Origin of the sequence: Sandarakinorhabdus limnophila DSM 17366 (genome assembly GCF_945882885.1) — a bacterium.
Classification (GTDB): domain Bacteria; phylum Pseudomonadota; class Alphaproteobacteria; order Sphingomonadales; family Sphingomonadaceae; genus Sandarakinorhabdus; species Sandarakinorhabdus limnophila_A.
Map to the genome: position 1 here is coordinate 1 of NZ_CAMCWT010000010.1, position 55220 is coordinate 55220.

Below are 55220 nucleotides of genomic sequence, written 5' to 3' on the forward strand. Positions count from 1 at the left end.
GTCAATCGCACCGACAACTCGGTCCCGAAGATCCTGTGAGAGCGTTCGTGCCATCCATGCCGGCCTCCTGCCACCAGCAGGAAGTCTGAACCAAAACGCCGTCGAAAAGGGAATCCCCAACGAGCCAGTTCAGGTGGAAAACGCTCTAATGTTGGCACGAGTATCTCAGTATCTGCGAGGGCTGCCAACCTGTTTCCAAACGAAGCAGGCAGGCGGCCCTTTCGTTTGAGCGTGATCAGTTGAGGGTAAGGCGTATGCGTTTTGCTGTCCGTTATCGCGAAGATGCCCCGGTTCGGGTCGCTGTGGGGGCGCTGGTCCTGCTCGCCCTTGCCATCGGGTTGACCTATTTATTCCACACAGCTGATGCCGGCAGGTTCGGTTTCGGCACGGCACTGGCATGGGCACTGGCGATGCTGGGCCTGGCGGTGCTGTTCATTGCCGTGCTGCTGATGCGGGAGCCACGGCCAACCGTGCGGCTTGGCCTGGATGGCCTGCTGGATCGGCGCTGGTCAGCCAAGCCCATTGGCTGGAGCAACATCGCCGAATTTGATCCGGTGCACTGGTTTGGCATCCCGGCGGTGCGCTTGCGCTTGGTTGATCCGGATCTCGATCCGCCGGCCAGCCTGTTTGCACGGCTCGCCCGTGCCATCGGATTGGTTGCACATGATGATGTGCTGGTGCTGGTGCTCGGGCTTGATTGCACGGCAGACGCGCTGGCGACACGCATCCTGGGGATTGGCACGGCGACGATCGAGGCGGCGGAGGAGGCCGAGGCCTGGGCGGCCGGCAGCGAGTATGCCGCACCACCGGATGGCTGATCTGCACAACTGACCGGTTGTTCGAGATGCCCCTGGTCGCTATCAGATGTGCATGAGCGAGCCTGTCCTTGATCTTCCCCTCACGCCGTCTGGCCTGCCGCGCAAGCCGGACTGGATCCGGGTGAAGGCGCCCACCTCCAAGGCCTATAATGAGACGCGGGCGCTGATGCGATCGCTGAAGCTCAACACCGTGTGCGAGGAAGCCGCCTGCCCGAACATCGGCGAGTGCTGGAGCCAGAAGCACGCCACCGTGATGATCCTGGGTGATACCTGCACCCGCGCCTGCGCCTTCTGCAACGTAAAGACCGGGATGCCGAACAAGGTGGACGCGACCGAGCCCGGCAATGTCGCCGAAGCGGCTGCCAAGCTGGGGCTGGAGCATATCGTCATCACCTCGGTGGATCGCGATGATCTGCCGGATGGCGGCGCCAGCCAGTTCGTGAAGGTGATCCAGGAACTGCGCCGGCAGACACCGAGCACCACGATCGAAATCCTCACCCCCGATTTCCGCAATAAGATGGACCGGGCGGTGGAGATGATCGTCGAAGCCGGGCCGGACGTGTACAACCACAATCTGGAAACCGTGCCGCGGCTGTATCCCACCGTCCGCCCGGGTGCGCGCTATTACCACTCGCTGCGTCTGCTCGATAAGGTGAAGCAGCTCAGCCCGACGATCTTCACCAAGTCCGGCCTGATGGTGGGGCTGGGCGAAACGCCGTTGGAATTGCACCAGGTGTTCGACGACATGCGCTCGGCCGGTGTCGATTTCCTCACGGTGGGCCAGTATCTGCAGCCGACGCCGCGCCATGCCAAGGTGATGGAATTCGTGCCGCCGGCCACCTTCCAGACCTATGCCGCTGTTGCCCGCTCCAAGGGCTTTCTCCTGGTAGCGGCCTCGCCGCTGACCCGGTCAAGCTATCACGCCGGCCGGGATTTTGCCGAAATGCAAGCGCGCCGCCGGGCTGCCGTGAAGGCCTGATGCCCAAGCATCGCGAAGTGCGCCGGCTGCCGTGGTCGGCCGCCGAAATGTTCGATCTGGTCGCCGATATCGGCCGCTATCCGGAATTCCTGCCGTGGGTGCAGGGCATTCGGGTGGGGCCGGCGGGTGCCCAGAACGACGGCAAATCCGTGCTGGTGGCCGACATGATCGTGGGCTTCCGCATGATCCGCGAGAAATTCACCAGCCGGGTGACGCTGGATCGGCCGCGGACGGTGCATGTTGAGTATCTCGACGGGCCGATGAAGCATCTGTTCAACGACTGGACGTTCCACGATGCGCCCAGTGACCCTGGCGGTGGCGGCTGCGAGATTGATTTCGCCGTGGATTTCGAATTCCGCAACCGCGCCTTCGAGGCGCTGGCGGGCATGTTCTTCACGCAAGCTTTTGAAAAGATGGTCGGCGCTTTCGTGGCGCGGGCCGAGGCGCTTTACGGGCCGCGATAGCGCGCGTCAGGGCCGCAGCAGTTCCAGCGCCACCAACGCCGCCTGCCGCCGCACTTCTGCGCGGCCAAGATCACCAAACTGGCGGGTGTCAGCGAAAACCGCTTCCGGGTCTTCACCGCGCACGGCGCGCGCGAACATCACCAGACCCACCGGCTTGTTCGCGGTGGCGCCGCCCGGCCCGCCGACGCCGGTGATGGAAACGGCAACATCGGCGTCGCTGTGCATGAGCGCACCCAGCGCCATCGCCCAGGCGGTGGCAACAGAAACGGCACCGAAGGTGGAAATCACGTCTTCGGAAACGCCGAGCATCTCCATCTTGGCTTCGTTGGAATAGGTAACGAAGCCGCGTTCGAACACGTCCGACGAACCGGCGATTTCGGTCAGCGCAGCGGCGACCAAGCCACCGGTGCAGCTTTCGGCTGTGGCGATGCGGCGGCCCAGATTGCGGTTTTCGGCCAGCACCTGATCGGCCAGCGCGACGAGTTCAGCGTCCATCATGCGTCCTGCTCCGGCAGGCGCACACTGGCCATGGCCTGCGCAGCGATACCTTCCTGGCGGCCGGTAAAGCCGAGTTTCTCGGTGGTGGTGGCCTTCACGCTGACGCGGTCGATGCCGAGCCCAAGAATGGCGGCGATCCGCGCGCGCATGGCTTCGCGGTGCGGGCCGACCTTGGGACGCTCGCAGATCAGGGTCACGTCAACGTGATCGATCAGGCCGCCGCGTTCCCGCACGAGGGTGGCGGCATGAGCCAGAAACTGATCTGACGCCGCGCCGCGCCAGCGTTCATCGCTGGGCGGGAAATGATCACCGATATCGCCGGCCGCAATGGTGCCGAGCAGTGCATCGGTGAGCGCGTGCAGGCCAACATCGGCATCGCTGTGGCCGATCAGGCCATGATCATGTGGCACTTTCACCCCGCACAGCCAGACATGATCACCGGGGCCGAACTTGTGCACATCAAAGCCGGAGGCGGCGCGGGAGCTATAGGTGGTCATCGTTTCGCCTTTGGCAAAATCGGCGGGCTCCGTCACCTTGAAAGCGCGTTCGTCTCCCGGCGTGATTGCCACACGCAGCCCGGCGGCCAGCGCAATCGCCACTTCGTCAGTCGCGCCGGACGCTGCCACGCGATGGGCGGCGAGCAGCGCCGCATAGCGGAAGGCCTGCGGCGTCTGCACGCGCCAGAGAGCGTCGCGATCCACGCTGCCGGAGAAACGGCCCTCTTCGCCGCGGCGCAAACTGTCGACCTGGGGCAGGGCGGGGCAGGCCCCGTCCACGCCGGCATCAGCAAAGGCTGCCACCAGCGCATCGATCACCGCATCGGGAACAAAGGCGCGGGCGGCGTCATGCACCAGCACGATGTCAGGCGGATCGGCGGCCAGTGATTCGAGGCCTGCGAGCACGCTCTCTTGCCGCGTCGCGCCGCCGGCGATGGGTTCGGGCAGCGTCAAGCCAGCCATGGCGGCATCATACAGCGCCCGGCATTCCGGGTTGATCACCACGCTCACACCGGTGATGGCGGGGTGCCCCAGCAACCGCTCCACCGCATGCCGCAACAAGGGTTGCCCGGCCACAGCGCGATATTGTTTCGGCACGCCGCCGCCGGCTCGGAGGCCGGCACCGGCCGCAACGATGATGGCGTGGGTCCGCATGGCTTGCCTCATAAAGCCCGCTCGCCTTGTCGGAAAGGCCCAATCTGCGCTATGGGCCGCTCGCAATGAGCCTTATCGCCCCCATACAGATTGGACTCAACCGCATCGATGTGCCCGTGATCCTGGCACCGATGACCGGCGTGACCGACATGCCGTTCCGGACGCTGGTCAAGCGGTTCGGCGCCGGCTTGACCGTGACCGAGATGATTGCATCGGAAGCAATGATCCGCGAGACGCGGCAGAGCATCCAGAAAGCCGCCTGGCACCCGTGCGAGGAGCCCGTCTCCATGCAGTTGGCCGGCTGCGAGCCGGAACGCATGGCAGAAGCCGCCAAGCTCAACGAGCAGAAGGGCGCGGCGATGATCGACATCAACATGGGCTGCCCGGTGAAGAAGGTGGTCAACGGCCACGCCGGCTCCAGCCTGATGCGTGATCTGCCGCTCGCCACCCAGTTGATCCGGGCCACGGTGAAGGCGGTGAAGCTGCCGGTGACGCTGAAGATGCGCATGGGCTGGGATCACAACAGCCTGAACGCACCGGAACTGGCGCGTATTGCCGAAGGCGAGGGCGTCCACCTGATCACCGTGCACGGCCGCACCCGCTGCCAGCTCTACAGCGGCAGCGCCGATTGGGCCTTCGTGCGCAACGTGAAGGATGCGGTGCAACTGCCGGTGATCGTCAACGGCGATATCTGCTCGATCGAGGATGCCAAGACGGCGCTGCTGCAAAGCGGTGCGGACGGCGTGATGATCGGGCGCGGTGCCTATGGCAAGCCGTGGCTGATCGGCCAGGTGATGGCGGCGCTGACGGGCCGTGACGTGCCGGCGGACCCCACGTTGGTGCAGCAGCATGCGCTGGTGAAGGAGCATTATGCGCTGATGCTCGATCTTTATGGCGAGCTGAACGGGGTGAATATCGCCCGCAAGCATCTGGGCTGGTACACCAAAGGGCTGCATGACAGCGCCATGTTCCGCAACAAGGTGAGTTTCGTGCATGACAGCGCCACCGTGCTGGCGATGATCGACCAGTTTTACGAAGCCCAGGCCAGCCTGCCGCCGCGCCCGGCGGCACTCGCGGCGTAACCTGTCGCAAAGCTTCTGTCGCATCGGGGCGACGCTATGGCGCTACACTGTGTTCCTAAAGACACAATGGCAGGTTATGCTGCGCTTCTGTGACGGCCGAATCACCCATTTCTGAATCCGTGCCGATGCGCCGGCGGCGTGGCCCTGGCGCCCGCCTTGGCTTGCGCGGGCGGCGCTTGTTGCGCCGGGTGCTGCGTGTCACCCGCAACGATAATTTCTATCCACGGCTTGAAGTGCTGGCGGCGGCGGCCACCATCATCATGGGCTGGTCCAGCTATGCGTTGCTCACCCGCCGCGAAGTACCGGCCACTGGTGCGTCGCAGCCCCTGGTGGCGCTGGTGCTGGTGGCCTGTCTGGTCCCGGCGATGCTGCTGGTGGTGCTGATCGGCCGGCGGTTTGCCATATTGATCACCAACCGGCGCAAGGGCCTGGCCGTTGCCCAGCTGCACCTGCGCCTGGTGGCGCTGTTTGCCGGCATTGCCGCGGTGCCAACGTTGCTGGTGGTGGTGTTCGCCTCGCTGTTGTTCCAGTTCGGCGTGCAATTCTGGTTTTCCGATCGGGTGAAGACCATTCTCGACAGCTCCAACCAGGTCGCGCAAGCCTATGTTGAGGAAAACCGCCAGCGCATCGGCGACGATATCGTGGTGATGGCCGCCGACGTGGCCAGCTATGCCCGCGATTTCGGCGAAGGCACGCCGCTCTATCGCCGCGGCCTCGATTTCCAGGTGGCCGGCCGCACACTGACCGAAGCCGCCGTTTTCCGCATGACGGCCACCGGCCTGCAACTGGTGGCGGCCAGCGGCGCTTCGGCCAGCGAAGTGCAGGCGCATGTCGCCGACATGGATCTGGCCCGCGCCAACGCCGCGCCCGTCACCCTGATCGGCGCGGGTGAGGATCGGGTGGAATCCGCGGTTGGCGTGCCGGGCAGACCCGGCACCTTCCTTTATGTCAGCCGCAAGGTTGATCCCGCCGTGCTGGCCCGTGCCAACCAGGCCGCCGGCGCGCTGGGCGAGTATAATGCGCTCACCGAACGCAGCCGGGTGATGCAGTTGCGCTTCAACCTGATCCTGATGGCGGTGTCGCTGCTCACGCTGATCGTCGCAATCTGGTTTGCCCTGTGGCTGGCCAATCGCCTTGTCGCGCCGATCGCGCGCCTGGCCAGCGCTGCCGAACGGGTGGGCGATGGCGATCTGGATGTGCGGGTGCCAGTGCGCGGCCAGGCCGATGAAATCGGCGTGTTGGAACGCGCCTTCAACCGTATGACCAGCCAGCTGAAGGCGCAGCAAACCGCGCTGCTCGGCGCCAATGACGAACTTGATACCCGCCGCCGCTTTACCGAAGCGGTGCTGGCCGGGGTGTCGGCGGGCGTCATGTCGATCACGCCGGAAGGGGTGATCCGCGTCGCCAATGCCTCTGCCGCCGCGCTGCTGGCGCTGCCGCATCGGGTGCTGCGCGGGCAGATGTTGCAGGATGTGGCGCCGGAACTTGCCGATCTGCTGGAACAGGCGCGGCAGACCGGTGACGCGGCCGGGCAGGTGCGCATCGAGCGCGGCGAGGAAACACAGACATTGGCCGTGCGCATCGGTGCGGCCGAAGCCGCGGAAGGCCGGGCCGAAGGCTTTGTGCTCACTTTTGACGATATCACCGCGCAACTGGCCGATCAGCGCCGCGCCGCCTGGGCCGATGTTGCCCGCCGCATCGCGCACGAAATCAAGAATCCGCTCACCCCCATCCAGCTTGCCGCCGAACGCCTGCAGCGCAAGTTCGGCCGCCAGATCGACGAGGATGCCGAGACGTTTGCCACGCTGACCAGCACCATCGTCCGGCAGGTAGGTGACCTGCGGCGCATGGTGGACGAGTTTTCCGAATTTGCCCGGCTGCCGCGCCCGGTGTTTGCGTCGGACGCGCTGGATCGCCTGCTGCGGCAGGCGCTGGTGCTGCAGGAAGTCGCCTTCCCGGCGATCCGCTTCACCTTGAGCGGCGCCACCGATCTGGCGCTGGTGTGTGACCGCCAGCAATTGGGCCGCGCGCTCACCAACCTGATCAAGAACGCCGCCGAAAGCGTTGTGGCGCGGGTTGAGCGCGATGGTGATGAAGCCACCCCCGGCCTGATCGCCATCAGCGTGGCCGCTGATGAGCATTTCGTACGCATCAGCGTGGCCGATAACGGCCTGGGCTTCCCGGCGGAAGACCGCATGCGCCTGCTCGAACCCTATATCACCACCCGGGCGCGCGGCACCGGGCTTGGCCTCGCCATCTGCGCCAAGATCGTCGAAGATCATGGCGGTCAACTTGAACTGGCCGATAATCCTGATGGCCCCGGTGCGATGGTGATCGCCCGCATCAGCCGGCACCTTGCCGCCGAACCGCAACCCGGTCGGCCCCTGCCGGCTGCCGCCACCACCTCCGCCTGAGAAGGACTGCCCCACAATGGCCCTTGATATCCTGATCGTCGACGATGAAGCCGATATCCGCGAGCTGGTGGCCGGCGTGCTGGGCGATGAAGGCTTTGAAACCCGCACCGCTGCCCATGCCGAAGGCGCACTCGCGGAGCTGGCCGAACGCCGGCCCAGCCTCGTCATCCTCGATGTCTGGCTGCAGGGCAGTAGCATGGACGGGATCGAACTGCTGGACGCCATGAAAGCCCGCGATCCGACCCTGCCGATCGTGGTGATTTCCGGGCACGGCAACCTTGATACCGCGGTCGCCGCCATCAAGCGCGGCGCCTATGATTATATCGAAAAGCCGTTCCAGGCCGAACAATTGCTGCTGGTGGTGCGCCGCGCCACCGAAACCGAACGCCTGCGCCGCGAATATGAAGCGCTGAAGGAGCGGGTGGGCGTTGATATCGAGCTGACCGGCATGAGCCAGCAGATCAGCCAGGTGCGCGCAACCTTGAAGCGGGTGGCCGCGACCGGCAGCCGCGTGCTGATAAGCGGCCCGGCGGGCAGCGGCAAGGAAGTCGCGGCTCGCCTGCTGCACCAGTGGAGCCCGCGCATCGATGCGCCGTTCGTCGTGGTTTCGGCCGCGCGGATGACGCCGGAGCGGGTGGAAGAGGCGCTGTTCGGGGTGGAGGAGGGCGGCGAGAATGTCCGCGCCGGCCTGCTCGAACAGGCGCATGGCGGCACGCTGTTCCTGGATGACGTGGCCGACATGCCGATGACGACCCAGGCTAAGATCTTGCGCGTGCTCACCGAACAGGTGTTCCAACGTGTGGGCGGGGCGCGCTGGGTGCGGGTGGACGTGCGGGTGATTTCGGCCACCAGCCGCGATCTGGCCGCTGAAATCGCCGCCGGCCGCTTCCGCGAGGATCTTTATTACCGGTTGAACGTCGTGCCGGTGCGGTTGCCGCCGCTGTCGGAACGGCGCGAGGACGTGGCCGAACTCGCCCGTTATTTCCTCGCCCGCTACGCTGCCGAACGCGGCATGCCGACACCCGATCTTTCGGAAGACGCGGTGGCGGCGCTGCAAACCTATGATTGGCCGGGCAATGTGCGACAGCTGAGGAACGTCATCGAGCGCACGATGATCATGGCGCCCAGCACCAGCATGGCGACACTGGAGATCGACATGCTGCCATCCGAAGTGACGGCGGAGCCTTCAAGGCTGATGCCCGGTCAGGCGGCGCGATCGATCATGGGGACGCCGCTGCGCGAAGCCCGCGAAGCGTTCGAGCGCGAATATCTGCGCGCGCAGATCCGGCGTTTTTCCGGCAATATCAGCCGCACCGCCGCCTTCATCGGCATGGAACGCAGCGCCCTGCACAGGAAGTTGAAGGCGCTGGGCCTGGCCGATGAGCCTGGTGCCGAGGACGTTACCGAGGAATAAGTCGCGGCTTGCCAGAGCAGCCGGCTTGCGTAACACTGTTTGCAGGGTTGGGGCATTCCCGTGGGGAAACGCCATGAAACCGCCTGTGTGGGTCAGTACGGCCGGATTCCTGATTGGATTGGCGCTCGTGTGGTGGCTGCGGCCGGAAACCACCGAAGGCGCTGCGCTTGTCATCATCGTGTGCACGGCGCTGCCCACGATGGGCGGCATTGTCGTGCAGGCTGTTCGCGGCAAGAAGGCGCCGCCAGCGACGGAGGACAGCAAATGAAGCGGCTGCACATGGTTGGCCTGGCGCTGTTGTTGGCGGCCTGCTCGCCTTCACTCCCGCCGCCGCCGCCCCCGCCGCCTCCACCGCCGCCTGCGCCAGTTGTGGAGGCAACTCTGCCGGAGCCCCCGCCGCGGCCAGTTGGGGCACGGCCACCCACGCCCTCACGCCCGCCCGCCGCCCGGCCGATGGCCATTGCCACCCGCGTCTTCCTGGCTGGCAACGAGCCGGTTCCCGGCCAGTTCGGCGCGATTGCCGTGGTGATCTTCCCCAACGGTTCCGATCCGGCCCGGCTGCAGCAGGTGTGCCGTGCCTTTGTTGCAGTGCTCGACGACAGCGGCGAAGTGAGCGAGCGACTGCCCGATGCGGCCCAGATGGTGACGATCTGGCCGGTAAAAAACGGCAGCGCCGTGCCGCGTTCGGGCTAGGTGTCCAGCGCTGCGGAGGCGGATCGCCTGTGCACTGTGGCCGCGGCCAATTATGATTATCTGCGCGCCCAGCAGGCCATGGCCGGGCTGCCGTCCGCCAAACGCCTGGCCCCGGCCACGCGTGGGCCACTGCTGGCGGCCTGGGCACCGGGTGCCGATTTCGGCCGCCAGCATGTCTCCATCCTGCGTTATGATCTGTCGGGCATTGCCGGCCAACAACGGCTGATCGGCGCGATGCAGGTCTGGAAAGACAAGATCGAGCGTCAGCCCGAATTGTGGCAATCGGGCTGGAATACCACCAAGGTCAGATTGTGGCTGTCAACGCAGGTCGATGAACTGGGTGCCCAAATCGGTGCCGCAATGAAGCTGGTGAACGACAGTTTCTGAACCGCCTGTGACGAAACACGTATTTGAAAATGCGCTTTTCCATCCTTATGTCGTTGTTGCGGCGGCATGTGGCACGCCCAAGAACACGAGGATGGCCCGATCGTGGACAAGCCCAACACCCTGCAGGACATGTTCCTGAACACCGTGCGCAAGACGCGCACCCCCGTCACCATGTTCCTGGTCAATGGCGTCAAGCTGCAAGGGGTCATCACCTGGTTTGATAATTTCTCGGTGCTGTTGCGCCGCGACGGCCACAGCCAACTGGTGTACAAGCACGCCATCTCGACCGTAATGCCGGCGACTCCGCTGCAGCTGTTCGAGGCCGAAACCGAAGATTGAGAGACAGAATTTGGGTTATCAACCACCACAGGCCGGCGAACTCACCATCGGCGGCTTTGATGAAGCACGTGGCGTCCGCACCGGTTCGCGCGCCATCGTTATCCTGCCGCACATCCTTGCCAAATCCGCCAATGCCCTGCGCTCGCCCGAAGCCAAGCTGGCCGAGGCGGATGGGCTGACGCGCGCCATTGCGCTCGATGTAGTCCATTCCGAAGTGGTGAAGCTGCGCAACGTGCAGGTCTCGCGCTTGCTAGGCAGCGGCCAGATCGATCGTCTGGCCGGCCTGGTGGCAGCGATGGAGGCCGAAGTGGTCATCATCGATGGCCCCGTCACCCCGGTACAGCAGCGCAATCTTGAAAAACTGCTGAAGGCCAAGGTGATCGATCGCACCGGGCTGATTCTTGAAATCTTCGGCGAGCGCGCCAGCACGGCGGAAGGCACGTTGCAGGTGGAATTGGCACACCTGCAATATCAGGCCAGCCGCCTGGTGCGCAGCTGGACCCACCTTGAACGCCAGCGCGGCGGCTTCGGCTTCCTCGGCGGCCCTGGCGAATCGCAGATCGAGGCGGACAGGCGCCTGATCCGCGACCGCATCGCCCGCCTGCGCAAGGAGCTGGAGGAAGTGCGCCGCACCCGCGGCCTGCACCGCAAGCAGCGCCAGAAGGCGCCGTGGCCGGTGGTGGCCCTGGTTGGCTATACCAACGCCGGCAAATCCACCCTGTTCAACCAGCTCACCGGCGCCGAGGTGCGCGCCGAGGATCTGCTGTTCGCCACGCTCGATCCCACCATGCGCGCCATCAAGTTGCCGGGGCATGAAAAGGTTGTCTTGTCTGACACGGTCGGTTTTGTCTCCGATCTGCCGACCCAACTTGTTGCTGCCTTCCGCGCCACGCTGGAAGAGGTGATGGAAGCCGATCTGATCATCCACGTGCGTGACATCAGCCACCCCGACAGCGACGCGCAGGCGCAGGACGTGATTGATGTGCTCAACAGCCTGGGCCTGGCGCCGGGACAGCGCGAAACGCCGATGATCACGGTGTTCAACAAGATCGACGCGCTAGATGCCGAACAGCGTGACGTGGTGCTGGGTCAGGCCGGCGATGATGCCATCCCGGTGTCGGCGCTCACCTGCGAAGGGCTGGATCGGTTACAGGCAGCCATGGACCTGACGCTGCGCGCCGGCGCCCGCGTGCACCGCATTAAGCTGCCGATGAGCGATGGCCGCAGGCTTGCCTGGCTGCACAGCCATGGGGAAGTAGTCGGCCAATACGGGGACGAGACCAGCCTGACCGTCAATGTGCGCCTTTCAGACAAGGACAAGTCGCGGTTTGACGCGATGACATAAGAATTGGGGAGCTGAGCCATTAGGCCTTCCCCCGGCGGCGATGCTTTGGCACAAGACGCCATGCCTGCCCGCTTTCCCCTTTTGGCGCTGGCCGTGGCCCTTGTGGCCGCGCCGGTTCGTCCCGATGAAACCCTGGTCTCACCGCAGCAGCAGGCGGCGTTTGCCGAATGGCTGAACCTGTATCGCGCCGAGGCCACGGCGCGCGGGTTGAAACCGGAATGGCTGGACACCGCGTTGAGCGACGTGAAGCTGGTGCCGCGCGTGATCGGCGCCGATCGCAATCAGCCCGGCGGCAGCGCCAAACCGATCCGCTTTCCCGACTATCTCGCATCGAAATTCCGCGGCGACCGCATCCCGCACGGCCAGCGCCAGTTTGCCGCCAACCGCGATCTGCTGGCCCAAGCCGAAGCCGCCAGCGGCGTGCCGGCGGCCGTGATTGCGGCGATCTGGGGCATCGAAACCAGCTATGGCCGTGTGCTTGGCCGCTATGATCTGCCGTCCGCGCTGGCGACGCTCGCCTTTGATGGCCGCCGCCGCGATCTGTTCACCCGTGAACTTGATGCCGCCGTGCAGATGGTGGGCGAAGGCCGGGTGGCGCGTGAAGCGATGAAGGGGAGCTGGGCCGGCGCCTTTGGCCAGACGCAGTTCCTGCCCAGCTCCTATCTTGCTTATGGCCGCGATGGCGATGGCGATGGCAAGGTTGATCTGTGGGGCAGCCAGCCCGACGTGTTCGCCTCTATCGGCCATTATCTGGCCAAAAGTGGTTGGCAACCGGGCGAGGCTTGGGGTTTCCGCACATTGGTGCCCGATGGCTTTGATCGCAGCGCTGTTGCCGCCGCCGAACCACCCACTCGCTGCGTCACGCCGTTGTCGCGCCATTCGGCGCTGAAACCGGCGCGCGAATGGCGGGCGGCCGGTTTCACGCCGGTCAACGGCAGCTGGCCGGCCGATGATGTGGTGATGAGCCTGATCGAACCGGACGGGGCAGGGCAGGGCGCCTATCTTGTCACCCGCAGCTATCGCGCCGTGCTCGGCTACAATTGTTCCAATCTCTATGCGCTGTCGGTCACGTTGCTGGCCGATGCCATCAGCTTGGCCCGGGCCGTCGCATCGGCGTCAGCGGCCGCCCCCGTGGTGGCAGCGAGCAGCCTGCAATGAGGCGGCTGTTGCTGCCGGTGCTGGCTGGCCTTGCCGTTGCGGCCTGTGGCGGGAAGCCCGCGCCGCGCATTGTAAATGCACCGCTGCCGCCGCCGCGATTGGTTGACGTGTCGGACGATTCAGCCGCACTGGCCCGCGACGCCGCAAAGCTGGGCAACTGGCCAGTGAAGATTGGCAAGCCGTATCAGGTCGCGGGCATCACCTATTATCCTGCCGACGAGCGTGATTACCGCGAGGAAGGCGTTGCCAGCTGGTATGGCCCTGGCTTCCACGCCGGCAGCACGGCAAACGGCGAACGCTATGACCAGGATGATCTCACCGCCGCTCACCGCACGCTGCCGATGCCGAGCTGGGTAGAGGTGGAAAATCGCGACAACGGCCGCAAGCTGACCGTGCGCATCAACGATCGCGGCCCGTTCGCGCGTGGGCGCATCATCGATCTGTCGCGCAAGGCGGCGCAGTTGCTGGGCGTGGACCGCGCCGGCACCGCCCTCGTGCGCCTGCGCCGCGTCTATCCGGGTGGACGAAGCGAAATTGCGCCGCCACCGCCACCGCCGCTCGTCGTCGCATCGGCACCGGTCGCCCCTGTCACCACAATTGCCTTGCCCACGGCCAGCCGTGAACCCCCACGCGCCACAACGTCCACCGGCGCCAACTGGCTGGTGCAGGTGGCGGCACTGGGCGACGGCGGCCGAGTTTCCTGGCTTAAGGGCTTCCTTTCCAGCTTAGGCCCGGTGTTGACCGAAAGCCTGCCCGGCGGCCTCACCCGTGTGCGGCTTGGCCCCTTTGGCAGCGAAACCATGGCCAGCGCGGCGCTGGCGCAGGTGCGCGCTGCCGGCTATGCCGACGCCAGACTGGTTCCTCCCACCACATCACGCTGATTGACCCAAGGACGAAAATTCTGATGCGCCTGGTTGCTCCGATTGCTCTGTTCCTTGCCGCTACGCCCGCCCTTGCGCAGGCCCCGGCCTATACCACCGCGGCGCCCATCGCCTTCCTGAAGGATCTGCAGACCGATCGCGTCCTGTTGGCCAAGGATGCCGACAAGCGCATTCCGCCCGCTTCGATGGGCAAGATGATGAGCGTCTATGTCGCCTTCAAGCTGATCAAGTCGGGCGAAGCCAATCTGGAACAGCCGATCCTAGTGCGTGAGGAAACCTGGAAGAAGTGGAACAATCAGGGCAGCACCATGTTCCTGGACGTGAACAGCCAAGTGAGCGTTGAAAATCTGCTGCACGGCATTGTCACCCTTTCGGGCAATGATGCCTGCGTGGTGCTGGCCGAAGGGCTGGGCGGTACCGAAGCCAATTACGTCGCGCTGATGAACCGCGAAGCCAAGCGCCTGGGCCTGAAGAGCAGCAATTTCGCCAACACCAATGGCTGGCCTGATCCGAACGAGTATGTGACCGCCCGCGATCTGGCCATGATCGCCGAAGCCACCATCCGCGATTTCCCCGATCTCTACGCCCGCTTCTACCAGAAGGAAGGCTTCACCTGGGGCAAGACCATGGGTGCCGGCCAGGCCATCACCCAGGGCAACCGCAATCCCTTGTTGGGCAAGGTGGCTGGCGCCAATGGCCTGAAGACCGGCCACACCGAAGAGGCCGGCTATGGCTTCACCGGTTCCGCCGTTCAGAACGGCCGCCGCCTGGTGATGGTCGTCGCCGGCCTGTCCAGCTTTGGCGAGCGCGTCTCGGCCAGCGTCGATTTCATGAACTGGGGCTTTGCCGCCTGGCAGAATATCCCGCTCGGCAAGAAGGGCCAGGTAATGGGCAAGGTTGCCATCAGTGGCGCTGCCGATCCGTCCATCGACGCGGTGGCTGGCAAGGACCTGTTTGTCACGCTACCGCGCGGTTTCGGCATGGAGCGCAAGACGAGCATTGAAGCACTGCCCGGCTTGTCCGCACCGCTGAAGGCCGGCCAGCAGGTCGGCAATCTCGTGGTCACCATGCCCGGCCAGCAGCCGCTCAAGGCGCCGTTGGTGACTCCGGTCGCCATCGAGGAAGCCGGCATGTTCCGCCGCGCGTGGAACTGGCTGATGAGCTGGTTTGGTTGAGGGGATTGGGGCTGATGCAAGCCGGCCGCTTCATCACGCTGGAAGGCGGGGAGGGGAGCGGCAAGTCCACGCAAGGCCGATTGCTGGCAGAAGCACTGCGCGCTGACGGCCACGAGGTGGTGCTGACCCGCGAACCGGGCGGCACGCCGGGCGCGGAGGCCATTCGCAGCCTGCTGGTGACCGGCGATCCCGATCGCTGGACGCCGTGGACTGACGCGCTGTTGATGGCAGCGGCGCGCGTCGATCACGTTGCCCGCGTCATCCGCCCGGCACTGGAACGCGGCGCGACGGTGATCTGTGATCGTTTCATCGATTCCACCCGCGCCTATCAAGGGGCAGGGCGCGGGCTGGAAGATGCGGCGCTGATCGATCTGCACAACGAAGCGGTCGGCCTGTGGCCTGATCTCACGCTGGTGCTGCTGCTCGATGAAGCCGAAGGGCTTGCCCGGGCGGCGGCGCGGGGCGGTGCGGAAGCCCGCTTCGAAGCCATCAGCGGCGATTTCCACGCCCGCGTGCAGGAATTTTTCGTGGCATTGCCCAAGGCCGAGCCGGCCCGCTGCAAGCCCATCAACGCCGGCGGCAGCATCAACGATGTGGCAGGGCGCATCCGGGCGGCGCTGTGCTGATCGGCCACCAATCCCAGATCGAAGGCTTCACCGCTGCCTTAACCGGCGGCCGCCCACACCATGCCTGGCTGCTGGTGGGCCAGCAGGGGCTGGGTAAGGCAAGCTTTGCGCGGGAGGCGGCGACCTGGCTGCTGGCCGGCGCACCGCGCGGTGATGGCTTTGCCGTGGCGCCCGACAGCGACGCCGCCCGGCTGATGGCCGCCGGATCGCACCTTGATTACCGCCTGATCGAGCGCACCGAAGCCAAGACCGGCAAGCTGCGCAGCGAAATCGTCATCGGCCAGATCGTGCGCCGGCCCGACAGTGAGGGGCAGCCGTTGCGCGAATTCCTGTCCGGCACGCCAATGCTTGGGGCCCGCCGCGTGGTGGTGATTGACGCCGCCGACGACATGAATCGCAACACAGCCAATGCCTTGTTGAAAAGCCTTGAGGAGCCATCGGAAGACACGGTGTTCCTTCTGGTCAGCCATTCGCCCGGCCGGTTGCTGCCCACCATTCGCTCGCGCTGCCGCACGCTACGCTTTTTCCGCCTCTCCGACACAGAAGTCTCCCGCGTGCTCGCCAGCGCCGATCTGGAGGGCGAAGACGAAAACCTGCTGGTGCGCCTCGCCGAAGGTTGCCCCGGCCGCGCCATCGCCCTGGCCGGCGCCGGCATCACCGCGCTGGAACGCGATCTGGCCCAACTCGCCGCACTGCCGCCGCAGATTGCCAACCCGGCTGCACTGATGTTGGCGCGCGGGATCGGTGGCAAGGGCCGCGAAGGGCGCTATGCCGCCCTGCTCGATCGGGTACCGGCCCTGATCGCCGATCGTGCCCAACGCCTCACCGGCGCGGCCCGCGGTGCGGCCATCGCCGAATGGGAAGCCGCCAGCCGGCTCGCTCGCGAAGCCGTGCCACTGCAACTGGAACCGGGGCAGGTGGCACATCGTCTCGCGCTGCACCTCGCCGCCGTCCCGGCTTGAATCGGCCGGCATATTGCCCCATTGGCCGTGGCCATGCGTAAGCCCCGCTTCTACGTCACCACCGCCATCGCCTATCCCAACGGCCGGCCGCACATGGGCCACGCCTATGAAGCGATCGCGACGGATGTCATTGCCCGCTTCAAGCAGCTCGATGGCTTCGACGTGCGATTCCTCACCGGCACCGACGAGCATGGCCTGAAGATCGACCAGGCCGCCCGCGCTGCCGGCAAGGCCCCAAAGGCCTATGTCGATGAAATGGTGGCGCCCTTCCAGTCGCTCGATGATGCGCTGGGCATCAGCTATGATCGCTTCATCCGCACCACCGATGAAGATCACAAGGCGCTGGTGCAGGCGCTGTGGCAGCGCATGGCGGCCAATGGCGATCTGTATCTGGGCCGTTACGAAGGTTGGTACTCGGTCCGTGACGAGGCCTATTACGACGAGGGCGAACTCGTCACCGGCGAGGATGGCGCCAAGCTGTCGCCGCAAGGCACGCCGGTGGAATGGACGGTGGAGGAAAGCTGGTTCTTCAAGCTTTCGGCCTATCAGGACAAATTGCTGGCGCTCTACGAAAACAACCCCGAGTATATCCAACCCACCAGTCGTTTCAATGAGATGCGCGCCTTTGTTGCCGGCGGGCTTTCGGATCTGTCGGTCAGCCGCACCAGCTTCACCTGGGGCATCCCGGTGCCGGGCGACGAACGCCACGTGATGTATGTCTGGCTCGACGCGCTGGCCAATTATCTCACCGGTGCTGGCGGGTTGGACGGTGAGTGGTGGCCGGCCGATCTGCACGTGGTCGGCAAGGACGTGGTGCGCTTCCACGCCGTCTATTGGCCGGCCTTCCTGATGTCGGCCGGCATCGCGTTGCCGAAAACCGTGTTCGGCCACGGATTTTTGCTCAACCGCGGCGAGAAAATGTCGAAATCGCTCGGTAATGTCGTCGATCCGGCGGCGATGGTGGAACGGTTCGGTGTTGACCGGCTGCGCTGGTTCCTGTGCCGCGAAGTCGCTTTCGGGGAAGACGGCAGCTACAGCGACGAAGCCATCGTGGAGCGTACCAACGCCGATCTGGCCAACGGCATCGGGAACCTGGCGCAGCGCAGCTTGTCGATGGTGGGCAAGAATCTCGGTGGCGTGATGCCGGTACGCGGTGAGGCTGGTGAAACGGAATTGCGGCTGAAGGAGGCGTTCCTGTCCGGCAGCGAAGCCTATTTCACCGCCATGAACGCGCTGGCGCTGCACAAGGCCCTCGATGCGTTGATGACCATGGTCGCCGCCGCCAACGGCTATTTCGCCGAGAATGCGCCGTGGGCGCTGGCCAAGACGGACACGGCGCGCATGGCCGAAGTGCTGGCCGCCACGCTCGACGCCACCCGCCGCATCGTCATCCTCGCTCAGCCCTTCATGCCGGCCAGCACGGCGCAGCTGCTCGATCTGCTGGGCGTTGCTGCCGATGCGCGGGATTTCAATGGCTTCAACGTGCCGGTTGAAGCGGGCGTGCAACTGCCACCGCCCGCCGGCGTCTTCCCGCGCATCACGCTGGAAGGCTGAGATGCTGATAGACAGCCATTGCCACCTCAACTACGCCAGCCTGGGTGAAGATGTGCCCGGCGTGCTCGCACGCGCCCGCAGCGCCGGGGTGGGGGGCTTCCTCGCCATTTCCTGCCGGGAAGGCGAGTGGGACGGCGTGATCGGCATTGCGGACGCGCACGTCGGCGTTTGGGCCAGTGTCGGCATCCACCCGCACGAGGCTGACGAACATCCCGATACCGATGCCGCGACGCTTATCGCCGCAAGCCATCACCCGCGCGTCGTCGCCATCGGCGAGACCGGTCTCGATTATTATTACGACAAGTCGGATCGTGGCCGCCAGCAGACCAGTTTCCGCAGCCATATCCAGGCCGCGCGCGCCACCGGCCTGCCGCTGATCGTCCACATCCGCGATGCTGAAGCTGATACGCTGGCTTTGCTGAAGGAGCCGGGCGAGGGGCCGTTGACCGGCGTCATCCACTGCTTCACCGCCAGTCAGTCCTTTGCAGATGAAGCGCTTGCGCTGGGTTTCTACATTTCGCTGTCAGGCATCGTCACCTTCAAGAACGCCCGTGATCTGCAGGAAACCGCCAAGACCATCCCGGCCGATCGCCTGCTGGTGGAAACGGACTCGCCTTATCTTGCCCCAGTGCCGATGCGCGGCAAGACCTGCGAGCCGGCCTTCGTTGCACACACCGCGCGGTTTCTCGCGGCCCTGCGCGGGGTGAGCGAAACGGAACTTGCCGCCAGCACGACTGCCAACTTCCACGCGCTCTTCACGAAAGCGGCATGAAGATCACCATCCTGGGCTGCGGCACCTCCAGCGGTGTGCCGCGCATCGGCGGGCCGGATGGGGGCAGGGAACTGGGGCCTGTGTGATCCAAGCAACCCCAAGAACCGCCGTCGCCGCGTTTCAGTGCTGGTCGAAGCGGCCGGCAAGTCCGTGCTGATCGATTGCGGGCCGGATTGCCGCGAACAATTGCTGTCGGCCCGGGTCGCGCACCTTGATGCCGTGATCATCACCCATGATCATGCCGATCACGCCCATGGCATCGATGATCTGCGCCAGGTCTTTCACGCCATGCGGCGCCCGGTCGACGTGTGGGCCAGCCCGGCGACATTCGCGGTGCTGAAATCGCGCTTTGACTATGTGTTCTTCGGCGCCGCCGGCTATCCTGCAACCTGCACAGCTCATGATTTCGAACAACCGGTAATGTTGGGTGATCTTTGCATCACTCCGTTCCCGCAACTGCACGGCGACATTGAATCGACCGGGGTGCGCTTCGATCATGACGGAAGGTCATCAGCCTATTCCACTGATGTAAACGACTTTGATCTCCGTGCCGATGCCGCGTTGACCGGCCTTGATCTGTGGGTCGTCGATGCCCTGCGCCGCGAGCCGCACCCGACCCATACGCACCTAGAACAGACGCTGGCATGGATCACTGAGCGCCGGCCGGGCAGGGCAGTGCTCACCCACATGGATCAATCGATGGACTATGAAACCTTGCGCCCCGAACTGCCGGCCGGGGTGGAGCCAGGCTATGACGGCCAGGTGATCACGCTATAGCGCAAGGATCGCGAACCCGAGCGCTGCCGCCAGGCTGGTGAGGCTTGCGACAATGCCAACCAACAGCGGCTTGGGCCCGGCCTTCAATATCTCGCCCAATGGTGACCTGATGGCGGTCGCAGCCACAGAAACGGCCAGCATCCAGCTCGAAGCATCAGCAGCAAAACCAGAGGCTTGCGCCGGGATGATGCCAGTTGAGTTGATGCCGGCGACCACGAAGAAGCCCACCACGAACCACGGCAACAACGGCGCCGCGCGCTTGCCGCCGCTGATTTTCAATGGCTGCGGAAAGGCCAGCGCCACCAGCGCCAGCACGGGGGCCAGCAGGGCCACGCGGGCCAGTTTCACGATGGTGGCCGTTTCACCGGCTGCAGGCGAGAATGCATATCCGGCACCCAGCGTTTGCGCGACATCGTGGATGGAGGCGCCGAGCACGAAACCGGCCTGCAGATCGTTCAGATTGAACAACTCACAGATCGCCGGATACAGCACCAGCGCTGCGCTGCTCATCGTTGATGTGCCGACCAGCACCAGCGTGAGTTCTGCCTGGCGCAGCCGACGCTCGCCCAGTGTGGCGGACAATGCCATGGCTGCCGAGGCGCCGCAGATGGCCACGGCGCCGCCGGACAATGTGCCAAAAGCCGAGGAAAACCCAAGGCTGCGCGCTGCCAGCACGCCAGCGCCGATGGTGATGCCAACGATGGCAACCACGGCCAGCAGCGATTGCGGGCCCAGGGCGATGATCTGTTCCAGCGTGATGCGTGCTCCCACCAGCACGATGGCCCAGCGCAACAATTCCCGGCTCGCCAGTGTCAGGCCGGGCGTGAGCCGCCGATCAGCCAACAGGAAATTCATGGCGAGCCCGATCAGCAGCGCCAGCAGTGTGAGCGGCGCGCCATAACGATCCGCCAGCGATGCCGCCGCCAGCGTGGCCAGCACGGCGACCATCAAACCTGGCAGATAATCGTGCCAGCGTGTCGCCGGTGTGCGTTCAATGTCGCCGTAAAGATCGGCGGCCTGGGGAATTTGATTGGCGGCATCCATCGGTGCAGGGTTAGGCGGTTGCAGGGATTTCGCCAAGGGGGCGCTGATAGCCATGGTGTATATTAAACATAATATATATTATCAGGCAATCATGTTGTCCAAAGCGCGGTAGGGCGTGGCGCTCCCCGCCTGTCTGAACCGATTGAAACCAGTTCGGCACTGCGGCAGTGAAGCGACATGGAAACGCTCTCGCTCACTCGCCTCGCCACCATCATGGCCGCCCTTCGCCACAAGGAGAATGGCTGCCCTTGGGATCTGGCCCAGGATTTCGACACGATCGCGCCATACACGATCGAGGAAGCCTATGAAGTGGCCGAAGCCATCGCGCTGCGGGACATGGCGGAATTGAAGAAGGAATTGGGCGATCTGTTGTTCCAGGTCGTCTTTCACAGCCGCATGGCCGAAGAAGCCGGGCATTTCGCGCTCGCCGATGTGGTGACCGCCCTGTGCGAGAAGATGGAGCGTCGCCATCCGCATATCTTCGGTGATGGCACCCGCGCCAGGGATGCAGATACCCAGAAGGACGAATGGGAACGCATCAAGGCCGAAGAACGGGCCGCGGCCGGTGCACCGGAAAAGCCGTTTTCGGCGTTGGATGGGGTGGCGACGGCCCTCCCCGCCTTGATGCGCGCCGAAAAGCTGCAGGCGCGTGCGGCGCGAGTCGGGTTCGAATGGCACGATGTGTCCGGCGTGCGCGCCAAGCTGGACGAGGAACTGGCCGAATTTGACGCCGCCACGGATGACGCCCACCGCGCCGAGGAGATGGGCGACGTGCTGTTCGTGCTTGCCAATCTGGCCCGCCGCCATGGCATCGATCCGGAAACCGCCCTGCGTGCCGGCAACGCCAAGTTCGAACGCCGATTCAAGGCGATGGAGTCGCTGGCCGGTCCGGATTTCCCCGCGCTGCCGCTCGATGCGCAGGAAGATTACTGGCAACAGGTGAAGGCCGCCGAACGGCGTTGACGCGCCCGGCCCTGCCCTTACACACTGCGACGGGGGAGAAATACAATGCCAATCGATCGTCGTCTGTTTCTGGCCGGTGCAACCGGCGTTTCGTTGGCCGGGGCCGCCAACGCCACACTGATCGCGCCGGGTGCCAGTGCGGCTGAAGCCCGCGCACTGGAAGCCATCGCTGCGTATCTGGAAGCACACCGCCGGCATTTTGGCCTGCCGGCGATGGGCATGGTGGTGGTGGCCGGCGGGCGGCCGTTTACCATAATTTCCGGCACCCGCGATTATCGCGAGACACACCCGCTGGGCGGCGATGAGCTATGGCAGATCGGCAGTATTTCCAAGAGCTTCCTGGCGCTGGCCTGCCTGTCGCTGCAGGCCGAAGGCAAACTCACTCTGGACGATGAGCTGCGCCAGCATCTGCCCGAAGCCCTGTTGCCCGGCGTCTCATCGGGCGGGCCCTTCACAATCCGTGGCTTGCTTGATCACACCACCGGCCTGCCAGATTTCGCGCCGGCGTTGGGCGAGAAATTGTGGCGCAGTTTCAACGCCGGCAAGGGCTGGAGCTATAGCAATACCGGTTATGATCTGGTCGGTCAGGCGCTGTCGCGCATCGAAGGCAAGCCGGTGAAACAGATCATCGAAGAACGTGTGTGCAAGCCGCTGGGCATGACCGACACGCGCGGCGCCATCCAGTGGCGCGATCGCAGCCGCTATCCGGCCAGTTACACCCCCTTGCGGCCCGATCGGCCGGTGTTGACCGGCATGGCGCTGACGCCGGCGCCGTGGGTGGATGCCAATCTGGCGGCCGGATCGGTGGCGGCGCCGCTGGCTGACATGGCTCACTATCTGAATTTCCTGATCGCAGTTGGCCAAGGCAAGGGCAGCCCGCTGCTCACCGATGCACAGGCGCGGCTGTGGTTGGAAAATCCGGTGGTGCAGGATCCTGCCAACGCAGCTGAAACCTATGGCCTGGGCCTTATGCACCGCGCCGATGAAGGCCGGGCGCTGCTGCACCACACCGGCGGGATGGTGTGTTTTTCCTCGTCTTTCCATGTTGATGCAGCGGCGGGCCTTGGCGCCTTTGCCAGCTGCGCGGTGGGTGGAATCAATTATCGGCCGCGGCTCATCACGCTCTATGCGCTGCGGGCGCTGCGGGCGGCGGCTGCGGGCGCAGCCATCCCCGCGCCGCCAGCCCTTGGTGCCCTGCCCGCGGACGCCGGCGACTATGTGGGCAGCTATAGCGATGGCCAGGCCAAACTGGACATCTTGCCCGGCCTGATCGTGGAGCTGGATGGTGCCCGCGTGCCGTTGCAGGCGCAAGGTGGCGGCCTGTTCGTGACGGCACATCCGGGCCTGGTGGAGTGGCCACTGGTGGCAGTGCGCCGCGAAAAAGCGGTGATCGCGCTTGATCACGGCAGCCGGCGCTTTGTGCGATCGGGCGTAAACGCACCCCTGCCCGCCACCACGCCCGAAATCGCGGCCCTGGCCGGCCATTATCAAAGCGATGATCCGTGGATTGGCGGCGTCAGTATCGTGGCGCGGGGCGACCAACTCTATCTGGGCGGTGCCGGTCTCCTGCGTCGCACCGGCAAGGTGGATTTCGTACCGGATGATCCGGACAACAACCCTGAACGCTTGCGATTTGAGGCACAAGTGAACGGCGTGCCGCAGGTGGTGATCTGGTCAGGCCGCCGGCTTGAGCGGCGGGACGTTTAGCGCGACGCAGCGATCGCGGCCCGCCAAATCCGGGTGCAGGCTGGCGGTGAAGCCGTGGTCAGCCGCCATGGCCATCAGCGCCGGGCCCTGCTTGTGGCCGATTTCCAGCACCGCCAGGCCGCCAGGGTTCAGCAGGCCGGGCAGTTGCGGCAGGATGCGGCGATAATCGTCGAGGCCGTCGTCGCCGGCAAACAAGGCGCTGGCCGGTTCAAAAGTACGGACTTCTTCAGAGAGCTCTTCGGTTTCAGCGATATAGGGTGGATTGCTGAGGATCAGATCGAAACGTTCGCTCAGCCCTTCCCCCCAGTCGCCGAGCCTAAAATTGGCGCGGCCAGCAAGGCCGGTGGACTGCGCATTCTCCTGCGCAACAGCCAGGGCCGCCAAGCTGGCATCGACACCAAGCCCGGTCGCGTTCGGCCATTCCGAGAGGCAGGCCAGCAGGAGCGCGCCCGAACCTGTGCCCAAATCGAGGATGCGTGCTGGTGGGTGGGCGCACAGCTTGAGGGCCACCTCCACCAGCGTTTCGGTATCAGGGCGGGGGATCAACACAGCGGGGCTGACCTTGAGGGTGAGTGACCAGAATTCGCGGGTGCCGGTGATGTGGGCGACCGGTTCGCCTTTGGCGCGGCGTTCAACCAGTTTTTCATAGCCTTGCCGATCAAAGTTGCGATCTGGATTGAGCAACAGATCGCCACGCGAGCAGCCAAGTTGATGGGCGAGCAGCGCCTCGGCATCGAGGCGCTGCGTTTCCCCGCCGATGCGGGCGGCAGCGGCATTCAACGCGTCGATGGCGCGGATCACCCCAAACTCGCCAGGCGCGCCGCTTCGTCTTCGGCGATCAGCGCGGTGACCAGTTCATCGAGACCGCTGCCCGCCAGGATTTCGGGCAGGCGGTGCAGGGTGAGGGTGATGCGGTGGTCGGTCACCCGGCCTTGCGGGAAATTGTAGGTGCGGATGCGTTCGCTGCGGTCGCCGCTGCCCACCATCGCCTTGCGATCGGCCGAGCGCGTGCTGGCCAGGCGTTCGCGTTCGGCATCGAACAGGCGGGTGCGCAGCAATTTCAGCGCCTTGGCCTTGTTCTTGTGCTGGCTGCGCTCATCCTGCACCGCAACCACAACCCCGCTGGGGATGTGCGTGATGCGCACCGCGCTGTCGGTGACGTTCACGTGCTGGCCGCCGGCGCCGGAAGCGCGGAACACGTCGATGCGCAGGTCCTTCTCGTCGATGGCGACGTCCACATCCTCGGCTTCCGGCAACACGGCAACGGTGGCGGCGCTGGTGTGGATGCGGCCGCCGGCTTCCGTGGCCGGCACGCGCTGCACGCGATGGACACCGCTTTCGAACTTCAGCCGGGCAAACACCCCGGCGCCTGACACGCTGGCGATGATTTCCTTGAAGCCGCCCACATCGGACGCGCTGGCAGAAAGGATTTCCCAGCGCCAACTGTGGCTTGCAGCATAACGTTCATACATGCGGGCAAGATCACCGGCGAACAGCGCGGCCTCGTCCCCGCCCGTCCCGGCGCGGATTTCCAGCACGGCGGACCGATCATCGGCGGCATCGCGCGGCAGCAGTTTCAGCGCCAGCGCGCGCTCGGCGGCCGGCAGCCGCGCATTGATGCTGGCCAGTTCTTCCTGCGCGATGCCGTGCATTTCGTCGGCAGCCGGAATGGCGGCCAGTTCGTCGCGTTCCGTGATCAGTGCCCGCCACGCCTGCGCCGCCTCCACCAACGGCGTCAGCTCGGCATAGTCCTTGGACAGCGCCACGAATTGTTCGGGCGGCAGCGCCGGGTTGCCCATGTCGTGCGCCAGGGCGGCATGGCGGCGCTCGATCTGGGCGATGCGCTCAACGGGCAGGCTCATTTACTCGTTTTCACCGGACAGGGCCGGATACTCAGACGGCAAATTGCCGAGGACACGGAGCATGCGGCCAGCGGCTTCCGCATCCTTTAAGCGGTCAACCAAGTTAAGGCTGTCGCGGCTCATATCACCATTTCTGACATAAAGAATGGTTTCGACGTTTGCTTTGGCAGCTTGTGCAGCTCGACGCCTTGAATTGCCCTTGAACGGCATGATCGTCGACACGCCCTGCCGCTTGAGGTGGGCCGCGATCCTCATCGCCTCATGCTCCAGTTCTGGTGTCTCAGGCACAACCGCGACCTGCACGCGTGGCAAGGCCGGTTCCACCACCAGCATCGCCAGACGCTCGATCCCTGCGGCCCAGCCCACGGCCGGCGTTTCCGGGCCGCCCATGTGGCCGATAAGTCCGTCATAACGCCCGCCGCCCAGCACCGTGCCCTGCGCGCCCAGGCTATGCGTGATGAATTCGAACACGCTGTGGCGATAATAATCCAGCCCGCGCACCAACCGTGCATTGCGCGTCCAGGCGATGCCGCTGGCTTGCAGACCGGCCTGCAACCGCTCGAAGAACTGGCCGGCCTCTACCGTGAAATAATCGTCGATTTGCGGCGCGTTCGCCACCAATGCGGCGTCGCCAGCATCCTTGCTGTCCAGGATGCGCAGCGGGTTGGCGTCCAGCCGGCGCTGGCTGTCTTCGCTCAAATCGCCACGATGGGCAGCGAAATAGGTGGCAACGGCGGCGCTCCACGCTGCACGGGTTTTGGGATCGCCCATCGAGTTCAGGCTCAATTCCACGTCGCCCGCCACGCCCAGTTCTTCCAGCAGATGCTGGCCCAGTGCGATCACTTCCACATCGGCGGCCGGTTCGCCCGCACCCAAAATCTCGGCATCGAGCTGGTGAAACTGGCGGAACCGGCCCTTTTGCGGGCGTTCATAACGGAACAGTGGGCCCCATGTGGCCAGCTTCAACGGCGCCAGTTGCTGCCAGCCATTTTCGATATAGGCGCGCGCGATGCCGGCGGTGAATTCCGGGCGCAGGCAAATGGCATCGCCGCCGCGATCCTGGAATTCATACATTTCCTTGGAGACCACGTCGGTCGTCTCGCCGAGCGAGCGCGCGAACACGGCGGTCGCTTCGAACACCGGCACTTCCACCCGGCCGAAGCCGTGCAGCTTGCGCACGCGGTTGAAGGTTTCGATCACATGGTCGAAGTGGGCGGCCGCTTCGCCGATCATGTCCTGCGTGCCGCGGGGTTTCTGGAGTGCCTTGCTCATGGCCGCGCCAATAGGGCAGCACCGGGATGCGCGCAACGCCCCCCTTCCCTGCCGCGCCGCGTTTCGCTAACCAGCGACCATGCGAACCTTCCTTCTCCTCGCTTCCGCCCTCATTGCTGCTCCGGTGCTTGCACAGCGGTCCTTGCCGCAACCGCTGCCGATTGTTGATGCGGTGCCGGCGGCAAAGGATACCCCCTTCCCCGGCACGCTGCGCCTGCATGTGGATACCACCGATACGCTGCATGGCGTGTTCAAGGTTGAGGAAACCATCCCGGTGCCGCCCGATCTCGCCGGCAAGAAAATGGCACTGCTGTTCCCGAAATGGCTGCCCGGCAAGCATGCGCCGCGCGGCGAGATCGAGAAGCTGGCCGGCCTGGAAATCCGTGCCGGCGGCCAGGTGCTGACGTGGAAACGTGATCCGATCGACGTGTTCGCTTTCTGGGTCGACGTGCCGGCCGGTGCCACCGCGCTCGATGTGCGCTTCCAGTTCCTTTCCGCCACCGATGGCCCGCAGGGCCGCATCGTGGTGACGCAGGACATGCTGAACCTGCAGCCGAACAGCGTCTCGCTCTATCCGGCCGGTTGGTTCACGCGCCAGATCCCGGTGTCTCTCTCCGTCTCCTGGCCGCAGGGCTGGCAGGCGGCTTCTGCCATGCGGGAAGCCAGCCGCGACGGCAGCCGCGTTTCCTATCAGACGGTCGATTACGAGACGCTGGTGGACAGCCCGTTCTTCGCCGGCCGCCATTTCGCAAAGTGGGATCTTGGCCAGAATGTCACGCTCAACGTGGTCGCCGATGATGCGCGCTTCCTGAAGGCAAATGATGAACAGATCGGCAAGCACAAGGCGCTCGTCACCCAGGCGGTGAAGCTGTTCGGCACCCGTCAGTTCGATCATTATGGTCTGCTGTTGTCGCTCACCGAAAAGATGGGCGGCATCGGGCTGGAGCATCACCGCTCTTCCGAAAACGGCGTGGACACCGGCTATTTCACCGATTGGGATCGCGGCCCTGGCCGCCGCAACCTGTTGCCGCACGAATTCACCCACAGCTGGAACGGCAAGCATCGCCGCGGTGCCGATCTGGTGACGCCGGATTTCCGCACGCCGATGCGCAATTCGATGCTGTGGGTGTATGAAGGTCAAACGCAATTCTGGGGCTATGTGCTGCAGACGCGGTCCGGCCTGGTGAAGGTGGAAGACACGCTCGATCAACTCGCCACCATCGCCGCCACGCTGGACAACCGCCCAGCGCGCAGCTGGCGCAGCCTGGATGATACCACCAACGATCCGATCATCACGCCGCGCGCGCCCAAGGGCTGGCTCAGTTTCCAGCGCAGCGAGGATTATTACACCGAAGGCTTGCTGATCTGGCTGGAAGCCGACGCCATCATCCGGCGGGAAAGCGGCGGCGCCCGCAGCCTGGATGATTTCGCCCGGCGCTTTTTTGGCACCGGCGACGGCGATTGGGGGGTGAAACCCTATGATTTTGCCAGCCTAGTGGCTGAACTGAACGCGGTGCAGCCCTATGATTGGGGCAGCCACCTCACCCGACGGTTGACGGAAAAGGCCGACGGCGCGCCGTTGAGGGGCCTGGAACTAGCGGGCTGGAAGCTGGTCTATACCGACAAGCCCAGTGCCGCCTTCACCGATGCAAACCGGCGCCAGGTCAATCTGCTGTTTTCGGGCGGCCTGCTGCTTGGGCTTGCCGGCAAGGTGGATCAGGTGTTGTGGAACAGCGCCGCCTATGAAGCTGGTCTGGCCGTGGGCGATGTGCTGCTGGCCGTGAACGAATTGCCATTCAGCGATGATGCGCTGCGCGCCGCAGTGACGGCGGCAAAAGGCGGAGCCACGCCGATCAAGCTGGTGGTGAAGACTGATGACCGCGTGCGAACGGTGGAGTGGGCGTGGACGGGCGGGCTGCGCTATCCGCGGCTGGAACGCATCGGGGCGGTGAAGCAGACGTCGCTGGAAATGTTGCTCAGCCCGAGGAAGTAGGTCCTAACCCAGCGCCTTCAGCCCGACGATACAGCCGATCAACCCGGCAATCAGCAGGCCACGCACGATCGACATCGGTTCGGCATAGAAGGCCACACCGATGATGGCGGTGGCCGCCGCGCCGATACCGGCCCACACCGCATAGGCGGTGCCCATCGGAATTTGCCGCCCGGCCAGCGCCAGCAGTCCCATGGAGGCGGTGACCGACAGCAGGAAGGCGATCAGCGCCGATATTGCGGCCGCCATCGATATGGCGCAGCGCCGTGGTGAAACCCGCTTCACACAAGCCGCCTGCCAGCAGTGCCACCCAGGGCCCGATCATCGCCATATCCGTTCCTTCCGCGTCAATTGGACCGTGGACAAGAGTGTCGCAGCCCCGTAACCCCCGAGAAGAACATAGGAGAATCCAGTCCCATGCGTATCGACGCGATTCCGATTGGCATTGCCCCGCCGCACGATGTCAATGTTGTCATCGAATGCCCGATGGGCGGTGAACCGGTGAAATATGAGCTGGACAAGGCGAGTGGCGCGTTGTTCATCGATCGCATCCTGCACACGCCAATGCGTTATCCGTGCAACTATGGCTTCATCCCGCACACGCTGGCCGATGATGGCGATCCCATCGATGCGCTGATCGTGGCGCGCACGCCGTTCATGCCCGGCTCGATCGCCCGCGTGCGCCCGGTGGGCGTGCTGATGATGGAAGATGATGGCGGCGGCGACGCCAAGCTGATCTGCGTGTCCGTCAACAAGGTCTATCCCTACTACGACGATGTGCAGGAATATACCGATCTGCCCAAGATCGTGCTCGATCAGATCGAGCATTTCTTCAGTCACTACAAGGATCTGGAGCCGGGCAAGTGGGTGAAGTGCCAGGGCTTTGAAGGCAAGGCCACGGCCGAGCGGCTGATCATGGAATCGATTGAGCGCTATAATGCCGAAAAGGAAGGCCGCCTGATGGTCGAGCACAAGGAACACCCGGGCGCCCCGCGGGCCTGAGCCCCGGCGTTGCGTACAAGAAATGGCGGTCCGTTTGGGCCGCCCTTTTCTGTTCGTGGTGCTACCCTGCCGCCAGCGCCGTGAGCGCTTCGCCCTCCACCCGCATCACCGTCCATTCGTCCATCAACTTCGCGCCAATCGCCTTGTAGAAGCCGATGGCCGGCGTGTTCCAATCAAGCACGCTCCATTCGAAGCGGGCATAGCCGCGCGCCACGGCCAAGCCGGCCAGATGCACGAGCAGCGCCTTGCCCAGCCCGAAACCGCGAGCGGTGGGCATCACGAACAGATCTTCCAGATAGAGCCCGGGCTTGCCGGTCCAGGTCGAAAAATTGGTGAAGAACAGCGCCAGCCCCACGGCCTTGCCATCCTGCTCGGCCAACACACATTCTGCCGTCGGTCGCTCCCCGAACAGGGCGCGGGCCAGATCGTCGTGGGTCGCCTTCACCGCGTCGGGCTCTTTTTCGTAGATCGCCAGTTCGACGATCAGGCGATGGATGGCGGGGATATCGGCAAGTGCGGCGGCGCGGATCATGGCTGCCGCATTGGCGGGAGTTCAGGCGCGGCGCAAGCCCCGCAGCCACAGGGCAAGCCCGGCGAGGCTCCACGCCAGCACCAGCGCCAGCAGCGCCTGCTGCCACTTTTCGTCAATCAACCACACCAGCGCCGCCATTTTGGCCAGGCCCACGCCCAGCCACAGACCGGCGCTGGCAAGACGGATCACAGCATCCGCCCCATCGCCTTGAACATCCACATCACGCTGAAGAAGGCGAGGCTTACCGATGGCACCGCGAATACCCAGTAACGCGCGCCCCGGTCCACCCGATCTGGCATCCACAGCCGCTTCAGCAGCCAGGCCAGTGCGGCCGGTCCGGTGAGGCCGGCGATCCAGGTGATGCGGTCGCCATCAAAGCCGAGGCCGATGGCTTCGAGCAGCACGACCAGTGCGCCCAGGCCGAAACACCAAAGCGCGACGGCATAGCCATAGGCCACCGCCTGCTGGCGCACGGGTTCTTCCAACCGGCGCGGCCGGGGCGGTCCGCCATGCATGGATCAGGCCGCTGCCGCTGCTGCAGCGGCGTTGATGGCGTCGATCTCGGCGGCCTTGGCTTCCACCAACTTGACGATATGTTCCAGCATCTGCTCGCTGTCGATCACGTGATCGCTGATGCCCGAAAGGAACACGGCGTGCCGGCCGTTGCCGCCGCCGGTCAGGCCGATATCGGTTTCGCGCGCTTCGCCGGGGCCGTTGACGACGCAGCCCAGCACCGAAAGCGACAGCGGCGTTGTGATGTGCGCGAGGCGCGTTTCCAGCGCTTCCACGGTGCGCACCACGTCGAAGCCCTGGCGGGCACACGATGGGCACGACACGATGCGCACGCCGCGGGCGCGGATGCCGAGCGACTTCAGGATGTGATAGCCCACCTTCACTTCCTCCACCGGATCGGCGGAGAGCGAGACGCGGATGGTATCACCCACCCCGGCCCACAGCAGCATGCCCATACCAATGGAGGATTTCACCGTGCCGCCCTGCAGGCCGCCGGCTTCGGTGATGCCCAGATGCAGCGGATAATCACACACTTCGGCAAGGCCGTTATAGGCCGCAACCGCCAGGAACACGTCGCTGGCCTTCACGCTGATCTTGAACTCGTGGAAATCCTCGTCTTGCAAATACTTCATATGCTCCAGCGCGCTTTCCACCAGCGCTTCCGGGCAGGGCTCGCCATATTTTTCGAGCAGATGCTTTTCGAGGCTGCCGGCATTCACGCCGATGCGGATGGCGCAGCCGTTGGCCTTGGCCGCGTTCACCACTTCGCGGATGCGTTCGCGGCTGCCGATGTTGCCGGGGTTGATGCGCAGGCAGGCGGCGCCCGCATCAGCCGCTTCCAGCGCGCGCTTGTAGTGGAAATGGATGTCGGCCACGATCGGCACCTTGGCGGCGCGGGTGATGGCACGGAACGCCGCGGTGGCTTCCTTGGTCGGGCAGCTCACCCGGATGATATCGGCGCCCACGTCTTCGCAGGCGCGGATCTGATCGATCGTTGCGCCCGCGTCTTCGGTGGGGGTGTTGGTCATGGTCTGCACGGCGATCGGGGCATCCCCGCCCACCGGCACCTTGCCCACCATGATCTGCCGGCTCTTGCGGCGGGTGATGTCACGCCAGGGACGCACGCTCATGCCAATCGGCTCCTTCGTTCAATCGCCCTGCCCGGCGCGCATTTGTTGGTGGCGCGCGTTGCGGCGCGCGACGCCCCTGCCCGATAGCACAGGGATGCAGCCATGCAAGACGCGGCTTATCATCGCCGCATGACTGAACCCGCCAAACCCGTTTCCATCCAGGCTGCCACCGTGATTCTGGCCCGCGAAGGGCCGGGCGGCGTGCCTGAATATCTGCTGGTGCAACGCGGCGAACAACTCGCCTTTGCCGGCGGTGCGCTGGTGTTCCCCGGCGGTCGGGTGGATACCGCCGATATCCACATCGCCCGTAATGAACTGCTGGCCATGGGCTTCGATGGCCTTGAAGATCTCGACGCCGCCGCCCGCATCACCTGCGCCCGCGAAGCGCTGGAGGAAACCGGCGTGCTGCTGACCGAAGGCCCCCACCCTGACGAAGCGGCGCTGGCCCATGCCCGCTCCCTGCTCGCCGCCGGGCCGGATGAAGCCGAAGCCGTGGGCTTTGCCGGCATGCTGGGCGCCATGGGTCACAAGGTGGATGCCGCCCGCTTCATCCCCTTCGCCCGCTGGGAGCCGCCGGCTGCTGCCGCCATTGTCCGCCGGTTCGATACACGCTTCTATCTGGCTGATGCCGGCCGCTCCGCCAGTGCGGTGATCAGCCCCGATGGATTTGAGGCCCAAGCGCTGCGCTGGACAACGGCGGCGCAGGCCATCGCCGATTATGACGCTGGCACCGCCGCCATGGTGTTCCCCACCTGGTGCAACATGCACCGGCTGGCGCAATATCAAACGCTGGCCACGCTGTTCGAACGGGTGAGCGCCCTGCCCGCCCCCTATGTGCAGCCGGCGTTTGAGACGATTGATGGCGAACCCTGGCTCACCATCCCGGAAGGCATCGATTATCCCGTCACCCGCGACCGCGTGAACAATCTTCGCCGGGAATAGCGGGGGGTTGCGCCTGCCTCAGCCGTTGATAGGGTGCCCGCTCTCATCCGGAGTTTGATTTGATGCGCCTGTTCCTTGCTCTCGCCCTGCTCGCCGCCGCCCCGGCCTTCGCGCAGGCAGCAGCGCCCGCTACCCCGCGCGAACGCCTGATCGCCGCCGATGCCAACAAGGATGGCAAATGGAGCAAGGAAGAATGGCTCGCTGCCGGCCGCCGCGAAATGGGCTTTGCCATGATCGATGCCGATAAGGACGGGTTCGTCACCCAGCCTGAGCTGATGGAAGGCATGAAGCGCATGCAGGCAATGGGGATGAGCCCGCCGCCGCAGGATTGAGGCACGCCCCCCTCAGGGCCGCAACCCCCGCCCTTTCACCCCCGGCTTCAACGCCCGCTGCGCCATGTTGGCAAAGCGACAGAGTTCCGCTCGCGTGGCGCGCGGATCAATGATCGCCTCCACGCCGAACTTCTCTGCCGTGCGGAACGGCGATCGCACCTGTTCCAGCCGCGCCTTGATCTCGGCCAGCTTCGCCGCTGGGTCATCCGCGGCTTCCAGATCGGCGCGGTAGGCTGCCTCCAATCCGCCCGCAATCGGCAGCGAACCCCAATCGCCCGACGGCCATGCCATCCGCCAGCGGAAGCGGTCTGCCGGCGCGTGGCCGCTGCCTGCCATGCCATAGGCCTTGCGCATCACCACGCAGGCCCAGGGTACGGATGATTGATATATGGCCGCTAAGGCCCTGGAACCCCAGCGAATAGTCGCCTCCTCCTCCGCCCGGCGCCCAATCAGGAAGCCGGGATTATCAACCAGCTGGATGATCGGGAGATGGAACGTATCAGCCAGGTCAACCATGCGTTCGACCTTGCGCGCGGTCGCCGCCGTCCACAGCCCACCAAGGCTTTCCGGGTTCGACGCGACAATCGCCACCGGCCAGCCATCCAGCCGGGCCAGCCCCGTCACCACACCGGTGCCCCACTCCCGCCCGATCTCGAACCAAGACCCCTTGTCCACCACCGCTTCCACGATCGGCCGCACCGGATAGAGCCGGCGCGGATCACGCGGCACCGCATCGATCAGCCATTCCTCGGCACGGTCCGCCGGATCGCGGTTAACGGCGCGCGCCGGCAGTTCCTCCACCGAGGAGGGCAGGTAAGACAGGAACCAGCGTGTGCGGGCATAGGCCTCCGCCTCGCTCGCCACCCGATCATCCACCGCGCCATTGGCGGCATGGATGGCCGCGCCGCCCAGTTCCTCCTTGGTGCGATGTTCGCCCGCAGCCGCCACCACCGGCGGGCCCGCAACGAACATCTGCGCCAGCCCATCCACCAGCAGCGAATAATGCGCCATCACCATCCGCCCGGCGCCCAACCCGGCCACCGGCCCCAGCCCCAGCGCCACCACCGGCACCTTGGAAAGGTTGGCGGTCATCAGCTCCCAACCCGGGATTTCGGGGATGTAGGTGTAACCGGCGCTTTCCAGCGTGCGCACACTGCCGCCCCCGCCGGTGCCTTCGATCATGCGGATCAGTGGCAGGTGATATTCGCTGGCCAATTGCTCGGCGGCGATCAACTTGCGGTGCAGGCTGGCATCAGCCGCGCCGCCGCGCACGGTGAAATCATCGGCGGTCGCCACCACCGGCCGGCCATCAATCGTCGCGTTGCCAAACAGGAAATTGGCCGGCTGAAACCCGGTCATCTCGCCGGCATCATCATAACGGGCAAAGCCAGCCAACTCGCCCACCTCGTGAAAGCTGCCGGGATCGACCAGCGCCGCCAGACGTTCGCGCACGTTCAATTTGCCCTGGTCGCGTTGGCGCGTGAGTTTCTCAGGCCCGCCCATGCCATGCGCGGCAATCTGGCGGCGACCCAGTTCATCAATCTCTGATTCCCAGCCCATCAGCCTATCAAGCCCCATCTCAATCATTGATAAGTCACCATCGTGGCAGGCCTTACCAACGGCGAAAAGCCCATGTTTGGAGAGGATGTCCCGTCCTGGGTCGATCCGGGGTGATTCGCCGCTGATCGGGATTCGCTGGGCTTGGGCAGAGGGTTTGACTCGTAAATTCAACAAGCCTTGCCAAACCATTGCAAAATGATTTAGATAAAGTTGATTTTAATTCTCATTCGGGATCAAAGCGTGTTTTTTGCCTTGTTTCCCTTTGGAGAAAGGCTCATAAATCAGGTTGGTTTCTAGCGTCGCATGGGGTCGCGGCTATGTTCAGTGGTCGAATTTACAAGAATTCCGGGGGTGCGGGCGTGGCAACGCTTGACTTTGCCGCCTTCCCGTCACTGTGTTCTATTGTGGCAACACGGCAAGACTCTGATGGCCCGCGCAACCCGCGTGTGACGCTGCTGACCGATGCGGAGCGCGACTGCCTGCGCCTCGTTTTCCAACACATGACCAGCAAGGATATCGCGCGCCAGCTCGGTGTGTCGCCGCATACCGTTGATATGCGGCTGCGCTAGGCCATACGCAAGCTTGAGGTCACCAACCGGATCGAGGCAGCCCGCGCGCTTGTACACACCGAGATTCTCCTCGGTATCGCCCAGCCCGTTGCTGATAACGCGACCGGCGATGCGTATCAGGAATTGATATACCATGCTTCGGAGATTGCTGACGACGCGAAATCAGCGACGATTGGGGCACCGGCTTCTCAGGATCCGGGTGCAGCCTCCAATCGCTCCAGCGACCCCAATCAGCTTGAACATGGATCCCTCGCAAGGACGCTGCACCCAGATCTTGGCAAGCTGGATGTTGGTCCATCAGGTGGCTCCCTCGCCCAACCAGTTGCACCATCAGGCAATATCGCTTCGGCGACGCTTGCAACGGATTGGCCGGGCATTGCAGCCCCCGACCCTGGCATTGGTGCCCGGCCATTCCACACCACACCGTTTCACCAGACACGGCCGTGGGGTCAGAAGAATGATCTCGGAATCGGCCAAAGGCTTGGCTGGATCATGGGGATCGCCATGGCCTCTGCGCTCAGCTTCGGCGGCATTCTCGCTGCCCTGGCTGCACTGAAGACACTCGTTTAGAACTTCCGGAACCAGTTGCGTGGCGTCCGGAAGGGCGTCTAACCAACTGGCTGCGCGTATCAGCCGCCAGTTCTTTTCTCAAAAAGGATTGTGCTATGCTGAAAGAACGTCGTCTCGCCGCGAACAAAGTTGCTGAGCAGCTGTTCGCCGCTGAAGCCGCCATCAATGCCGCTGTGTCGGCTGTGGCCCAACTCACCGCCGTGATGCCGATGGCCGCCCAGGAAGCCAATCTGGCTGCCTGCATCGGTCAGGACGCCCTGATGGGCGCCATGGAAACCTGCCAGCAGCTGGTTCAGGCCCGTTCGCGCATCATCGCCACCCACGCCGCCCTGCGCGCCGCGCAGACCCAGATCGGCCTGGATGCCGTGAACTTCATGGGCAACTGCCCGCCCGAAGAAGCCCGCCTCAACGAGACCGTCGCTCCGCGCCGCCATCTCACGATCGCTGCCTGAGAACGGCGTGATCTGGGCGCAAGCCTTTTTCAGCTGAAACTTGGTTCAAGGCGCTGATGCGCCGGAGACCGCTTCTCGTCTGGAGTATGGACGATGTTTCTTGAAATTATTGCTGTCGTCACCGTTGTCGCCGCGGCCTTGTTGGCCTTCGGTTTCGGCGGCCGTGACGAACAATTGGCCGCGATCGGCTTCCTGGCCGCCACGCTCGCCACCCGCATGATCACCGCCGAATATCAGCATGTCGAATATGGCGTGCTGGCTTTGGTCTGCTGCTTGGCCTGCTGGCCCTGGCGCTCACCAGTGACCGCTTCTGGCCGATGTATGCCACGGCGTTCCAGCTGGTTGGCCTGTTGGTCCACATCGGCAGCCTCACCTCTGCGGGTGGCGGCATGGCCTGGGCTTATGCGGTTGGCCTGATCTTCTGGTCCTACGCGGTGATCGCGGCGCTGCTCGCCGGTACGTGGCTGGAAGGCCGCAACCGACGGTTGGCAGGGCTGTAACAGCTCACTTATTGTTCTTCGCTCTATCAACCTCTGGTAGAGCTTCGCATGGCACGGCCACCCCCGGCTTGATCGGGGGTGGCTCTGCCGCGTTTCACGGTGAATACCCCCCGCGACAGCGCCGCCCTTGCCCTCACCGTCTGCGCCTCGTAACCCCGGATTAAGCCGGCTTGTACGGCCTGAACAAATGTGGAACATACGGGCTCATGCTGAACCATATCCAGGTGCGCGGCGCGCGGGAGCATAATCTCAAGGGCGTCGATGTCGATCTGCCCAAAAACGCGCTCACCGTGATCACCGGCCTGTCCGGTTCCGGCAAGTCCAGCCTCGCCTTTGATACCATCTATGCCGAAGGCCAGCGACGCTATGTGGAGTCGCTTTCCGCCTACGCCCGCCAGTTCCTGGAGATGATGTCCAAGCCGGACGTTGACCATATCGAGGGCCTGTCCCCGGCGATCAGCATCGAGCAGAAGACGACGAGCAAGAACCCGCGCTCCACCGTCGCCACCGTCACCGAAATCTATGATTACATGCGCCTGCTGTGGGCGCGGGTCGGCGTCCCCTATTCGCCCACCACCGGCCTGCCGATCACGGCGCAAACTGTCAGCCAGATGGTTGATCGCGTCATGGCGCTGCCGGAAAACACCCGCCTCTATTTGCTCGCTCCGATCGTGCGCGGCCGCAAGGGCGAGTATCGCAAGGAACTGGCGCAGCTGCAGAAAGACGGCTTCACCCGCGTGAAGATCGACGGCGAATTCTACGCCATCGAGGAAGCCCCGGCGCTCGACAAGAAATACAAGCACGACATCGATGTGGTGGTGGACCGGTTGGCGGTGAAGGAGGGCCTGGAATCCCGCCTCGCCGAAAGCTTCGAAACCGCATTGAAACTGGCCGAAGGCCTCGCCTTCGTTGAACTGGCAGACGCGCCGGCCGATGCGCCCGAAGCTGAACGCCGCATCCTTTTCTCCGAAAAATTCGCCTGCCCGGTCTCCGGCTTCACCATTTCCGAGATTGAACCGCGGCTGTTCTCCTTCAACGCCCCGCAAGGCGCCTGCCCGACCTGCGATGGTCTTGGCGAAAAACAACATTTCGATCCCGATCTCATTGTCCCCAACCACGCGCTCACGCTGGAAAAGGGCGCCGTCGCGCCGTGGGCCAAATCCAACCCGCCCTCGCCCTATTATCTGCAGGTGCTGGCCAGCGTCGGCCGCGCCTATGGCTTCACCCTGAAGAGCAAATGGTCCGATCTGTCGGATGAAGCCGCCCGCGCCGTGCTCTATGGCACCGGCAGCCGCGCCATCCCGCTGCGTTTCGAAGACGGCCGCAAGGCCTATGAGGTTGTCAAAACCTTCGAAGGCGTCGTCCGCAACCTCGAAAAGCGCCTCAACACCGAAAGCACCATGATCCGCGAGGAGCTGGAACGCTACCAGTCCCCCTCCCCTTGCGAAGTCTGCCACGGCGATCGCCTCCGCCCCGAAGCGCTCTCCGTCAAGATCGCCGGCGAAACCATCTCCACCGCCGTCCGTCGCCCCGTCGGCCAGGCGCTTCGCTGGGCGCGCGGCGTCGCCGATCATCTCACGCCGAAACAGCGCGCCATCGGTGATCGCATACTGAAGGAAATCACCGAACGCCTCGGCTTCCTCGACAATGTCGGCCTCGATTATCTCAACCTCGATCGCAAATCCGGCACGCTCTCGGGCGGCGAGTCCCAGCGCATCCGCCTCGCCTCGCAGATCGGCTCCGGCCTGTCCGGCGTGCTCTATGTGCTCGATGAACCGTCCATCGGCCTGCACCAGCGCGACAATGATCGCCTGCTCACCACGCTGAAACGCCTGCGCGATCTGGGCAACACCGTGCTGGTGGTGGAACATGATGAAGACGCCATCCGTCTCGCCGATTATGTGGTCGATATGGGCCCTGGCGCCGGCGTCCACGGCGGCGAAGTCGTCGCGGCCGGCAGCCTGCAGGATATCCTGGACAGCCCCACCAGCATCACCGGCGCCTATCTGTCAGGCCGCCGGTCCATCCCCGTGCCGGCCAAGCGCCGCAAGGGATCGGGCAAAAAAATCACCGTCAAGAACGCCCGCGGCAACAATCTGCAGGGCGTCACCGCCAGCATCCCGCTCGGCACCTTCACCTGCATCACCGGCGTGTCGGGCAGCGGCAAATCCACCTTCACCATCGATACACTCTACAACGCCGCCGCCCGCGAACTGAACGGCGCCCGGCTGCTCGCCGCCCCGCACGATGGCCTCGATGGGCTGAACCACCTCGACAAGGTGATCGACATCGATCAATCCCCCATCGGCCGCACACCGCGCTCCAACCCCGCGACTTACACCGGCTGCTTCACCAACATCCGCGATTGGTTCGCCGGCCTGCCGGAATCGCTCGCCCGCGGCTACAAACCCGGCCGCTTCAGCTTCAACGTCAAGGGCGGCCGCTGCGAAGCCTGCTCGGGCGACGGCCTGATCAAGATCGAAATGCACTTTCTGCCCGATGTCTATGTCACCTGCGACGTCTGCCACGGCCACCGCTACAACCGCGAAACGCTGGATGTGAAATTCAAGGGCAAATCCATCGCCGACGTGCTGGACATGACGATCGAGGACGGCGTGGAGTTCTTCAAGGCCGTGCCCCCGATCCGCGAAAAACTCGCCATGCTGCTCGAAGTCGGTCTCGGCTACGTCAAGATCGGCCAGCAGGCCACCACTCTGTCCGGAGGCGAAGCCCAACGCGTCAAACTTGCCAAGGAACTCTCCCGCCGCGCCACCGGCAACACGCTCTACATCCTTGATGAACCCACCACCGGCCTCCACTTCGAAGACGTCCGCAAACTCCTCGAAGTCCTCCACGCCCTGGTGGAACAAGGCAACAGCGTCGTCGTCATCGAACATAATCTCGACGTGATCAAAACCGCCGACCACATCATCGATCTCGGCCCCGACGGCGGCGACAAGGGCGGCCAGATCGTGGTGGCCGGCACGCCCGAAACAGTGGCCGCGTGCGAGGCCAGCTGGACCGGGAAATATCTGGCGCCGCTGCTCGCAGCATCCCCGCGCGCAGTGGAGGAAGAAACCGCCGCGCCTGTGAAGCGCGCGCGCAAAGCGAAGGCCTGAAGCGTCAGCGCGCCCGCAGCCGCGGAATGACAAAAATGGCCAGCAGCAACAGCCACAGGGCGACCGCCAGGTGGAACAGATGCCAGGCCAACGCCGGATGTGCCGCGCGCAGCGGATCCGTCGCAAGCCGCCCGATCAGAAGCACGGTGAAACTGGCGGCAACCAGCCGCGCCTGTTTGTCGGCGGCACGATACGCCAGCCATGATCCCACCAAGTTGAGCACCAAAAAGGTCGGCACCATTGCGCCGGGGATGAGCACGGCCAATATGCCCGCCGCTCCGCCCAGAACCGGCGCCAACCAGCGGGCTCGGCCGGCCATCACGGCGACCATGCAGCCGAGCCCAAACACCGCGCCGGCCCGCGACAGGAACTGGTGAACCAACTCGAAGTCGCCGGCCAGGCCAGCGCTGATCCTGATGGTGCCCACCAGGGCCGCGAGCATGAAGGGCGCGATCCCCACTGCCCACCAGGCGTTGATCCGCGCCGTTCGGGCCATGGCAAATGCGCCGGCCGCCACCACCACCGCTTCGGTCACGGCGAAATGCTGAGGCAGCAGCGCACTCATTCGGCGGGCACCGCGCTGCTGCCCGCCCGGCGGCGGGCGTCCGGGGCAAAGCCCGCCGCGGCCCGGATGGATTGGGTCGTCTCGCGCGATCCATCATGGCTCCAGCCCGGCGGCGCAAACACATAGGCCAGCCGCTGCCACCAGCGCAGATCACGCTGGCTGGCGTCACGGGCAATGCCAACATATTCGTGCGTCAGCACAGTCACCGGGTTGAGCGTGTCCAGCTGCTTGACCAGGCCATAGACGGGCGGATCATCGGCGCGCTCGGCCTCGAATGTGCCGAACAACCTGTCCCAGATGATCAGCGTGCCGGCATAATTCGCATCGAGATAGCGCGGGTTGGTGCCGTGGTGCACGCGGTGGTGCGATGGCGTGTTGAAGATCGCTTCATACCAGCGCGGCGTCCTGTCGATCGTTTCGGTGTGCAGGAAGAATTGATACGTCGCATTCAGCACTCCGCAAAACGTGACCATGATCGGATCGAAGCCAACCAGCACCAGCGGGATCTTGAGCATCATCGTGCCGGTGAAATGCTTGGTCCATGATTGGCGCAAGGCAATCGGCAGATTATAATTCTGGCTGGAATGGTGGACGACATGCATCGCCCACACCCAGCGCACCCGGTGGGCAATCCGGTGGTGCACATAAAAACGCAGATCATCCAGCACGAAACACAGCAGGAAGGTCGCCCAGGTTACCGGGATGGTGGCGATCTGGAAGGGTTCCACCGCCGCCAGCGCGCCCAGGGTGATGAACGCGGTGGCCGCATTGGCCGGCTCGCTCAAAAAGCCCATCGCAATGCTCACCCCGCTGTCCTTCAGCGGGGTCTTGCCCTTGCGGTGGAACAGCCGGATGGCGATCTGTTCAACCGCAATCATCGCCAGAAACGCCAGCGCGGAAAACTGGACGATGTTGGAACGCACGAACTCCATCGCGGTCATCTAACTCTCCCCCCAAAGCACGCATCTTGGTTAGGTGGTCCGGTTGTGGACAACAATTGAGTTATTCTGCCCCATTATGTAGATAATGGAACATGTCGCTCGATCTCGTCCTGATCCGCCGGTTTGAAGCCGTCGCCCGCCTCGGCAGCTTTTCCGCCGCGGCGGACGAAGTTGGCGTCACCCATTCAGCGATGACCAAGAGCATCCGGACGCTCGAAGAACTGTGGGGTGTCCGCCTGTTCGAACGCACAACCCGATCCGTGGTGCCAACCGCAGCCGGCCGGCGCCTGATCGAACTGGCGCCCGAACTGCTGACCCATGCCGAAGAAAGCAAGGCCCGCGTGCTGGCCGCCGGGCGCCGCCTGTCGATCGTGTGCGGCCCGGCCATCCTTGAAAGCTTCATCCCCGCCGCCCTGTCCGCCTTCGCTCACAACCACAAGGGCATCGGGGTAGAGGTGGAATATCTGCCGCCCGATATGGCCGTCCAACGGCTGCAACAACGCCGCGCGCAACTTCTGCTCTATCATTCGGGTTCGCTCGCGGCCTTCACCGGCCGGCGCGATCTCAAAATTCAACCGGTGATCGAAGAACCCTATCATCTTCTGTGCGGGCCCACCCACCCCGCGGCAACCAACCGCGATGCAGACGCGCTGCTCCAGCATGACTGGGCCATCGCCGGCTTTGACCCTGGCTTTGCTGCCAATCTGGCACCCGATCGCCGCGAAGCCCTGCAACGTTCCGGCTTTCCGCGCTTTCGCCTGTCGAGCCAGAAAGCCTGTGTCGACCTGGCGCGGCACGGCTTGATCGTGACAATGGCACCCCGCTCCGGCGCGCTGAAGGCCTGCACGGAAGGCGGCCTCATATCCTATGAAGTGCCGGGCATCGCCCCCTTCACCCTCGCCGCCATGACACTGGCCGATGTGCCCGATCAGGCAGCCGCCGATTTCATAGAAATCGTGTCAGGCAACAAATGACGCGAAAGATCCGACAGAACTGAAACCGGGTTCATTGGTTCCAGCTGAAGCGATCGCCATCGACAGGTCCTGACGGCGGCAGAGGCGGAAGATGCCCCCGCCCCGGCGAAGCGGGCGCGCGAGGCGAAGGGCTGAGGAAGGCAGAGGGGCCTCCGGCGGGCAGGGACGCAGTCCCTGTACCCGTTTGTTTTTCGGAGGGCGATAAACGGCAGCTTTGCGCCCTCATCCCGGACGTTGGCGCGCTGCCAACATTCGTCGAAAAGCTGCCCTTCGCGTCGATGGTTGGCGTCGGCACCTACTCTGCAGCGGCAAACGATATGCGTCAGTCAGGGTGCAGTGACACCGGCCGCCTTCTGCACGGCAATTACCAACCTGCGATAGGCGTCTTGGTTGGTGGTGACGCCGGCGACCGCAATCCGGGCGGCAGGTGCATAATAGGCGACGGTGCCCCAGTATCCGCTGTGCCAATAGTAATCACGACCGTCGGCATGTTTGACGAAGACGCCAAGGCGGTAACCATCGGCTCCCTTGTGTGGGCCCTGCCACAGCATCTCCTGCAAGGTTCCGGGACGCTCGAACAGCCCCCCTCGAACAGCGCTGCCATCAGTTTCGCGAGATCTTTGGCCGACATCACCAGGCCGCCCCCGCCATGGAGGTCGACACTGGCGTCGAGGTCCGTGACCTCCGTGTTGCCGATGAACTGGCGCGCCCTCGCCGGCGCCCGGCGGGGCTTGTCTTCCAGTATCTCCCACCAGGTCGACCGCAGCTTCAGGCGATCCAGCCGCAGTTGGGTGCGGACCGCCTTGCCGAGGGACTGGCCCGTGATCCGCTCGACGATGTCGCCCACAAGGATGTAGCCCGTGTCGGAATAGTGGAAGGCTGTGCCAGGCGGGTCCAGCGGCTTGCCCCACTTGACCGCAAGGCTAACCTGATCCTCGCGGCTCCAGCGCTTGCCCGGCTGCGAGAACACCAATGACAGGTACCGCTCGTCCTGTGCGTGGTCATAGATCCCGGCACTGTGACTGAGCAGCTGCCGCACCGTGATCCGGGCGGTGTCATAGCCGCCGCTCCGCATCAGCGCATCAAGCCTGGGCGTCAAAAGCGGCCCAATCGCGGCGTCGAGATCGATGCGACCCTGCTCCCACAGGCGCAAGACCGTCGCGGCCACGAACGTTTTCGTGTTGCTGGCAACGCGCACTGGCGTGTCGGGTCCAAGGGGTTTATTGCCCGCTTTACCGCTTTTCCCGGCTGTTGACACGGCGTACGCCGATGCAACCCCTTGGCCCGTCACGAACAGGGCCATGGGCCTCGGGTCGGACGCGACCTCTGTCTGCAAAAGGTCTCGACGAATAGCTTGTGCAAACGCAGGCGCGATCAGCTGCATCGACAGACACAGGGTGATCGGAATGGCCCAGAAAAGCCGCCCGATCGGGGCACAGAACATTCTTGCCGTCTTGTACATTGTGCCGTCATATGCGCTGCAGCCTATCACTGTCACTCGCTGAAGCGTCTGCTCTCACCGCTTTGGCGGCCCGAACTGGACTGTCCGCCACCGGCCCAATATCGGCTCAAATAACAAACGGGTGCAGAGACCACGTCCCTGCCCGCCTGGCCGCCCTGCCCACGGCAACACGCTGCATCAAGTGCGCGGCATAACCACAGGTGACAGGGGGCAACGGGGCGGCTAACCACCGGCCATGAGCCTGATGCCCCACCCTGCCCCGTTTGCCCGTTTCGGCGAATGGCTGGCCGCTGCCGAAGCGGCAGAGCCCAATGATCCCAATGCAATGGCGGTCGCGACGGCAACGCCGGATGCAGCGCCATCTTTGCGCGTCGTGCTGCTGAAGGCGTGGGATGAACGCGGGTTTGTGTTCTACACCAATCTCGACAGCCAGAAGGGCAGCGAACTGGCAGCCAACCCGCAGACGCATCTGAATTTCCACTGGAAATCCCTGCAGCGCCAGGTGCGCATCGGCGGCCGCGCCGAATTGGTGAGCGATGCGGAGGCCGACGCCTATTTCGCCACACGGCCGCGGGAATCGCAGTTGGGTGCCTGGGCCAGCTTGCAGAGCCGGCCTTTGCCCGATCGCGCCACGTTCGAAGCCCGCCTCACCGAAATGGCCGCGCGCTTCCCGGCCGACGTGCCACGCCCGCCGCGCTGGAGCGGGTGGCGCGTGGTGCCGGAACGCATTGAATTTTGGCAGGCGCGCGATGGCCGCTGGCACGAACGCGAAGTGTTCTGGCGCAAGGCTGATGGCTGGCACTTCGGGCTGGTCTATCCCTGATGCGCCTGCCGTTCACGCAAATTGATGCCTTTGCCGATGGTGCCTTCACCGGCAATCCGGCGGCGGTGATGTTTCTCGAACGTTGGCTGCCGGATAGTGTGCTTCAGGGCATCGCGGCCGACAACAACCTGTCTGAAACCGCGTTCCTTGTAGCGCACGACGGCGCCGAGGCCGATTTCGAACTGCGCTGGTTTGCGCCCAAACTGGAGGTCGCGCTGTGTGGCCACGCCACGCTGGCCAGCGGGCATGTCGTGCTTGATGCGCTGCCTGATCTGCCGCTGGCGCGATTCCTTACCCGCCAGGCTGGTCTGTTGACCGTGGCCCGCGATGGCGATGGCTTGGCGATGCGCCTGCCGGCCTTGCCCGCTAACCGTCCGGTGACGCAGGCAGAAGAATCCGCCGTCTCCGCCGCGCTGGGCACCTTGCCGGTGGAGGTGTGGGCACGTGGCCACGATTATCTGGTGGCGGTGTTCGATTCTCCGGATGAAGTCCGCAGCTTGCAGCCTGATTTTGCAGCGATTCTGGCGCTGGCGCCGGGCGTAGACCTGATGCTGATTGCCACCGCGCCGGGGGAAGATTCCGACGTGCTGTCCCGCGTGTTCGTGCCGGCGTGCGGCGTGGATGAAGACCCGGTAACCGGCAGCGCCCATGCCGTGATCGCGCCGCTGTGGGCTGCCCGTTTTGGCCGGCCGCAGTTCAGCGCGGCGCAGGCCAGTGTGCGCGGCGGTCGGCTTGGATGTCGGGTGGAGGGCGATGCCGTCATCCTTTCCGGCAAGGCTCGCACCGTCATCCGCGGTGAGTATGACTTGCCGGATGCCGCCCTGAACGGCTAACGCCGGGTGCATGACGCACTTCATCAAGATGCACGGGCTGGGGAATGATTTCCTCGTGCTTGATGCACGCGAACAGCCGATTGTGCTGAGCGCTGCGCAGGTGCGGGCGCTGGCCAATCGCCACACCGGCATCGGTTTCGATCAGTTGATCCTGATTGAACCCAGCGCCACAGCTGATGTGCGGCTGCGCTTCTGGAACAGCGACGGCGGCGAAGTGGCCGCCTGTGGCAACGGCAGCCGGGCGGCAGCGACCTTGCTGGGCGGGCAGCACCGCATCGAAACCGCGGGCGGCCTGCTGGACAGCAACGCACATGCGGGCGGTGCCGAGGTGGACATGGGTGCGCCGCGCTGGGACTGGGATGCGGTGCCGGTTGCTTATCCGATGGACACCGCCAACCTGCCGCTGGCCTGGGACCATCTGGACCATCCGGCAGCGCTGTCGGTGGGCAATCCCCACGTGGTGTTCTTTGTGCCCGATGCGGCGGCCGTGGCGCTGGAACAGATCGGCCCCACCGTCGAACATGATCCGGTGTTTCCCGAACGGGTGAATGTCGGCATCGTGCAGGTTACAGCCCGTGATCACATGATCCTACGCGTGTGGGAACGTGGTGCCGGCGCGACCCTGGCGTGTGGCACCGGCGCGGTGGCGGCCGTGGCGGCGGCGCAGCGGCGCGGGCTTGTGGATGCCCAGGTGCGCGTCTCCCTGCCCGGCGGTGATCTGACCGTGACGCGGCGCGACGATGGCCATCTGCTGCTCGCTGGGGCAGCGGTGATCGCCTACACCGGCGATGTTGATCTGGAGCGTTTCGCATGAGCTGGCTGGGGAAGCTGACGCAAGGGTTGGCGAAATCGACCAAGCGCCTGGCGGATAATATCACCGGCCTCGCCACCGCCACGTTGCCACTGGATGATGAGCGGCTCGACGAGATCGAGGAAGCGCTTGTTTCTGCCGATCTTGGGCCTGCCGTTGCGGGCCGCATCCGCGAACGGCTTGCGGATCAGAAGTTTGCCAAGGGCATTGATGAAGCCGGCATCCGCACGGTGGTGGCCGAGGAAGTGGAGAAGGTGCTGGCGCCGGTCGCCCTGCCGCTGGCCATCACGCGCCAGCCACAGGTGGTGCTGGTGGTGGGCGTCAATGGCAGCGGCAAGACGACGACGATTGCCAAGCTGGCCCGCTTGTTCAAGGCCGATGGCAAATCAGTGATGCTGGCCGCGGGCGACACCTTCCGCGCAGCCGCCATCGCCCAATTAAAGATCTGGGCCGACCGAGTGGGCGTGCCGATCATTTCGGGCGAACAGGGTGGCGATGCGGCAGGCCTGGCGTTTGATGCCGTCAAGCGCGCTATGGACGAGGGCATCGATGTGCTGATCATCGATACCGCCGGCCGGCTGCAGAACAAGGCTGGCCTGATGGACGAGCTGGCCAAGATGAAGCGGGTGATTGGCAAGCTCGATCCTTCGGCGCCGCACGATGTGCTGCTGGTGCTGGATGCCACCACCGGCCAGAACGCACTCAGCCAGATCGAGGTGTTCCGTCAGGTGGCGGGCGTCACCGGCCTGGTGATGACCAAGCTGGATGGGTCAGCCCGTGGCGGTATGCTTGTGGCCGCAGCGGAGAAATACCGCCTGCCCATCCACGCGATCGGGGTTGGTGAAGGGATGGACGATCTGCAACCCTTCGATGCCGGCGAGTTCGCCCGCGCGCTGGCCGGCGCCGAGGACTGATTCAGCTCGCTGCGCGCAACTGCAACCCGGTGTTGGCTGCCGCTTCAGCGCTCGCAATGGCTTCCGGGATCTGGCTGGCTGGCACCGGTGGGGACAGCGCAAAGCCCTGCACGCGGTGAATGCCGGCGGCACGGGCCAGCTCCAGCTCCTCGCGGCTTTCCACCCCTTCGGCAACCAGCATCAGGTCCATCGAATGGCCGAGGCTTGCAGCGACACGAAAGATATCGGCGGCCATGGCCTGGCCTGGCGCACCCGAAAGCAGCGATCCAGAGATTTTCAGCGCGTTGATCGGCAACCGGCGCAGGCGATCGAGCGACGAGAAGCCGGCGCCGAAATCGTCCATGGCCACACCCACGCCCAGCTTGATCAACCGTTCGATATTGCTGCGGCAGGCGTCTTCATCGGTCATCAGCGCGGTTTCGGTGACTTCCAGCGCCAGGCGATGTGGCGGCAGGCCGATGACCTGCAGTTCCGCCAGCACTTCATCCACCATGCCGGGCTGGCGCAGATCGTGCACAGACGCATTGATCCACAGATTCATCGGTCCCGGCAGTCCGGCCACCACGGCGGCTGCCTGCTCCAGCACCAGGCGGCGCAGCGTGCCAATCAGGCCGCGAGCTTCGGCAATGCGGGCCATTTCGGCGGGCGCCACCGGCTCACCGCCATCGGGCTGCCAGCGCGCCAGCGCTTCCAGCGCCACCACCGTGCCGGTTTCAATATCGACCAGCGGTTGATAGGCAACATCGATATTGCAAGCACGCAGTGCCGATCGCACGCGCGATTCCACCCCGGCATTGCGCGCCGAAAGCAGCTTCAAATCCGGCGTGAACAGGCAGATGTGGCTGCCGGGATGGCCCTTGGCCGACAGCAGCGCCAGATCGGCAGCGCGCAACAGGTCTTCGCCTATTTGTCCGTTGTCGGGGCTCATCGCCACGCCAACGGCGGCCCCCACCTGAATTTCGGCATCACCGAACCGTGCTGGCTGATCCACCGCATCGATCAGTACGCGGGCCAACGCCAGTGCGCCTTCGACATCATCAGATTCGGCCAGGATTGCGAACTCATCACCGCCCATGCGGCTGGCAAACAAGCCGGGATCAGCAGTGCGCAGCCGGAACCCGACCCGTGTGATAACGCGGTCGCCCATGGCATGCCCATAACGATCGTTGACCTGCTTGAAGCCATCCAGATCGACGATCATCAAGGCAAAGTTGCTGCCTTTAAGAAGGCGCTGATCCAGTTCTTCCATTAAGGCGCGTCGGTTGGGCAGGCCGGTAACCTGGCAGCGACTGATCTCGCGGTTCAGTTCGGCAATGGCATTGTGCTCGCCGGTGCTGTCGCGCATCACCGTTACCCAGCCCCCGCCGGGAACCGGCTGGCATTCCAGATCGACCACGCGATTGTCGTTCAGGTGCAGGGCGGCATTGAACGGCTGGCGCAGGTTCACCAGCATCGTGGCATGGCCGAGGAATTCGGCGCGGTTGGTGGCCGCGGTCTGCAGGTTGGGCGCATCGGCCAGCAATTCGGCGAACGTGGGGGGATTTGCCGGATCGAGCGGCTTCACCCCCAGCAGCGCCATCGCGCTGCTGTTCATGGCCACCACCCGCGTGTCGGCATCCAGGATGGTGATGGCCTGGCTGAGTGTCTGGACGGCGGTGTCCAGCCGTTGCCGCTCCGCCGCCTGCGCTTCGCGTGCCAGCAGCAGTTCGGTGTGGGCGGCATAACCATTGCGGGCCATCGACACGCACAATAGCCCGAACACCAGCACCCCGGCGCCGGCGCCGACACCCCAGGGCGCCGGCCAGAAACGGATGAGCGCAATGCCAATGGGCAGACTGATGGCCGGGAACTGCACCAGCGCAATCAGCGGACGTCCCGGCCCGGCTCCGTTGGCGGCCCCCAGTGTTGCCAACGCGACCATAACGGCCAACGCCTGCGCAAAGAACGGCGAATTCTGCCCAAGAACGGAAGCAACGATGCCACCCAGCCCGACAGCAATGATGATGGTGCCCAAGAGATAGCGGGCCTCCACCTACTCCAGGTCAACCTCGAGATCGGGCGTGCGCACGGCATGGCAGGCAAAGATCACAAAGGCAAAGCCGGCCAGGGCCAACCCGGAAAAGAACAGGGCCGGCAGGCTTTTCACCGCCAGTGCGGCGGCAATCGCCAGCACGGCGGCCACCGGCCCGGCAAACGCAAAAGACCAGAAATAATTCCCCAGATCGCGGGTAAGTTCAGCCTGCAAAGCGGGTGGAAGCTGCGGCCCCAGGATGCGGCGCGCCCACCGGAACGGCCAACCGGAATGCGTATGTAACTGTTGGTTATGTTTTACTGATTTCAATATGTGACCGTAAAGAAGTAACATAATATCACAAGCCTGAATAGCGACCTGTTGCCCGTGACAAACCCCGTCGTACCCACGGTGCTTGACCGCCCTGCCCCATGCGCTTAAGGAGGCGGCGGCTTCCGGGAGGGGCCATGCGTCCGAGGATGCACGCTGGCCAGCGAGTTTTCGCCCGCCGGCGCGTTTTCATTTGGAAGCAGAGCGATTTTTGAGAAGGGCCTCTGGGCTTTGTTTGACAGTCTTTCCGAGCGGTTGGGCGGCATTTTCGAGCGGTTGCGCGGTCGTGGCGCGCTGACCGAGATCGACGTACGTGCCGCCATGCGCGAAGTGCGCGTGGCGCTGCTGGAAGCCGATGTCGCCCTGCCGGTCGTCAAGGATTTCATTGAGAACGCCACCCAGCGTGCCATCGGCGCCGAAGTCATCAAATCGGTCACGCCGGGCCAGCAGGTCGTCAAGATCGTCAACGATTGCCTGGTGGAATTGCTCGGCGGCGAAGAAGAACCAATCCCGCTGAAGATTGCCGTTACGCCGCCCGCCGTTGTCATGATGGTTGGCCTGCAGGGCTCCGGCAAGACGACAAGCAGCGCCAAGCTGGCAAGCTGGCTTTCGACCCGTGAACGCAAGAAGGTGATGATGGCCAGCCTGGACGTCGCCCGTCCGGCCGCCCAGGAACAGTTGCGTGTGCTGGGTGAACAGACCGGCATCGCCACCCTGCCGATCATTGCCGGCCAGACGCCGGTGCAGATTGCCGAGCGCGCCCGCCAGTCCGCGAAGCTGCAGGGCTTTGACGTGGTGGTGCTCGATACCGCCGGCCGCCTCGGTGTTGATGAAGCGCTGATGGCCGAAATGGCCGCTATCGCTACCGCCACCACGCCCGACGAAATCCTGTTGGTGGTGGACAGCCTGACCGGTCAGGACGCGGTGAATGTCGCGGCTGCCTTCAAGGAACGCGTGGCGCTGACCGGGGTGATCCTCACCCGCATGGATGGCGATGCCCGTGGCGGCGCGGCGCTGTCGATGCGCAGCGTGACCGGCGCGCCGATCCGCTTTGCCGGTGTCGGCGAAAAGCTCGACGCGCTGGAATTGTTCGACGCCCGCCGGGTTGCTGGCCGCATCCTGGGCATGGGCGACATTGTTGGCCTGGTGGAAAAGGCCGCCGCCAATTTCGAAGCCGATCAGGCCGAGAAAATGGCGGAGAAGCTGGCCAAGGGCCAGTTCGACATGGACGATCTGCGCCAGCAACTGGCGCAGATGAAGAAAATGGGCGGGCTTTCGGGCCTGGCAGCGATGATGCCGGGCATGGGCGCCGCCAAGAAGGCGATGGACAGCGGCGCGGTCAATCCCAAGATGCTGGACCGCATGGAAGCGATCATCCTGTCGATGACAATGAAGGAACGCACCAAGCCGGAAATTCTCACCGCCAAGCGCAAGATCCGTATCGCCAATGGTTCCGGCACCACCGTGCAGGATGTCAACAAGGTGTTAAAGATGCACCAGGAAATGGCCAATGTCATGAAGCGCCTGAAGAAGATGGGCGGCATGAAGGGCATGATGAAGATGCTGGCTGGCATGGGCGGTGGCATGCCCGGGCCGGAAGGCGGCGCCGGCGGTGAAGGCCCCGGCGGTGCGATCGATTTGGGGGCAGTTGGCCGCATGTTCGGCCGCCCCGGCATGGGCAGCCTGTCGCCCGGCTTCAACAAGTTTGGCAGAAAATAACTCTAATCAACGAAAATTACTGAAGGAAAGATCAAAATGGCTACCTCTATTCGTCTTGCCCGCGGCGGCATGAAGAAGCGTCCGTTCTATCGCATCGTCGTGTCGGACAACCGCAGCCCGCGTGATGGCAAGTTCCTGGAAAAGCTGGGCACCTACAACCCGCTGCTGCCCAAGGATTCGCCCGAGCGCATCAAGCTGGACACCGAGCGCGCGGCCTATTGGCTGAGCGTTGGTGCGCAGCCGACCGATCGTGTTGCCCGTTTCCTGGATGCCGCTGGCCTGCGCCCCCGCGCTGCCAAGAACAACCCGAACAAGGGCGAACCGGGCGCCAAGGCCAAGGAACGCGTCGAAATGGCCGCCCAGAAGGCTGCTGAAGCCGTCGAAGTCGCCGCTGCTGCTGAAGCCGAAGCTGCTGAAGCCGCTGCCGCTGCTGAAGCTGCCGCTGCCGAAGCTGCTGCTGCCGAAGCTGCTGCTGCTCCGGCCGTCGAAGAAGCCCCGGCTGAAGAAGCTCCGGTTGAAGCTGCTGCTGAAGAAGTGGCCGCCGAAGAAACGCCGGCCGCCGAAGCTGCTGCCGACGACGAAACGGCGGCTTAAGGCACGCGTGCAATGGCGGCCGATCAGATCGTGCTGGCCGCCATTGCCGGCGCCCATGGCATCCGCGGCGAGGTGCGGCTGAAGCTGTTCACCGACGACGCTCAATCCCTGGCCCGTCACGCCCGCTTCGATGCGGGCGGGCGGGCCTTGGTTTTGGCGGCCATCCGTGCCGACAAACCCGGCACCGCCATTGCCCGTTTCGAGGGCGTGACCGATCGCAATGTCGCGGAATCGCTGCGTGGCCTCACCCTCACCATTGCCCGCACCGCCCTGCCGGCGCTGGACGAGGGCGAATATTATGTCGCCGATTATCTTGGCCGCAGCGTGGTGGACGAAACCGGCGCGACCGTTGGCACCGTGAAATCCATCGAGAATTTCGGCGCCTCCGACATCCTCGACATCGCGCTGGCGAGCGGCGGCACGGTGATGGTGCCTTTCGTCGCCGAGGTGGTGCGCGAGGAGGCGGACCGGCTGATTGTTGACCGCGCGTGGTTAGCGTGACTGGGCTCGCATGAGCTGGCGGGCGACAATTCTGACGCTCTACCCCGAGATGTTCCCCGGCCACCTGGACCAAAGCCTTGCAGGCCGGGCGCTCGCACAAGGCACCTGGGCTTGCAACGCCGTCAACATCCGCGATTTCGCGATGGACAAGCACCGCACGGTGGATGACACCCCGGCCGGCGGCGGCCCCGGCATGGTGCTGAAAGTGGACGTGCTCAGCGCCGCCATCGATGCCGTGGCCGACGGCCGGCCGGTGCTGGCGATGACGCCGCGCGGGAAGCCCCTTACGCAGGCCCGCGTGCGCCAAATGGCAGACGGCCCCGGCGCCATCATCCTGTGCGGCCGTTTCGAGGGTTTTGACGAACGCATCTTTCAACGTAGGGCCATCGAGGAAGTGTCGATTGGCGACTATGTACTGTCCGGCGGCGAGGTTGCCGCGATGGTGGTGATGGATGCTTGCGTGCGGCTGCTGCCCGGTGTAATGGGCGCGGCTTCCAGTGGGATCGAGGAAAGCCACGAAAGCGGCCTGCTCGAACACCCGCACTATACAAGGCCTCCCGAATGGGAAGGCCTTTCGATCCCCGAAGAGTTGCGATCGGGGGATCACGCACGCATCGCCAAATGGCGGCGCGCGCGGTCCAATATGGACACACGGTCAAGGCGGCCGGATCTGTGGGATCATCATGGGGATGATCGGGTCCAACCGCCCTCTGGCGCGCGACAACAGAAGAAAGAGGAATGAGATGAATCTCATCCAGCAGCTCGAAGCCGAGCAGATTGCCAAGCTGACCGAAAAGCGCAGCATCCCGCAGTTCCGCGCCGGCGACACGCTGCGCGTGGGCGTGCGCGTTGTTGAAGGCGAACGCACCCGCGTGCAGAACTACGAAGGCGTGTGCATCGCCCGTTCGAACCGTGGCATCAACTCGTCGTTCACCGTGCGCAAGATCTCGTTCGGCGAAGGCGTGGAACGCGTGTTCCCGCTGTACAGCCCCAGCATAGAAGCCATCGAAGTCGTCCGCCGTGGTGTCGTGCGCCGCGCCAAGCTTTATTATTTGCGTGGCCGCAGCGGCAAGTCCGCTCGCATCGTCGAAAAGCGCGACGCGCGTCCCGCCAAGGACTGATCTCCATTCAGATTGCCGAAAGGGCGCCAGTGGCACTGCTGCTGGCGCCCTTTTTCATTGCGTGTTCGCAGCCCAAGCCCCTATCTGAAGCCATGTCCCCCCTTCCCCCTTCCGGCGCGATCGATGGCGGCATCCATCGGCTGTCAGCCCGGGTCTATTTCGAAGACACGGATACCGCCGGCATCATGTATCACGCCAAATATCTACACTTCATGGAACGCGGCCGCACCGAATTCCTGCGCGTGGCGGGCATTGATCATGGTGCGGCAGTGAAGGCCGGCGAAGGCGCCTATGCGTTGACCGAAATGCAGATCAAGTGGCTGCGCCCGGCAAAGCTGGACGATGTGCTGACCATCGAGACCCGCCTCATCAGCGCCCGCGCCGCAGCCTGCGCTATCGCTCAGCGCATCACCCGCGCCGGTGAGCCGCTGCTGGACGCGACACTTGTCGCTGCCTTCCTCGATCCCGCCGGCCGCCCCCGCCGGCAACCGCGCGACTGGATGGCGCGGTTCAATGAACTTCAGGCACAGGAACCATGATGCAAGCCGATATCGCGATCAAAACCGCGGCCGAACTGTCGCCGTTCGCCCTGTTCATGCAGGCCGATATCGTCGTGAAGGCGGTGATGTTCGGGCTGCTGCTGGCCAGTGTGTGGAGCTGGGCGATCATTCTCGAACGCTCGCGCCGCCTTTCGCGCCTCAACGGCGAGGCCGCCAAATTTGAAGACTGGTTCTGGAAGGCCAAGGATCTCGACAGCCTCTACGAACCCGCCTCGCGCGCCGATCACCCGTCTGCCCGCGCCTTCCTGGCCGGCATGAACGAATGGCGGCGCAGCCTTTCGGCCAAGACCGGCCGCAGCATCGATCGCGAAGGCCTGCGGGGGCGCCTGGCCAGCGCCATCAATGTCGCCATCGGCCGCGACATCGATGAATTGTCAGACCGGTTGAACGCGCTGGCCACCATCGGATCGGTCGCGCCGTTCGTCGGGCTGTTCGGCACGGTGTGGGGCATCATGCGCAGCTTTGCCAGCATCGCCGCCAGCCAGAACACCTCGCTGGCCGTCGTCGCCCCCGGCATCGCGGAGGCGTTGTTTGCCACCGCCATCGGCCTGTTCGCGGCCATCCCCGCCGTGATCGGTTACAACCGGCTCCTCCACCGCGTGAACCGCCTTGAGGCGCGCCTGAACGCTTTCTCGGAGGAATATCTCAACCTTCTCTCACGCCAGCTTGATGGCATGGACAGCCAGTAATGGGCATGGGAGCGCAATCAGGCAGGCGGGGCCGGGGAAGAGGCCGCCAGCCCATGGCGGAGATCAACGTCACGCCGCTGGTGGACGTGATGCTGGTGCTGCTGATCATCTTCATGGTGACAGCGCCGCTGCTGGTTGCCGGCGTGCCGGTCGACCTGCCCGACGCCAAGGCGCAAAGCCTGCCGCAGGACCAGTCGCCAATCCAGATCAGCCTGAATGCCGCCGGCGAGCTGTTCGTTGATCGCATGCCCATCGCGCCCGCCGCCCTGCCCGCCAAGCTCGCCGCCCTGCGTGAGGCCCGCAGCGATGAAGCGCGCGTTTATGTGCGTGCCGATCGCGGGCTCGATTATGGCCGGGTGATGCAGGTGGTCGGCGAGGTAAACGGCGCTGGCTTCAAGAAAGTGGCGCTGGTTACCGACGGGCAAGCCAAAAACCCACAATGACGCGCGCCGAACGCCTCAGCATTGCCGGCGCCGCCACCGCGCACCTGGTGCTGCTGGCCGCATTGAGCCTTGCCTGGCAGAACAGCCAGAAGATGCTGGCCGCGCCCACTGATGTGGTGCCGGTGGAAATCGTCGACATATCCGACGCGCCGCGCACGCCGGAACCGCCCAAGCCGTCGATGGAGGCCGCACCGCAAGAAACCGCCGTCGCTGCCCCCGAAGCTGAAACCGCGCCAGAACCGGAACCGGTGAAGGCCGACGCCGTGCCGCCGCCTGAACCGACCAAACCAACACCACCCAAGCCCAAGGCCGCAACGCCCACCAAGGCTCCGCCTTCCCCGCTCGACACGTCCACATTGGCCAACCTGATCGACAAGGCGC

General features: G+C 64.6%; 59 protein-coding genes and 3 pseudogenes (1 of these 62 running past the window's edge). 44 read left to right on the forward strand and 18 right to left on the reverse strand.

Annotation, left to right across the window (positions count from 1 at the left end; all coding sequences use genetic code 11):
* Positions 1-254: 254 nt before the first annotated feature.
* From Q7O19_RS03485 to Q7O19_RS03495, 3 genes and pseudogenes are all read left to right on the forward strand, one after another.
* Complete coding sequence (locus Q7O19_RS03485; RefSeq protein WP_303808686.1) at positions 255-818, forward strand: hypothetical protein; 564 nt, start codon at positions 255-257, stop codon at positions 816-818.
* 52 nt (positions 819-870) lie between these two features.
* A complete protein-coding gene (gene lipA, locus Q7O19_RS03490) occupies positions 871-1797 on the forward strand; it encodes a lipoyl synthase (RefSeq protein WP_303808688.1) in 927 nt (308 codons plus the stop codon).
* A pseudogene (locus Q7O19_RS03495) lies at positions 1797-2258 on the forward strand (type II toxin-antitoxin system RatA family toxin); the annotation flags it as partial. The gene lipA and the pseudogene Q7O19_RS03495, both read left to right, overlap by 1 nt.
* Positions 2259-2267: 9 nt before the next feature.
* Here Q7O19_RS03495 and Q7O19_RS03500 read toward each other — a convergent pair.
* Both Q7O19_RS03500 and Q7O19_RS03505 read right to left on the reverse strand, forming a co-directional pair.
* Positions 2268-2756 (reverse strand): CinA family protein, encoded by a 489-nt coding sequence (locus Q7O19_RS03500; protein ID WP_303808749.1) that lies wholly within the window; start codon positions 2754-2756, stop codon positions 2268-2270.
* On the reverse strand, positions 2756-3910 hold the full coding sequence (locus tag Q7O19_RS03505) for a bifunctional 2-C-methyl-D-erythritol 4-phosphate cytidylyltransferase/2-C-methyl-D-erythritol 2,4-cyclodiphosphate synthase (protein WP_303808689.1): 1155 nt from the start codon (positions 3908-3910) through the stop codon (positions 2756-2758). Before Q7O19_RS03505 ends, Q7O19_RS03500 begins: the two co-directional genes overlap by 1 nt.
* 65 nt (positions 3911-3975) lie before the next feature.
* Here Q7O19_RS03505 and dusB point away from each other — a divergent pair, with 65 nt between their 5' ends.
* The 16 genes and pseudogenes from dusB to Q7O19_RS03585 all read left to right on the forward strand — a co-directional run bounded on the left by dusB (position 3976) and on the right by Q7O19_RS03585 (position 19489).
* Positions 3976-4992 carry a tRNA dihydrouridine synthase DusB gene (dusB, locus tag Q7O19_RS03510; protein ID WP_303808690.1) on the forward strand — a complete coding sequence of 339 codons (1017 nt, stop codon included), beginning with the start codon at positions 3976-3978 and terminating at the stop codon, positions 4990-4992.
* A 125-nt stretch (positions 4993-5117) separates the two neighbouring features.
* The gene (locus Q7O19_RS03515; RefSeq protein WP_303808692.1) at positions 5118-7406 is read left to right on the forward strand and encodes a PAS domain-containing sensor histidine kinase; all 2289 of its coding nucleotides are present in this window, start codon (positions 5118-5120) and stop codon (positions 7404-7406) included.
* A 16-nt stretch (positions 7407-7422) separates the two neighbouring features.
* A complete protein-coding gene (locus tag Q7O19_RS03520; RefSeq protein ID WP_303808693.1) occupies positions 7423-8820 on the forward strand; it encodes a sigma-54 dependent transcriptional regulator in 1398 nt (465 codons plus the stop codon).
* Positions 8821-8893: 73 nt separating this feature from the next.
* The gene (locus tag Q7O19_RS03525) at positions 8894-9088 is read left to right on the forward strand and encodes a hypothetical protein (RefSeq protein ID WP_303808695.1); all 195 of its coding nucleotides are present in this window, start codon (positions 8894-8896) and stop codon (positions 9086-9088) included.
* 185 nt (positions 9089-9273) lie between these two features.
* Positions 9274-9513 (forward strand): hypothetical protein, encoded by a 240-nt coding sequence (locus Q7O19_RS03530; RefSeq protein ID WP_303808696.1) that lies wholly within the window; start codon positions 9274-9276, stop codon positions 9511-9513.
* Positions 9514-9900, forward strand: coding sequence for a hypothetical protein (locus Q7O19_RS03535; protein ID WP_303808698.1), 387 nt, complete (start codon positions 9514-9516; stop codon positions 9898-9900).
* A 99-nt stretch (positions 9901-9999) separates the two neighbouring features.
* A pseudogene (hfq, locus tag Q7O19_RS03540) lies at positions 10000-10224 on the forward strand (RNA chaperone Hfq); the annotation flags it as partial.
* Between the two features lie 109 nt (positions 10225-10333).
* Positions 10334-11584: a GTPase HflX gene (gene hflX, locus Q7O19_RS03545; protein WP_303808750.1), complete on the forward strand. Its 1251-nt coding sequence runs from the start codon at positions 10334-10336 to the stop codon at positions 11582-11584.
* Between the two features lie 60 nt (positions 11585-11644).
* Positions 11645-12742, forward strand: a complete 1098-nt coding sequence (locus Q7O19_RS03550; protein ID WP_303808700.1) for a lytic transglycosylase domain-containing protein — start codon at positions 11645-11647, stop codon at positions 12740-12742.
* Positions 12739-13623 (forward strand): septal ring lytic transglycosylase RlpA family protein, encoded by an 885-nt coding sequence (locus Q7O19_RS03555; RefSeq protein ID WP_303808702.1) that lies wholly within the window; start codon positions 12739-12741, stop codon positions 13621-13623. Before Q7O19_RS03550 ends, Q7O19_RS03555 begins: the two co-directional genes overlap by 4 nt.
* 23 nt (positions 13624-13646) lie before the next feature.
* Positions 13647-14798 (forward strand): D-alanyl-D-alanine carboxypeptidase family protein, encoded by a 1152-nt coding sequence (locus Q7O19_RS03560; RefSeq protein ID WP_303808704.1) that lies wholly within the window; start codon positions 13647-13649, stop codon positions 14796-14798.
* A gap of 14 nt (positions 14799-14812) precedes the next feature.
* Positions 14813-15424, forward strand: a complete 612-nt coding sequence (gene tmk, locus Q7O19_RS03565; RefSeq protein ID WP_303808706.1) for a dTMP kinase — start codon at positions 14813-14815, stop codon at positions 15422-15424.
* Positions 15418-16386, forward strand: coding sequence for an AAA family ATPase (locus Q7O19_RS03570; RefSeq protein ID WP_303808707.1), 969 nt, complete (start codon positions 15418-15420; stop codon positions 16384-16386). The genes tmk and Q7O19_RS03570 overlap by 7 nt, the downstream gene beginning before the upstream one ends.
* Before the next feature lie 33 nt (positions 16387-16419).
* The gene (metG, locus tag Q7O19_RS03575; RefSeq protein WP_303808709.1) at positions 16420-17940 is read left to right on the forward strand and encodes a methionine--tRNA ligase; all 1521 of its coding nucleotides are present in this window, start codon (positions 16420-16422) and stop codon (positions 17938-17940) included.
* A 1-nt stretch (position 17941) separates the two neighbouring features.
* The gene (locus Q7O19_RS03580) at positions 17942-18712 is read left to right on the forward strand and encodes a TatD family hydrolase (protein ID WP_303808711.1); all 771 of its coding nucleotides are present in this window, start codon (positions 17942-17944) and stop codon (positions 18710-18712) included.
* A pseudogene (locus tag Q7O19_RS03585) lies at positions 18709-19489 on the forward strand (MBL fold metallo-hydrolase). The gene Q7O19_RS03580 and the pseudogene Q7O19_RS03585 overlap by 4 nt, the downstream one beginning before the upstream one ends.
* On the opposite strand, the gene Q7O19_RS03590 reads toward Q7O19_RS03585, so the two are convergent.
* Entirely contained in the window at positions 19484-20533 is a 1050-nt protein-coding gene (locus tag Q7O19_RS03590; RefSeq protein ID WP_303808712.1) for a YeiH family protein, read from the reverse strand. The pseudogene Q7O19_RS03585 and the gene Q7O19_RS03590 sit on opposite strands and share 6 nt — an antisense overlap.
* A gap of 177 nt (positions 20534-20710) precedes the next feature.
* On the opposite strand from Q7O19_RS03590, the gene mazG reads away from it, so the two are divergent.
* Entirely contained in the window at positions 20711-21496 is a 786-nt protein-coding gene (gene mazG / locus Q7O19_RS03595; RefSeq protein ID WP_303808714.1) for a nucleoside triphosphate pyrophosphohydrolase, read from the forward strand.
* A gap of 45 nt (positions 21497-21541) precedes the next feature.
* Positions 21542-23203 carry a serine hydrolase gene (locus tag Q7O19_RS03600; protein WP_303808715.1) on the forward strand — a complete coding sequence of 554 codons (1662 nt, stop codon included), beginning with the start codon at positions 21542-21544 and terminating at the stop codon, positions 23201-23203.
* Here the strand turns inward: Q7O19_RS03600 and prmC are convergent.
* Genes prmC through hisS form a run of 3 tightly spaced genes read right to left on the reverse strand, consistent with a single transcriptional unit; the run spans position 23171 to position 26337 of the window.
* On the reverse strand, positions 23171-24004 hold the full coding sequence (prmC, locus tag Q7O19_RS03605) for a peptide chain release factor N(5)-glutamine methyltransferase (RefSeq protein ID WP_303808716.1): 834 nt from the start codon (positions 24002-24004) through the stop codon (positions 23171-23173). The genes Q7O19_RS03600 and prmC overlap by 33 nt on opposite strands.
* Positions 24001-25065 carry a peptide chain release factor 1 gene (gene prfA, locus Q7O19_RS03610; RefSeq protein ID WP_303808717.1) on the reverse strand — a complete coding sequence of 355 codons (1065 nt, stop codon included), beginning with the start codon at positions 25063-25065 and terminating at the stop codon, positions 24001-24003. Before prfA ends, prmC begins: the two co-directional genes overlap by 4 nt.
* Positions 25066-26337 (reverse strand): histidine--tRNA ligase, encoded by a 1272-nt coding sequence (hisS, locus tag Q7O19_RS03615; protein WP_303808719.1) that lies wholly within the window; start codon positions 26335-26337, stop codon positions 25066-25068.
* A gap of 79 nt (positions 26338-26416) precedes the next feature.
* On the opposite strand from hisS, the gene Q7O19_RS03620 reads away from it, so the two are divergent.
* Entirely contained in the window at positions 26417-28330 is a 1914-nt protein-coding gene (locus tag Q7O19_RS03620; RefSeq protein WP_303808721.1) for a M61 family metallopeptidase, read from the forward strand.
* A gap of 3 nt (positions 28331-28333) precedes the next feature.
* On the opposite strand, the gene Q7O19_RS03625 is transcribed toward Q7O19_RS03620, so the two are convergent.
* Positions 28334-28576 (reverse strand): multidrug efflux SMR transporter, encoded by a 243-nt coding sequence (locus Q7O19_RS03625; RefSeq protein ID WP_303808722.1) that lies wholly within the window; start codon positions 28574-28576, stop codon positions 28334-28336.
* Between the two features lie 168 nt (positions 28577-28744).
* On the opposite strand from Q7O19_RS03625, the gene ppa reads away from it, so the two are divergent.
* Positions 28745-29329, forward strand: a complete 585-nt coding sequence (gene ppa / locus Q7O19_RS03630; protein ID WP_303808723.1) for an inorganic diphosphatase — start codon at positions 28745-28747, stop codon at positions 29327-29329.
* Between the two features lie 61 nt (positions 29330-29390).
* Here the strand turns inward: ppa and Q7O19_RS03635 are convergent, their stop codons facing one another.
* The 4 genes from Q7O19_RS03635 to ispG are packed head-to-tail and all read right to left on the reverse strand — an operon-like array spanning position 29391 to position 31504.
* Positions 29391-29861, reverse strand: coding sequence for a GNAT family N-acetyltransferase (locus Q7O19_RS03635; RefSeq protein WP_303808724.1), 471 nt, complete (start codon positions 29859-29861; stop codon positions 29391-29393).
* A 21-nt stretch (positions 29862-29882) separates the two neighbouring features.
* On the reverse strand, positions 29883-30050 hold the full coding sequence (locus Q7O19_RS03640) for a hypothetical protein (protein ID WP_273463724.1): 168 nt from the start codon (positions 30048-30050) through the stop codon (positions 29883-29885).
* A complete protein-coding gene (locus tag Q7O19_RS03645; protein WP_303808725.1) occupies positions 30047-30334 on the reverse strand; it encodes a hypothetical protein in 288 nt (95 codons plus the stop codon). The genes Q7O19_RS03640 and Q7O19_RS03645 overlap by 4 nt, the downstream gene beginning before the upstream one ends.
* A 45-nt stretch (positions 30335-30379) precedes the next feature.
* Positions 30380-31504, reverse strand: coding sequence for a flavodoxin-dependent (E)-4-hydroxy-3-methylbut-2-enyl-diphosphate synthase (gene ispG / locus Q7O19_RS03650; protein ID WP_273434961.1), 1125 nt, complete (start codon positions 31502-31504; stop codon positions 30380-30382).
* A 129-nt stretch (positions 31505-31633) separates the two neighbouring features.
* On the opposite strand from ispG, the gene Q7O19_RS03655 reads away from it, so the two are divergent.
* Both Q7O19_RS03655 and Q7O19_RS03660 read left to right on the forward strand, forming a co-directional pair.
* The gene (locus Q7O19_RS03655; protein WP_303785295.1) at positions 31634-32446 is read left to right on the forward strand and encodes an NUDIX hydrolase; all 813 of its coding nucleotides are present in this window, start codon (positions 31634-31636) and stop codon (positions 32444-32446) included.
* A 62-nt stretch (positions 32447-32508) separates the two neighbouring features.
* Positions 32509-32778 (forward strand): hypothetical protein, encoded by a 270-nt coding sequence (locus Q7O19_RS03660; protein ID WP_303808726.1) that lies wholly within the window; start codon positions 32509-32511, stop codon positions 32776-32778.
* Between the two features lie 12 nt (positions 32779-32790).
* On the opposite strand, the gene Q7O19_RS03665 is transcribed toward Q7O19_RS03660, so the two are convergent.
* Positions 32791-34338 (reverse strand): acyl-CoA carboxylase subunit beta, encoded by a 1548-nt coding sequence (locus tag Q7O19_RS03665; protein WP_303808751.1) that lies wholly within the window; start codon positions 34336-34338, stop codon positions 32791-32793.
* Between the two features lie 359 nt (positions 34339-34697).
* Between Q7O19_RS03665 and Q7O19_RS03670 the strand changes: the two genes are divergently transcribed.
* From Q7O19_RS03670 to Q7O19_RS03680, 3 genes are all read left to right on the forward strand, one after another.
* Positions 34698-34907 (forward strand): LuxR C-terminal-related transcriptional regulator, encoded by a 210-nt coding sequence (locus tag Q7O19_RS03670; RefSeq protein ID WP_303808727.1) that lies wholly within the window; start codon positions 34698-34700, stop codon positions 34905-34907.
* 123 nt (positions 34908-35030) lie between these two features.
* A complete protein-coding gene (locus Q7O19_RS03675) occupies positions 35031-35477 on the forward strand; it encodes a hypothetical protein (RefSeq protein WP_303808728.1) in 447 nt (148 codons plus the stop codon).
* 95 nt (positions 35478-35572) lie between these two features.
* Positions 35573-35929 (forward strand): hypothetical protein, encoded by a 357-nt coding sequence (locus tag Q7O19_RS03680; RefSeq protein WP_303808729.1) that lies wholly within the window; start codon positions 35573-35575, stop codon positions 35927-35929.
* Between the two features lie 45 nt (positions 35930-35974).
* Here the strand turns inward: Q7O19_RS03680 and Q7O19_RS03685 are convergent, their stop codons facing one another.
* Positions 35975-36169, reverse strand: a complete 195-nt coding sequence (locus tag Q7O19_RS03685) for a hypothetical protein (RefSeq protein WP_303782703.1) — start codon at positions 36167-36169, stop codon at positions 35975-35977.
* A 77-nt stretch (positions 36170-36246) separates the two neighbouring features.
* On the opposite strand from Q7O19_RS03685, the gene Q7O19_RS03690 reads away from it, so the two are divergent.
* Positions 36247-36429: a hypothetical protein gene (locus Q7O19_RS03690; protein WP_303782704.1), complete on the forward strand. Its 183-nt coding sequence runs from the start codon at positions 36247-36249 to the stop codon at positions 36427-36429.
* A gap of 206 nt (positions 36430-36635) precedes the next feature.
* Positions 36636-39548: an excinuclease ABC subunit UvrA gene (uvrA, locus tag Q7O19_RS03695; protein WP_303808730.1), complete on the forward strand. Its 2913-nt coding sequence runs from the start codon at positions 36636-36638 to the stop codon at positions 39546-39548.
* Between the two features lie 4 nt (positions 39549-39552).
* Here the strand turns inward: uvrA and Q7O19_RS03700 are convergent, their stop codons facing one another.
* Together Q7O19_RS03700 and Q7O19_RS03705 are read right to left on the reverse strand one after the other, a co-directional pair.
* Positions 39553-40113, reverse strand: coding sequence for a hypothetical protein (locus tag Q7O19_RS03700; protein ID WP_303808731.1), 561 nt, complete (start codon positions 40111-40113; stop codon positions 39553-39555).
* A complete protein-coding gene (locus tag Q7O19_RS03705) occupies positions 40110-41054 on the reverse strand; it encodes a sterol desaturase family protein (RefSeq protein WP_303808732.1) in 945 nt (314 codons plus the stop codon). The genes Q7O19_RS03700 and Q7O19_RS03705 overlap by 4 nt, the downstream gene beginning before the upstream one ends.
* A 92-nt stretch (positions 41055-41146) precedes the next feature.
* Between Q7O19_RS03705 and Q7O19_RS03710 the strand changes: the two genes are divergently transcribed.
* On the forward strand, positions 41147-42028 hold the full coding sequence (locus Q7O19_RS03710) for a LysR family transcriptional regulator (RefSeq protein WP_303808733.1): 882 nt from the start codon (positions 41147-41149) through the stop codon (positions 42026-42028).
* A 364-nt stretch (positions 42029-42392) separates the two neighbouring features.
* Here the strand turns inward: Q7O19_RS03710 and Q7O19_RS03715 are convergent, their stop codons facing one another.
* Positions 42393-43490, reverse strand: coding sequence for a serine hydrolase (locus Q7O19_RS03715; RefSeq protein WP_303808734.1), 1098 nt, complete (start codon positions 43488-43490; stop codon positions 42393-42395).
* Positions 43491-43725: 235 nt separating this feature from the next.
* On the opposite strand from Q7O19_RS03715, the gene pdxH reads away from it, so the two are divergent.
* Genes pdxH through ftsY form a run of 4 tightly spaced genes read left to right on the forward strand, consistent with a single transcriptional unit; the run spans position 43726 to position 46871 of the window.
* Complete coding sequence (gene pdxH / locus Q7O19_RS03720) at positions 43726-44313, forward strand: pyridoxamine 5'-phosphate oxidase (RefSeq protein WP_303808735.1); 588 nt, start codon at positions 43726-43728, stop codon at positions 44311-44313.
* Positions 44310-45146 (forward strand): PhzF family phenazine biosynthesis protein, encoded by an 837-nt coding sequence (locus Q7O19_RS03725; RefSeq protein ID WP_303808753.1) that lies wholly within the window; start codon positions 44310-44312, stop codon positions 45144-45146. Before pdxH ends, Q7O19_RS03725 begins: the two co-directional genes overlap by 4 nt.
* 10 nt (positions 45147-45156) lie before the next feature.
* Entirely contained in the window at positions 45157-45960 is an 804-nt protein-coding gene (dapF, locus tag Q7O19_RS03730; RefSeq protein ID WP_303808736.1) for a diaminopimelate epimerase, read from the forward strand.
* The gene (ftsY, locus tag Q7O19_RS03735; RefSeq protein WP_303808737.1) at positions 45957-46871 is read left to right on the forward strand and encodes a signal recognition particle-docking protein FtsY; all 915 of its coding nucleotides are present in this window, start codon (positions 45957-45959) and stop codon (positions 46869-46871) included. Before dapF ends, ftsY begins: the two co-directional genes overlap by 4 nt.
* A 1-nt stretch (position 46872) precedes the next feature.
* Here the strand turns inward: ftsY and Q7O19_RS03740 are convergent, their stop codons facing one another.
* Together Q7O19_RS03740 and Q7O19_RS03745 are read right to left on the reverse strand one after the other, a co-directional pair.
* Complete coding sequence (locus tag Q7O19_RS03740; protein ID WP_303808738.1) at positions 46873-48903, reverse strand: bifunctional diguanylate cyclase/phosphodiesterase; 2031 nt, start codon at positions 48901-48903, stop codon at positions 46873-46875.
* Complete coding sequence (locus Q7O19_RS03745; RefSeq protein ID WP_303808739.1) at positions 48904-49116, reverse strand: hypothetical protein; 213 nt, start codon at positions 49114-49116, stop codon at positions 48904-48906. It lies immediately after the preceding gene.
* Between the two features lie 327 nt (positions 49117-49443).
* Between Q7O19_RS03745 and ffh the strand changes: the two genes are divergently transcribed.
* The 9 genes from ffh to Q7O19_RS03790 form a co-directional block, all read left to right on the forward strand.
* On the forward strand, positions 49444-50931 hold the full coding sequence (gene ffh, locus Q7O19_RS03750) for a signal recognition particle protein (protein ID WP_303808740.1): 1488 nt from the start codon (positions 49444-49446) through the stop codon (positions 50929-50931).
* A 36-nt stretch (positions 50932-50967) separates the two neighbouring features.
* Positions 50968-51525 (forward strand): 30S ribosomal protein S16, encoded by a 558-nt coding sequence (rpsP, locus tag Q7O19_RS03755; protein ID WP_303808741.1) that lies wholly within the window; start codon positions 50968-50970, stop codon positions 51523-51525.
* A gap of 12 nt (positions 51526-51537) precedes the next feature.
* Positions 51538-52026, forward strand: a complete 489-nt coding sequence (rimM, locus tag Q7O19_RS03760) for a ribosome maturation factor RimM (protein WP_303808742.1) — start codon at positions 51538-51540, stop codon at positions 52024-52026.
* Positions 52027-52036: 10 nt separating this feature from the next.
* The gene (trmD, locus tag Q7O19_RS03765) at positions 52037-52768 is read left to right on the forward strand and encodes a tRNA (guanosine(37)-N1)-methyltransferase TrmD (protein WP_303808743.1); all 732 of its coding nucleotides are present in this window, start codon (positions 52037-52039) and stop codon (positions 52766-52768) included.
* A 1-nt stretch (position 52769) separates the two neighbouring features.
* Positions 52770-53147, forward strand: coding sequence for a 50S ribosomal protein L19 (rplS, locus tag Q7O19_RS03770; protein ID WP_022678898.1), 378 nt, complete (start codon positions 52770-52772; stop codon positions 53145-53147).
* Between the two features lie 92 nt (positions 53148-53239).
* Positions 53240-53686, forward strand: coding sequence for a YbgC/FadM family acyl-CoA thioesterase (locus tag Q7O19_RS03775; RefSeq protein ID WP_303808744.1), 447 nt, complete (start codon positions 53240-53242; stop codon positions 53684-53686).
* Positions 53683-54396, forward strand: coding sequence for a protein TolQ (gene tolQ, locus Q7O19_RS03780; protein ID WP_303808745.1), 714 nt, complete (start codon positions 53683-53685; stop codon positions 54394-54396). Before Q7O19_RS03775 ends, tolQ begins: the two co-directional genes overlap by 4 nt.
* A 53-nt stretch (positions 54397-54449) precedes the next feature.
* On the forward strand, positions 54450-54839 hold the full coding sequence (gene tolR, locus Q7O19_RS03785; RefSeq protein ID WP_303808746.1) for a protein TolR: 390 nt from the start codon (positions 54450-54452) through the stop codon (positions 54837-54839).
* Positions 54836-55220, forward strand: the 5' end (the start) of a protein-coding gene (locus Q7O19_RS03790; protein ID WP_303808747.1) for a hypothetical protein. Its footprint extends 404 nt past the window's final position; 385 of the gene's 789 nt are visible here — the first part of the coding sequence; its start codon is at positions 54836-54838; its stop codon lies beyond the right edge, outside the window. The genes tolR and Q7O19_RS03790 overlap by 4 nt, the downstream gene beginning before the upstream one ends.

Bases quoted from the DNA above. Each gene is read 5' to 3' on its own strand.
- Q7O19_RS03485 (WP_303808686.1), top strand. From the start codon at position 255: ATGCGTTTTGCTGTCCGTTATCGCGAAGATGCCCCGGTTCGGGTCGCT.
- lipA (WP_303808688.1), top strand. From the start codon at position 871: ATGAGCGAGCCTGTCCTTGATCTTCCCCTCACGCCGTCTGGCCTGCCG.
- Q7O19_RS03500 (WP_303808749.1), bottom strand. From the start codon at position 2,756: ATGGACGCTGAACTCGTCGCGCTGGCCGATCAGGTGCTGGCCGAAAAC.
- Q7O19_RS03505 (WP_303808689.1), bottom strand. From the start codon at position 3,910: ATGCGGACCCACGCCATCATCGTTGCGGCCGGTGCCGGCCTCCGAGCC.
- dusB (WP_303808690.1), top strand. From the start codon at position 3,976: ATGAGCCTTATCGCCCCCATACAGATTGGACTCAACCGCATCGATGTG.
- Q7O19_RS03515 (WP_303808692.1), top strand. From the start codon at position 5,118: ATGCGCCGGCGGCGTGGCCCTGGCGCCCGCCTTGGCTTGCGCGGGCGG.
- Q7O19_RS03520 (WP_303808693.1), top strand. From the start codon at position 7,423: ATGGCCCTTGATATCCTGATCGTCGACGATGAAGCCGATATCCGCGAG.
- Q7O19_RS03525 (WP_303808695.1), top strand. From the start codon at position 8,894: ATGAAACCGCCTGTGTGGGTCAGTACGGCCGGATTCCTGATTGGATTG.
- Q7O19_RS03530 (WP_303808696.1), top strand. From the start codon at position 9,274: ATGGCCATTGCCACCCGCGTCTTCCTGGCTGGCAACGAGCCGGTTCCC.
- Q7O19_RS03550 (WP_303808700.1), top strand. From the start codon at position 11,645: ATGCCTGCCCGCTTTCCCCTTTTGGCGCTGGCCGTGGCCCTTGTGGCC.
- Q7O19_RS03555 (WP_303808702.1), top strand. From the start codon at position 12,739: ATGAGGCGGCTGTTGCTGCCGGTGCTGGCTGGCCTTGCCGTTGCGGCC.
- Q7O19_RS03560 (WP_303808704.1), top strand. From the start codon at position 13,647: ATGCGCCTGGTTGCTCCGATTGCTCTGTTCCTTGCCGCTACGCCCGCC.
- tmk (WP_303808706.1), top strand. From the start codon at position 14,813: ATGCAAGCCGGCCGCTTCATCACGCTGGAAGGCGGGGAGGGGAGCGGC.
- metG (WP_303808709.1), top strand. From the start codon at position 16,420: ATGCGTAAGCCCCGCTTCTACGTCACCACCGCCATCGCCTATCCCAAC.
- Q7O19_RS03580 (WP_303808711.1), top strand. From the start codon at position 17,942: ATGCTGATAGACAGCCATTGCCACCTCAACTACGCCAGCCTGGGTGAA.
- Q7O19_RS03590 (WP_303808712.1), bottom strand. From the start codon at position 20,533: ATGGATGCCGCCAATCAAATTCCCCAGGCCGCCGATCTTTACGGCGAC.
- mazG (WP_303808714.1), top strand. From the start codon at position 20,711: ATGGAAACGCTCTCGCTCACTCGCCTCGCCACCATCATGGCCGCCCTT.
- Q7O19_RS03600 (WP_303808715.1), top strand. From the start codon at position 21,542: ATGCCAATCGATCGTCGTCTGTTTCTGGCCGGTGCAACCGGCGTTTCG.
- prfA (WP_303808717.1), bottom strand. From the start codon at position 25,065: ATGAGCCTGCCCGTTGAGCGCATCGCCCAGATCGAGCGCCGCCATGCC.
- hisS (WP_303808719.1), bottom strand. From the start codon at position 26,337: ATGAGCAAGGCACTCCAGAAACCCCGCGGCACGCAGGACATGATCGGC.
- Q7O19_RS03620 (WP_303808721.1), top strand. From the start codon at position 26,417: ATGCGAACCTTCCTTCTCCTCGCTTCCGCCCTCATTGCTGCTCCGGTG.
- Q7O19_RS03625 (WP_303808722.1), bottom strand. From the start codon at position 28,576: ATGGCGGCCGCAATATCGGCGCTGATCGCCTTCCTGCTGTCGGTCACC.
- ppa (WP_303808723.1), top strand. From the start codon at position 28,745: ATGCGTATCGACGCGATTCCGATTGGCATTGCCCCGCCGCACGATGTC.
- Q7O19_RS03635 (WP_303808724.1), bottom strand. From the start codon at position 29,861: ATGATCCGCGCCGCCGCACTTGCCGATATCCCCGCCATCCATCGCCTG.
- ispG (WP_273434961.1), bottom strand. From the start codon at position 31,504: ATGAGCGTGCGTCCCTGGCGTGACATCACCCGCCGCAAGAGCCGGCAG.
- Q7O19_RS03655 (WP_303785295.1), top strand. From the start codon at position 31,634: ATGACTGAACCCGCCAAACCCGTTTCCATCCAGGCTGCCACCGTGATT.
- Q7O19_RS03660 (WP_303808726.1), top strand. From the start codon at position 32,509: ATGCGCCTGTTCCTTGCTCTCGCCCTGCTCGCCGCCGCCCCGGCCTTC.
- Q7O19_RS03665 (WP_303808751.1), bottom strand. From the start codon at position 34,338: ATGGGCTGGGAATCAGAGATTGATGAACTGGGTCGCCGCCAGATTGCC.
- Q7O19_RS03680 (WP_303808729.1), top strand. From the start codon at position 35,573: ATGCTGAAAGAACGTCGTCTCGCCGCGAACAAAGTTGCTGAGCAGCTG.
- Q7O19_RS03685 (WP_303782703.1), bottom strand. From the start codon at position 36,169: ATGCTGATATTCGGCGGTGATCATGCGGGTGGCGAGCGTGGCGGCCAG.
- Q7O19_RS03690 (WP_303782704.1), top strand. From the start codon at position 36,247: ATGTATGCCACGGCGTTCCAGCTGGTTGGCCTGTTGGTCCACATCGGC.
- uvrA (WP_303808730.1), top strand. From the start codon at position 36,636: ATGCTGAACCATATCCAGGTGCGCGGCGCGCGGGAGCATAATCTCAAG.
- Q7O19_RS03700 (WP_303808731.1), bottom strand. From the start codon at position 40,113: ATGAGTGCGCTGCTGCCTCAGCATTTCGCCGTGACCGAAGCGGTGGTG.
- Q7O19_RS03705 (WP_303808732.1), bottom strand. From the start codon at position 41,054: ATGACCGCGATGGAGTTCGTGCGTTCCAACATCGTCCAGTTTTCCGCG.
- Q7O19_RS03710 (WP_303808733.1), top strand. From the start codon at position 41,147: ATGTCGCTCGATCTCGTCCTGATCCGCCGGTTTGAAGCCGTCGCCCGC.
- Q7O19_RS03715 (WP_303808734.1), bottom strand. From the start codon at position 43,490: ATGTACAAGACGGCAAGAATGTTCTGTGCCCCGATCGGGCGGCTTTTC.
- pdxH (WP_303808735.1), top strand. From the start codon at position 43,726: ATGAGCCTGATGCCCCACCCTGCCCCGTTTGCCCGTTTCGGCGAATGG.
- dapF (WP_303808736.1), top strand. From the start codon at position 45,157: ATGACGCACTTCATCAAGATGCACGGGCTGGGGAATGATTTCCTCGTG.
- ftsY (WP_303808737.1), top strand. From the start codon at position 45,957: ATGAGCTGGCTGGGGAAGCTGACGCAAGGGTTGGCGAAATCGACCAAG.
- rpsP (WP_303808741.1), top strand. From the start codon at position 50,968: ATGGCTACCTCTATTCGTCTTGCCCGCGGCGGCATGAAGAAGCGTCCG.
- rimM (WP_303808742.1), top strand. From the start codon at position 51,538: ATGGCGGCCGATCAGATCGTGCTGGCCGCCATTGCCGGCGCCCATGGC.
- trmD (WP_303808743.1), top strand. From the start codon at position 52,037: ATGAGCTGGCGGGCGACAATTCTGACGCTCTACCCCGAGATGTTCCCC.
- rplS (WP_022678898.1), top strand. From the start codon at position 52,770: ATGAATCTCATCCAGCAGCTCGAAGCCGAGCAGATTGCCAAGCTGACC.
- Q7O19_RS03775 (WP_303808744.1), top strand. From the start codon at position 53,240: ATGTCCCCCCTTCCCCCTTCCGGCGCGATCGATGGCGGCATCCATCGG.
- tolQ (WP_303808745.1), top strand. From the start codon at position 53,683: ATGATGCAAGCCGATATCGCGATCAAAACCGCGGCCGAACTGTCGCCG.
- tolR (WP_303808746.1), top strand. From the start codon at position 54,450: ATGGCGGAGATCAACGTCACGCCGCTGGTGGACGTGATGCTGGTGCTG.